Genomic DNA, 57,671 nt, shown 5'->3' on the forward strand with positions numbered 1-57,671 from the left:
CTGAAAGCGTCGGAGTACGCTGAAATGCAGGAATTTTCAGCGACAGCCGAACGTCAACTGGGAGAATTACCTGACCAGACCGACAAGGGTCGCTTGTTGCAACAAGCGACCGCTTTGCGTGCTGCGGTAGCTGCCAAAGCCGATCCGGCCAGCGTAGCAAAACTGGCGCACGCGCTGTCCAGTGCGGTGCAAAAGGCGTACCCGTTTCCAGTCGCACCGACTGCCATGCCGGTCTTAGCGAAGGGAGGGCAGTTGTTTCAGGCCCAGTGTGCGGCCTGTCACGGTCAGCAAGGGCGCGGTGATGGCCCCCTAGCGGCATCCCTCAACCCCAAGCCGACCGCGCTGGCCGATCACATGCGGGCGCGCGAGCGCAGCTTATTCGCGCTACACCAAATTATCAGCAACGGTGTCCAGGGCACCGCTATGCAGGGCTTTGGCGCGTTGTCGGATGAAGACCGATGGGCATTGGCGTTCTTTGTTGGCACGCTACCTTATACGCAAAGCGACAAGGACGAAGGAGCCAAGCTCTGGCAAGCCAACGCGCAGGTTCGCCAGACGCTCGCCAGTCTGGATGTGCTGACGCAAACATCTGAGCATGTCTTGGCGGACAGGCTGGATGAGCCTTCCGCCAGAGCCCTGACGGCCTATTTGCGCGCCAATCCGAGCGCGCTGAATATCAGCAGTCCGAAGGGCACCGCGATTGCCAAAGCCAAACTCAGTGAGAGCGTGACGGCATTGCTGGCTGACGACCGTGCAGGTGCGACCAAGCTAGCCTTGTCTGCTTACCTCGATGGCTTCGAGCCGGTCGAACCGGCGTTGGCCACTCGCAATCGGCCGCTGTTCGAGAAGATCGAAGCCGCGATGGTGTCCTACCGGGCATTGATAGCCAATGGTTCGCCTGCCGATGTGCAGACAGCGGAGCTGCATTTGCGCGGCTTGCTGGATGAAGCGGACAAGGTGCTTGCCCCCTCCGACGACGATGCCGTGGCGGCCTTCATCGGTGCGTTAACCATCTTGCTACGTGAAGGATTGGAAGCCCTGCTGGTGGTCGTTGCCATGCTGGCGTTTCTCAAGAAAGCCGAACGGAAAGACGTATTGATCTACGTGCATGCAGGCTGGGCATCCGCGCTGGCCGCAGGCGGCATTACATGGGCAGTGGCAACTTACTTGGTCGGCGTCAGTGGGGCAAGCCGGGAGCTAACGGAAGGCTTTTCGTCACTCTTTGCCGCCGTGGTCTTGCTGGTTGTGGGCATGTGGATGCACCAGAAGAGCGTTGCCGGTCGTTGGCAGGTCTACCTCAAGGAAAAGCTGTCTTCGGCGCTCAACAAGCGCACGGCATGGTTCTTGTTTTCGCTGGCCTTCGTCGCCGTCTACCGTGAGGTGTTCGAGACGGTGCTGTTCTACGCAGCGCTCTGGACAGAAGGAAATGGCTGGCCCCTGCTGGCGGGCTTGGGCACTGGCATGGGAATCCTGGCCCTGCTGGCAGTCGTGCTGCTGCGCACCAGTGCGCGCCTGCCGATTGGCCAGTTCTTCGCTGCCAGCTCACTGCTGGTGGCCATACTTGCCGTGGTCTTGGCAGGCAAGGGCATCGCAGGTCTGCAAGAAGCAGGGTTATTGCATACCAGCCCAATATCGATCCCACGCATTGATCTGCTGGGCATCTATCCGTCGTGGCAAACACTCTCAGCGCAATTCGCTGTGTTATTCATCATTGTGGTGGTTTTTACGATCAATTCGCGGTCATCGCGTCAAATGGCAGTACAAAAAAGCTGATTTGACGGCGTGAATAGGTGAATTGATGCCGCGATGAGCGCCGTCATCCTCGAATCCGTGCTGACCATGTAGAGGCCAGTTTTTCTTTTACATCTTGGACAGCAGTCGTATTCCATCTGCGCGCAATTCCCCCTTGGGAGAAATATGCCGGTACAAGGTCTGTCGCGTGATGCCGAGCTCTTGGCACAGGTCGCCGACCTTAGTTTCAGTCTGCCCCATTGCCGCCATCGCCAGGCGCAGCTTGGCGGCGGTCATCTTGAAAGGCCGACCACCTTTCCTACCGCGCGCCCGCGCCGAGGCCAAGCCCGCTACTGTGCGCTCTGCGATCAGCTCGCGCTCGAATTCGGCCAGTGCGGCGAAGATGCCGAAGACCAGTTTGCCAGCAGCGGTCGTCGTGTCGATGGCCGCACCGTGGCCGCTCAGCACCTTGAGACCGACGCCACGCCCAGTCAGATCGTGCACGGTGTTGATCAGGTGCCGAAGGTCGCGCCCGAGCCGGTCGAGCTTCCATACGACCAAGGTATCCCCTGAACGCAACGCCTTCAAACAGCTCGCCAAGCCGGGACGATCCTCGCGCTTGCCGGATGCCTGGTCTTCGTAAAGATGCGCCGGGTCGACATCGGCGGCGATCAGCGCGTCGCGCTGCAAGTCAGTGGCCTGGGAGCCATCCGCCTTCGATACCCGCATGTAGCCGATTAGCATGTCATACCTGTCACATATACGTTCGATTATGTGACAGTATGCGCCGGAAAGTTCTAACCGTCAAAAGTTGTCACTTAACCCGTCACTCTGTCTAAGACATGCAAAGGGCCCATTAGGCTCGTAATGTGACAAAAATTCCGGGGGGATGCCTTCCTTTGCAAAGGTGGTGCGCAACTGTTCCAGGGAAGCGGGATCGCGCCGACCATAGGAAGCCAACGCGAACAGCGAGCGTGCCGTCTCGGGGTCGTGCCGCGCTTCAATGATCGCCTCACTGATAGCTTGGACCGCCCGTTGCCAGTGATTGACGGGTTCGGGCTTCGGCGCTTTCGCCGGCAGACCACTGGTGAACCCGGTTTGGGGCTCGGACCAGAACAGCTTTGCATGCTCGCCTGGCGGGCTGATATCCCTCACCTCGATCAAGCTGATTGCCGTTGCCGCTGCCTCCAGCATCTGCAACCGTATTGCCGGGTTCAGGGTTTCATACGGTCGCCACAGACTTTGCCCAGCACGCAGCGGATGCCCGCAGCCTTGCCAGACTTGGCGAAGATACCCCGCGTAGGTTCCGCACGCCGAAAGCGGGGTGTTCAGCTCATCGAGCAGCGTGCGTAGCAGTCGAAACCACAAACCAGCGTGGATGCGTCGGCGCGGCAGTTCCACATGGCCGGTCGTCAGTGCCTGCCAGGTACGCCGGTCCATCACTGCAATCGCGTCGCTGGCGGTGCGCGACGCAGTGTCGGCGTTCTCCCAGCCGAGAAACCGCCCAGGCACGCCCCAATAGGATTCCAGCCAGCAGCCATGCAGCGGGCAGCTCAGCATCAGGGGCAGCTTCCATGCAAGCAGTACGGCGTGGTTTGCCGGGTCGTTCAGACAGAGCGGACAGGCGCGATGTATCGGCTGGCTGGGCAGCCAGGCACGCCAGCTCGTGATGGATCGCGTCCTACGGCGGAGTTTCGGCAGCAGCACCGAGAGCTGGAACGCATAGGTTTCCAATGCGTCTGGAATCTGATCATCAAGGCTGTCCAGTAGCCAAGGCACCCAGCCGGCGAAACTCATGCAACGCAGCCGGTCCGGCTCGATGCCGCTCCGCTGGGAGAGCATCGCCAACAGCGCCAGTGGTGGCGCGGTATCCAGGTCATCAACCTGAGCGTGACCAAGATCGTGCTCCAGCAGCTCGGACACCTCCATGTGATAGCAAAGGGCCACGCGGTTGAGCCACGAAGACAAGGCTTCGCCTTCTCTGGGGGCCGGATGCAGTGGCCAGCGTGGCGCTGGCTTCACATCAGTTCCCGCTCGAATTGCCGCCGCCGCTCGCTGGGGCCGGTGTAGTCGGCCATGCTGAGCGTGCGGTGGTTGATCGCTTCCTCTCCGCTCTCCACGGCGACGATGGCCGCCGCCATCAGCAAGTGCGCCAGTTCGCCTATGGTGCCCTCGCTGCGTGTGAGCAGGTAGCGGGCCATGTCCAGCGTGGCAATCGACGAGGGTCGCCGCAGTGGAAGCGAAGCGGCGAAACTGGCCAGCAGTGAGCAGCAATCGTGATTGGCCTCCCATACCGGCAGCATCATCGGCTCGAAGCGATTTTCCAATTGGTCATCGGAGCGGATGGCCAGGTAGGCGTCGCGCATGCCGACCCCGACCAGTGGGATGCGCAGTTCATTGCCGAGGAAGCGCAGGAGATTGAGGAATTCCCGGCGATTGACGCTGTTACCGGCCAAGACGTTGTGCAACTCGTCGATCACCAGCATGCGCACGCCGACCTTGCGCAGCAGTGCCAGCGCCAGTTGTTCCATTTCTGGCAGCCGTGGGCGCGGTCGCAATGGCGCACCCATCGCCGCGAGCAGCGCGACGTAGAAGCGGATTACCGACGGTTCGGATGGCATCTGCACGACCAGTACCGGAATGTGCTCCTGGTCGGCGTCGGCTCTGGCCGGATGCGTGCGCCGGAACTTCTCGACGATCATCGACTTGCCGTTGTTGGTCGGGCCTACCAGCAGCAGGTTGGGCATGCGTTGCTTGTTTGGCCACGCATACAGGGTTTCCAGCCGGTTCAGCGCCTCGACTGCTCGCGGATAGCCGATCCAGCGGTCGGCGCGAAGGCGATGGATGCGTTCGTCCGCCGGGAGACGGGCCAAGCCCTGGGCCGCCGGCAGCAGGTGGGACAAGTCGATGATGGGATATTCTTCCACGGCTACCACTCCTCAATCTGGTCGAACGGTTTGGCCGGCAACTGGTTGTCTGCCTGCTGCCCATCCATGTCAGCGCCCGGTGGTGGCGTGGTTTTGACAGGCGGTGCCGTTGCCTTGAGATGCTGGCGTCGATCCGCGTCGCGCCGCGCCTTGCGCGTAGCCTTCTGCGCGGTGGTAACGATTTCGCGCATCTGGCCGATCATGCGGAACAACGCCGACTCATCCACCTGTTCGCGCCCTTGCTGCCGCAATTTCGCCAGCGCCTGTCGTTGTTCCCAGAGGGTGACAGCCGGGTGCGACAAGGTACGGTAGGGAATTTCCAGGTAGTGCTGCCCCTCTGGTTCCAGCACCCATATGCGGCTGATGTCGCGCGGGTCGCGCCGGATCAGGAACGCAGGCAAGCGGTCCCGCCGAGCTATCCACGGCTTGAGCGCATCGGCGTAGTAGTGGATGTGGTCGATGACGAAGCCGGTGCGGGTCAGCGTGCGGCGGATGATGGGCAGAAAATCGACCAGAAAAGCCGTAGCGCGAGTGATGACGGTTGGCACGCCGGTCCGCGTGATAGCTTCGGCCCAGCGCGCGGCCGGCGGTTGGAGCAGGCCGTTGTGCACAGAGCCGTGATAGGTGCCGACCGCCAATGTGAGCCAGCGCTCCAGCTCGCGCAGTGTCAGGGCGGCCATCTTCTCGGAGGCGTATTCCCCGCGCTGGTCAGGATTGGAGAAGGTCGTCCCCGGCAATTCGTCGTGGATCATCTGCATCGCCGTGCCGATGATCCGTTCCACGATACCGCCGTAGTGCGGCTGCCCGAGCGGGCGATAGTCCAACCGGATGCCATGCTGCTCGCAGCCACGGCGCAGCGCCTCGCTCTTGAACTCAGCCGCGTTGTCCAAGTAGAGCAGTCTGGGCTTGCCGCTCATCGGCCAATCCATCTCTACGTTCAACCCTTCCAACCAAGGGCGCTTGTCGCAGGCGGCATGCACCAAGCACAAGCCGACCGAGACGGCGGACGGGGCTTCCAGCGTAACGACCATGCCAACCACGCAGCGGGTGAATACGTCGATGGCGAGGGTCAGGTACGGACGGCCAATCGGTTGCCGGTCGCGCTCGTCCACCACGATCAGGTCGATGACTGTGTGGTCGATCTGCACCTGCTCCAGCGGCGCGGAGACGGGTGGCGGAACACCACCAACACCTTGCAGGTCGCGGGCGGCATCTTGTCCTTCCCGGCGGTGAGTGACCTCGCGCGGATCGAGGCCGGCGATCCGCAGTGCCACCGTGTTGCGCGCCGGCACCCGCAGCTTTTGCAGCTTGCACGCCCGCACAACTTCGCGGTGGAACGCCGCCAAGCTACGCTTCTGCTTGGTCAGGAAGCGCTTTTGCAGTAACTCGCGGATGATTCGTTCGACCGACTCCGGCAAGCGGCCTTTACCTTTGCCACCGCTCGACTGCCCAAGAGCCAAGTCAGTGACCAGCCCCGAACCTAGCCGGGCACGGCGGATCAGGACGTAGACCTGCCGCCGGGACAGCCCCAATGCCTGGGCTGCCGCGTCGGCCGCTTCATGCCCAACCGTCTCCGACTGCGCCAACGGCCCAATGATCTCCGCACGACGACGCGCACGCTCCCATGCCTGTTCTGGCAGGGTGGCCACGCCGTGCTCGGTAATCGGTGCGGTATCGGTCGCCATGCTCACCTCGCTTTGGTGCACACGAGTATTGAGCATAGACGAGTTTTGTGCAGAGGAATCCTGATATCGGGTTATCAGGAGCCGTATGCACAACAGGCTTCAAACCGCGCTGAATGGTGCAGTCGTCTTCTGAAAATGACATGCAGACTTGCTGCGATCTCACAGCTTCGGCTCACCCGCGCCACGCGCTCGAAACGCCTGATCACTGCAGGTTCCAGAATTTTGGTGAGAACGCTTGGCGACGTCTGAGCACTCAGCTGAAGGTTGGACATTTTTTCTCCTAGGCCTTGATGGGCAATCCCCTTGGAGGCAACGGGTGCGGCTCCTTCGCCCCCAAGGAAGCCTTCATTTTATTTGATTTGCAATTTAATTGCAATTGAATTGCATTTAATTTGGCCTCAATAGCAAATAAACAACCCCTACAATTTTGACTTTTATTGACACCATGCAATCCAAAAAGAGACAATCTAGTCTTCTGCAAAATTGAAATTTCATGCATCAATCCAAAGCTCAAACCGTCACATTGGCAACTGGACGTGGTGAAGTTGAAAAAGAGCCAACTGAGTTCATTTCCTCAGGCCGCAATGACGAAAGAACGGCCCACTTCCTCAATGACCTCTTCCGCACTGCTGCCCGCCAAGGTGTCAGTGATGTTCACTTTGATGACGAGGAGGATGGCTGCACAGTTCGGTATCGACTCGATGGTGTCTTGCGTGTGATGCATCGCGTAAGCCCCGCCGACTCAAGAGAGATCGACGCCAAAATTCGCACCAAGTCCAAGCTCGGCACCATCGAACGCCAAGCCCCTTTGGACAGCAAATTCCGCTTCGACGTGGATGGCCGTTATGTTGATGTGCGCGTCAGCATCTTGCCTCTCGGCAAGGGCCAATCGATCGTGTGCCGCTTGCTGGATCAATCCTCCAACCTTCTCAAGCTTGACGATCTGGAGATGCCCGAAGACATCAGGGCCTGCCTACGCCACATCATCGCCATGCCTCAGGGACTGCTGCTGGTCACAGGCCCCACTGGCTCTGGTAAGACCACCACGCTGTACGGCCTCCTGCAGCAACTCAACACCCCTGAGCGGAAGATCATCACCGCAGAAGATCCCATCGAGTTTCGGGTTGCAGGCATTTCACAGGCCCAGACCAACCCACGGCTCCCCTTCTCTCTCGCCCTCAAGGCAATGCTCCGCCAAGACCCGGACGTGATCCTCGTCGGCGAGATCCGCGACTCTGAAACAGCGAAGCTGGCCAACCAAGCGGCACTGACAGGGCACCTGGTGCTTTCCACGTTGCACACCAACTCGGCCCCTCTGACCCTCACCCGCCTGGTGGATATTGGCGCTGACCCCAACATCATGGCCGCTGCCATGGGTGGCTACATGGCCCAGCGCCTTGTCCGAAGACTTTGCCCGCTCTGTCGTGTGCCTCAACCCATGAATGAGTACGTGGCCAAGCAGATGCTGAAAGTGGAGGTGCCGCAAGAAAAGATCGACGCCGTTTCCACTATCTACGAATGGAATCCAAACGGCTGTGACAGCTGCCGCAAAGGCTGGGTAGGTCGAACTGCAGTCTTCGAACTGATCATGCCTACTGCCGAGGTCAAGCTTGCGGTTGAGGAGGCCAACCTCCGCGCCCTGGAGCGCGCAGCCCGCCTGCAGAACCAGTACCGAACACTTGCCCATGACGCGATGCTTTGCGTTCTCAATGGAGTGACTTCAATTGAGGAAGCCGTTGCTGTCACTGGCGACATGTCATTCGAGGGATAGAAATGAAAAACCAAACAGATTTCGAACGCCGCAGCCTTCTGGCCATGTTGGCGGGACTCTCCACCCTTGGGTCCCTCCCTGGACTGGCGCTCGCCAGCTCCACAAAGCCAATTTCCGGCACAGCTCCGCAGGCCCATGCTGGAGCCGAAGCCAAGGCCTACGAGGTTCTAAACCCTCCTATCGCGGCAGACACCAATCGCGTGAGATTTCTCTTCAGCTACGAGTGTCCGTTTTGCCGCCAGTACCACAATGGCATGCACCAATGGGGGGCCAGCCTACCCAAGCCTCTCGTCTTTGAGGCAACCCCGGTGCTCACGAGCGCTAGCGACAACCAGTTCGGGGCCGTGCTGGGCAGACTGATCGCCCAAGCCGTGGCTCCGCAAGTCCTACAAAACTACGACTTCCTGACCTACGGTCTTTTGCAGGGCGATCCCGACACGGGTCAGAACCCAACCGCGTCACTGAGCTTCGAGCGTGTGCTCCAGACCATTGTCCAGGCAGGAGCGGACCCCAAAGCCGTCCAGGCCTTCCTCACTGGCAAAGGCAAAGGAATCGAAAAGCGGGTCCCCGAGCACGCCAAGTTGGTGAAAACCTACAAGCTCACAGCAACGCCCTCGGTCGCACTCATGGGCCGATACGTCACAACCCCAGACAGTGCCCAGGGCAACCCACAACAGTTTCTTCTTCTGCTCAATGGCATTGTCAGCCGCTACATCCAAGGAGGCGCCAGTGCGCTCTAACAAAATCACAGCCGTGGCTATGGCCATGGCCTGCCTGGCAACCATTTCGGCCCATGCCGGAGCCATTGGGGACTTCATGAAGTCCAGCAAAGCGTCATCAAGCTCGTCAGCAGCTGCAGATGAAAAGGCGAGCATCAAGGCGACCCCCATCGACCCCAAGAACAAGGAAATTCCGGACTGGCTGCGCGATAGCGACCGTCTCAAGTCCATGCTCGGCGCCGAGGCTGACTTCAAAGTCGAGAACCCCAAAGTCGTCAGACGTGTCGAAGCCCCCTTCCCAGGCCTTGAAGGCTACGTGGTCGAAGCAACCACCATCAGCGAGGCCAACCCCGAGGGTAAGCAGGAACTGTTCGTTTTCTACACCGACAAATCCAAGCGCTACCTCATGGTCGGGATGATGATCGACATGAAGGCGAATCGCGACGTGAACGTCGATGTCGAACGCTACGTTCGGGGCGAGCTGGCTGATAACCCGGCTAAAGCGCTGCGGCCACAGGACATGAACAGCATCAACGTGGCGGGCACCATTGGCTCCCCACTCACATTTGTGGTGGACCTCGGCAAGCAAGCTGGGCGGGAAAGCACCCTCAACTTACTCCGTTTCCACCAGACCTTGAAGGGTACGGGCGCCGGCGTCAGGCCAATACGCCTGGTGCTGGTATCGGCGGGGGACGACGAGTTCGCAACAGCGGCCATGGCCATGGCCTATGGCGACGAGGTGAACTCAGGAACGGGCCTGGCCAAAGTGATCGATTTCTCCGAGAAGTACCGAGATGCCCGATGGCTGCAACCCAGCAGCATGGGTAAGGATCCCGCACTCAAGCGAACCCTGGGCACTGGGATTTTCAAGATGGAAAACAACAGCACCCAGGCGTTGCTGGCGCGAATTGACACACTGCCACTGGTCTATGAGGGTGCAAACGGCCGAACACTCAACATCCCCTTGCCATCTACTCAGGCCCAATGGAAAGCCCTGCTGACCAAGAAATAGGCTGGTCCAACCCTGAGCATCAAGCGCCCTCCGGGCGCTTTTCTTTTGTGCGTGTTAGACGATGCGTGGGCGATGGATGTACTTGCCAGCGGCCAGATGGGCCGAGTCAGAGCAAGCCATGGCCATCTCTTGGACTGGATCTGGCTTCCCACCATTTCGAAGATGGACTGCATACCAGGTGGAAATGAGCAAACCGACCTGATCGAGGGGCAAACGCTTGAACAGATCAGGATCAAGACTCGATGCCTCGCAAAGCCGCTCGATGGCGCTCCAGTCGAAATAGATCAATCCATCATCTTCCAGCCGCAGGCGCAGATCCGCAAATCCCAGGCCTGGGGGGATCTGGAACGCGACATCGAAGGTAGCTGGCGTATGGCACATAGTTAAGTATTCTGCGTTCATCCAAACTCATTTGTAAAGAAGAAATGAGGTCGTAATGCACAGATATATCATTTCTACAAATCTGAAATTGACCGTTACCGAGCAGTCATTGCGATTTCACCAGAGCAAAGTGATTTCGTAAGCAAGAAAAAGGCCCCGAATCGGGGCCTGAACTCACTGCCCTGGATCGCCCAAACAAGTAAGCGAGGGGGCGCTCTAGGAATCAAGATCCCTGCTGGAGGGTGCGCAACAGCTCAGGAGCTGACATGTATCCAGAAGCCGAATACCCGCTGTCACTCACGATGTGAGGGGTACCCTTGAGGCCAACTTGGTTGGCGGCCTTGTTGATGCGCTCCAGGCCTGCAGCTTGTTTGCATTCGGCGCCTGTCGCGTTGAGGTGTGAGTTCGCAAAGAAGCGTTCCAGCGCCGCCTTCTTGTCGTTGGCGCAGAGAACCTCCGAGAGTTGGCGCGAAGTCAGTGTGCCGGTGCCAGACCTCGCGTAGAGCGCGTAGCGCACAGTGATTCCCATGTCATTGAGCTGAGCAAGGTCCGAGTGAAGCTTGTGGCAGTAAGGGCATGACGGATCCGTGAACACCGTGATGACATGTTTTTCCTTGCCCTTGGCTGGATAGATCACGAGCGTCGAGGGATCCAGGCTCTTCATGGCCTTGGCTCGCTCCACCCCCAAGGTCTTCTCAGAAAGGTTCCGACGCTCGGGAACGTTGAAAAGGGTTCCTTGAACCATGTAGACCCCATCAGCCGTGACATAGGCCACATCGCCACCTGAGACGATCTCGTACAGACCCGGAATTGGCGAAGGGCTGATGGCTTCGATCTTCAAACCTGGCATGGATTTCGTCAGGCGGTCAGACAAGGCATCGGTTTCAGGTGTGGCATGTGCAGCAGCTGCGAACAGGATGGCAACACAAAAAGACAACTTCTTGAAGTTCATTTAGCCTCAATTCCTTCTAAATTGATTGCAATTATTTGCAAATTATAAAAGCAATTAGATTGCATTTCTCAAACAATGCGAGCAACTCAACTACAAACAATTAATTGAGCACCCTTGTTGCCTATCGATCAAGATAGTTTTTGTAAATTTCCAGCGTCCCGTCAATCGACCTCAGTCGCTTCAGAATTGCTTTCGACGTGAAGGTAGAGGACACGTATGTGCCGTGCTGGGGGAGCCGAACCTCGACCACGAACTTGCCAATTTCAAATAGAACAACGCGATCGCGGGCTTCACTCTCAGGATCGCCAAGCACGGTTGGAGTGGCCAAGTTCCCATACCGCCTCGACATGCGCTCAAGCAGCGGGGAGATGTTCTTGTCATTCCATCCTCGGTCGAATCTCAACGTCACCATCTGCAAGCGACGGCTCTCGTTGAAGTCCAGGGTGATGAACTGCAGTCCTGGCTCGTTCAACAGGCCACCCTTTGCGATCGTTGAAAGGTTGATGAACGTTCCACCCGTCTCGGCCGATGGACCACTACTGACCAAAAGAGCCCCGCCGTACTGACTCTTCATCGCCTGGATGGGCGCCTGGACATCGCTGAACAAGGTTTCGTCCACACTCGCCCATGGCAAAACAGGAAGCGACTGAATGAACTGATTTCTGGCCATCTGTGCGTCAGAGGGTTCGGCACAGGAAAGCCTGGGGAACACCACTGCACAACCCAACATGACCAGGACCGTCAGCGCGAAACGCAAAAGTGAGTTTCGCAGCCCCATCTCAATGAATTCACTCTGCATGGCTTACTTGACCTCTTCAGCGAAGCCGATCCCAGAGCCGCCATTCATCTGCACACCAAAGCGCCCAATGGAGGTAGCGTCTTGGCCGTTCACAGCTGGTGAGCCGTCGTAAAGGATGGTCAGGGTCTTCACTGTGATGGAGGCCCTATTGAGAGTGAACGGAAGATCGTAGATGCGCGATGCATTCAGATCCACACCCGGCGATATCAAGCCAAGATGGAAGACGTGAGCCCCGTCAACCAAATTGGCATCAAGAGGGAAGGAGAAGCTGCGGTAGACGGTTGTACCCTGGATGGGGAGGTCTGCGGCTGCTGCGGCATCGACCGCACCAGTACCTGTCACGGCGGGCAAGCAATCCATCTTCTCAATGAGCCCATTCATCGCTGACATGTCCGCGTTCATCGACGCACCGATCAAGCGAGCAGCTCTACATGCCGGCACAAACCCAGTGTCAGAACCCTGGCTATCGCTGGTGGTGGAGTTGAGGACCGATTTCACGCTGTAGGTATAGGTCACACCACGTTGCGGGGGAACATCAATGAACTCCAAGACCGATTGACCACCAGCTGCAGAGATTTCGGTCCCGTCACGAAACACCCGATATTTGAGAGTTGAAACAGGCGAGACCCAGGTAACACGAACGTCGTCTTCACGAGTTCCGTCCGTCGCATCAACAGAGGTCGGGGCCTGCACAGGCAGAGTGAAGGCCGAGCTGAGGTACTCCCAAGGGGCAATAAGGGAAACACCAGCGGGTGGCACTGCCCTCGCAACAGCAATCAGGGACACGTTGTACAGCGTCGGGTAATCCAAACCCGAATTGGACCAAGCTCCTGTTGAATCGACCGAGACCAATGCAGCCACCGTGGACCCATCGGAGGCATTGCGCAGACCCGCACTGAAGTTGCCGCTCGCGTTCGAGTCATAGCCACCAATCTTGCCAACAACCGTCACAGGCATGCCAGCAGTCCCCTGTGCCGATACGGTCAAAGCACCAGGCGTCGTCATCCATGCGATTGGGATCGTGGCCACCTTGCCCTGAGATGCTGCTCCACTGTCGGAATAGCTGACTCGGATGGTTGCAGGGGTGGCCTGCCAGGCCGATGCCACACCAGCCATAGCTGAAGCGGACATGGCCAAGTTCGTCGGCGTGGCCGCGCTGATACTTGGCAGCACGGGAACGACCGCGTTGCTGGCGGCATCCAGAACTTCGATCTTGACCTTCAAGGCGTTGAATGCACCGAGGTCAACACTTGCACTAGCAAATCCACCAGTCAAGCGATTAACTACGAGACCCTGCGCACCTGATGCCGTGAAGGAGCCAACCGTGGGGGTAATGGTCACGGCCGGTACGGGTAACTGCTGAAATGTGACAGTGCTGGTCGCACAGGACGCAGGGGTCGTAAACAGGCTATTGGCAACAAAGGCCTGAATGTTTACTGTAGTTTCACTGCTGCTCAAATGATTGGATATTGGAAATGTAGCGCTCCAGGTCGAACCACTGAGGGTCATCGAATAATTCTGCGCGCTAGAGAGGCCCGCGATACTACCCCACACCTTGATGGATGCAGATTCGACCGAACTAGCCCCTTGAAGCGTGACCGTCACAGTAGCGTTCGTGTTGTAAGTCGTCGTCACATCAGGAGATGCCGAGGTGCAAGTTGGCGAACCGATCACCTGCACATTTGCAACGGTCGAGGCTGTTCCATAGGCAGTCCCGCTCTTTTGCATGCTCCGTTGAAGTGGGTATGTCCCAGGTGTTGTGGGGGCAGTAGCTGTGATCGAAGTCGTGGTGTTGCCACCTGTGGCAACAGAACCTGTGAAGGCTACGACGCCGATTCCCCAAACAGAAGTATTCGCGGGGTTGAAGGGGCCAGTTCCATACGCGCCACCTGACCAAGTCTCCGCTCCGTTGTTAGTCCATACCTGAGAGAAAGTGAATGACTGTCCAACACCGATTTTTGTGGGAATGCCAGACTGAGAAACAAAGGCTGGATCCAGCAGCTTACGAATATATCCCGTTGTAACAGTGCTCCACGCAGATGATCCTAGAGTGTTTTCAGCACGGACCTGGAATTCAAATGTGCTCTCATCACTCAAACCAGTAAGACTGTATGTTGTTGCGGATCCAACATAGGCGTCGGTCCATACAGATGTCCCCAGCTTTCTATACTGAAGGCGATAGGTGCTCGCACCGCTTACTGAGCCCCAAGATGTATTAATGGCATAGCTGGCTGTGCCAGTTGTAGCAGTTAATGACGCAGGTGCAGCCAACGAAACAGAGCACGAACTCGAACTTATTGACCAAGCAGATGAACTACAGACCGCTGTAGCAGACCCAGATGCCCCCGGTTTTGAGTTTGTGATAGTGATTGAGCTTCCATTATTGGTCGTGGCTGCACTTCCAGAGCAAAAACTTCCGGTACCCCAAGTGAGACTTTGTGCAGCACATGAGGGCGGGCTATATTTAGATAGTGTCACATTGGCACCGCCGCCGATCCACATATCAGCGCTTGCACCAGGCGACAGAATATAAGAGCAGTCAGTCGATGAAACATCATAGGCAACACACATAGTTGCCGGTCCATTATTTACCACATTCCACGAACCAGCATAGTAAGAACTACCGTTCATAGTCAACTGCTGCCCAGCTGATAAAGTAGTAGGGGAAGTAATGTTAAAAAGCGGGCCAGCGGATGATGTTTCGGCCTGCCCTGTAACTGTTGCAGTCAGCCCCGCAGCCGTATCAACATAAATTGTCGAATTCGGATACATATTAAAAGCATTGGCAGACCCAGAGGCAAGAAATACCAAGGCCCAGAATACGAAAATAATTCTGGCTGCAAATTTGCTTGCATTAAAGATAAGGATTGAGAATTTTTTCATGTCATTCCTGCCTTGAATTATTTATTCAAATCTGAGTTTGAAGATTTGGAAAGCATTGATGCTGCACTTTGGCTTCCAAGCCTGGCCGCTTTCAAATAGAAGTATTTTGCTTCCTCTGGATCCTTAGTAGCACCTTGACCATTCTCAAGTAGCCAGGCATAGGCAACCATACCGTCAACATTTCCAGAAATTGCAGACTTGTGATACCAATGAACAGCAGCAAGTTCATCCCTGACTCCGTGAATCCCTTTTGAAAAATAATACCCAACCGCATTCATTGCACTGGGATTACCCTCCATAGCTGCCTGGTAATACAGCTTGAATGCCTCCATGACATTTTTTGAAAGACCCAGCCCCCCTCTTTCATACTGTTCAGCAAGAATAAAGGTGGCCTCAGTAATAGACCTTTCCCGAGCCTGCCCAATAAGATCCAACGCTGCCGATGAATCCCCAGCATCAATACTGCGACGTATCAAGAGGAGCAATGCCCGGTTGTTCCCACATTCCATTGAGTTTTTTGCCCAAAAGTCACCATCTTTCGGAAACCCCCTCGCGTAGAAGATCTCGGCAATGCGAACCATTGCCTCAGGATCGCCATACTGGGCACCCATCCAATACATATGGCGCGTCATGAACGGGCTGGGTGCAACCCCGCGACCCTGCTCATACATGTTGCCCATGAATGTGAACGCACCACCGCTACCCTTGTCTGAGGCGGAGAGCATGGCTCCGTAAGCCTTGACGGGATGGTTTGTGGAAAGAAGTGCGTTTGCCTTTGCAATCTCAGAGGCGGAGAGGTTCGCAGAACACAGCTCAGCCTGAGCTTGTCCTGAGAGGAGAAAGACAGCGCTGATCAGAAGGAGCTTCTTGACGACTGCGCGGTTGATCGAGGGTGACATAGGGATGATCTGGGTGGGGACTCCCTAAGGATGCTATCGGCTCATCCTTCATTTTTTGGGCCGAAAGACTGCGTTAGACATCGCCATTCAAGGAAAGAAAGAGTACCAATTGCACCCTCACCATTTCCAATTTTCGGAAAAATAGAAATTAATATTGCAAAGAAATCGGACAGAGATTATAATAAATCAAAGAGGAAAATACCATGATTGAAGTCATTTCAATATTCGGATTCATTGCAGCCGCCTTCATTGCATCGGTCGGGCTCGATAAGCTTTCCGGATTCTTTTCTCGCCATTACGCCGAATTAGTATCAAAGGCGGATGCCAAAAAATCAAATACCACCACCAACGACAGTAGCGATATAAGGAAAGTACGCTTCTACTCTGGTCTTCCGAGCGAACAAGGTAAGGCAAATATGTTTGACGATGAACACATCTAAAATATATCTATTTACTCAGCTTGAGCCCCATACAAAATAACGGCCCCTCGGGGCCGTTATTTAATTGGGCTTCTGTATTATTGGTTTTGATGATGCAGTCGAAGAGGGCGACATTGCATTCGGCTTTCCTACCTGAGTTGCCTGTTGACCATCACCAGATGATCCAGATGATGGAACTGTGACAAATTGAGCCACGCTGCCTGCACTACCAAGCCCTAAGTCGCTGGCCTTTCCCAGGACTTGCGCTAACTCGGTAGTTACCGGGGCACTGACGTTGAGTGCACCTTGCATGAGGCCTAGAGAAACACTTGAACCTGACGCTGTAGATGCTGAAGGGCTATGTGAGCTTGAAGCAGGTGGAACGCTATTCGGCCCGCGAGCATCTTCTGACCGAGCGATTGGCACATTTGCACCCGTGGTGTTTTTAATATATGAAGCTGCATCATCAGGTTGAGGATTGATTTTAGCCTGGCCATCAACCCCTCTTCTTTGCGCCTCGATCAACTCGGGATACGTATTCTTGCCTTCTGGATGCGCACGCTCAAATGAGGACCGTGCTGCAGCCTGCTCTTCAGGCATTCCTACATTACCACTAGCGGCTGATCCGATATTTCTTTGAGCAGTGTTAGCACCACTATCAATGAGCTTGCCGACTCCGCTCTGGACCGCAGCAACATTCTTATTGGAAAGCCCGGAATCGACGCGTGAAACAGCATTACCCACCCCAGAGGAGACTTCACCCTTCTGGGCCATGATTGCCTTGCTGACATCAGCAGACAAGTTGGCTGCCTTTGCAGCGGCACCCAGCGACTGAGTAAGGTCTCCAAGACCAGCTGCTTTAGCCATATGTGCCATGCCGTTAAGGGCATCGATGCGTTGATTCATATCTCCACTACCACTTTGCTGGGATAATGTTCGCCAAGCAGCGGCTGCAGCTAATTGATCTTTATTCGCTCCAGATCCAAATGACTGAGCAAGTTTTTGATACTCAGAGGACATTGCAGATTCGAACTGCGACCGTTTAGCTGGATCGATAGCGCTACCCAATGCGTCCATCACGCGAGCTTGTGCTTCATTTTGATTGACAGAGTTACGACCACCATTTGCCATTTGGGTTGCATCACCCCAGTTCTGAACTACATCTGAGCCTTTAATTTTTACGCCTGCCTCTCCAGAAGCAGTGTTGGAAGCGGATGTTGACATCTTGTCCGAGTCATCCAAGCTCTTCATCTGTGAAGCAAGTTTCGTAAGATTATCTGAAATTGATTTAGCACGTTGCCCCGTATTGGAGTAATTGCCACCCTCACCGCCACTAAAGCCTGCACTCGCAGTCTTACCATCTTTAGAGGCGAATGTTTCACCTTGTTGCTGTGCATTCTTTTTCTCAGCGCTCATTCCACCAGCAAGCTTTACATTCTGAGAATCAGCAGTTTCAGTGGCAAGAAATCCAGAAAGAGTTGCCCCCAACTTGATACCAGCTGCGGCAGCAACCGCACTTGCGGCTTGGCCTGCTGCAAAACCACCTGCTACAGCAGCAGGCCCGGCACCCAGGCCGCCAGCAAGCGCACCACTCAAACTTGGAATAGCTTTCAATGCATCAGCTTGCAAACTAACTGCTGCTTGCCCACCTTTCGTTGCTTTGGTCGTTCTATCTTGTGCTGAATCTAAAGAAAACTTTTGTCCATTTATCGACATAGAGTTATCAGAGGCGTTGTAGCTCGCGTCGTACCCCTGATTTCTCATATAAGACTGGAGCTTCTCTCCGTGTTTTGAAAGGCCACCCGACTCAATCATGCTAGATAAGTCGGAGAGGCTTTGTTGCGCAGACTTGGCAATTTGATTTCTTGTAGCCGCATTTGCTTCATGTGTAGCAGATTGGGCCATAGATACCCCGCCACCAGAACTCAATTCAGCAAGACCACCAATATTCGCGCCAACATCTGCACGTGGGCCGGAACTACCGTCTGCCATACCTCCTGAGACAAAATTTGAGGCTGACATAAGCCCAGCTTGTTGACCCATGATTGGACTCCCTCCAGCACCCTTACCGCCAATCAAACCACCGCTACCGGAACCACTAGAACCCCCTCCTTGCAGATCAGATCCACCACCACTCGGCATGGCCTTACCAATCATGTTGCTCATCGCGAACATGGAACCGCTCAAGATGGCGAACATTAAATAAGGAGCATTTTGAATCATGTTTCCCGCTGCAATCGTCGTAGTCATAACGTGTTGCATCATGGTTGACATGTATTCAGGAGTTATCGAACTTGAAGTTTGAATTACGCCAAAACTAGGTGGAGCAATGCTAAGTAATTCGCGCTGGTACCAAGCTGTCACAATTGCCATCATGGGAATCCAACTTTGGGTCCACAACCCAAAAAGCGCATAGCTCCCAGCGACTTTGAGCCCTGTTGATGGATTAGCAATCACAACGAACATAACGATCGGTGTACAAGCAACAAATATAAAGAAGAGCACATCCATGAATTTAGGGGCGGCTGTACTCATTAACATGGCTTGGTTTGCTTCGGTCTTTGCCCATGCAAAGAGATTTGCGTCGCGCCGCGCGGCGATCAAGGTATCAATAGGCGAGTCTGCATTCTCCTGGAAGGCATCGGCCACAGAGTAAGCCATGACATTGAACAATGCCAACTCATCAACTCTAGTTGAGGAATCAGTCAACATGTTCACCATGTTCAACGCCTGATTCAAATCAATCTGACCAGAAGCACGGGTGGCCGTTTTATTATTGACGATCATTGCCCTCTGTGCGAGATCGGTCAAATTATCATTGATTGCGGCCTGTGTTCCAGAAATCACCTGACCTTCATAGCCGGCAATGAAGGCTCTTGCTTCATCGCATGATGCTGAACGACCACCACCGCCACCCGAAAGGTAGGGATTAGTTGAGTCGTAGATGATGGTGCTACCTTGTTGAGTGAAGGTGGCAGCAATGTCAGAGAATACATGGTTCGACTTCGCGAAGGTAGTATTGTTAGAGCTTGTAAGCGATGGGCCTGCACAATAACGAACACCAAGCCTCAATGTTTCAACTATATCTCGGGGGAGACAAGCTAATGGTGTCTGAGCACAAGCAGTAAAGGAAAGCAGGACGCGAGCAGGGGCAAATGGATTCACATCTCCTGATACTGTCAAATAGTTTCCATCCGTGTTGACCATGACCGTTTCGATTTTTTGTGTCATGTACATCGCAAATGCACCAGCCATCGTCGCAGGGAGCGCTATGGCATATGGAACGCCATCAACCACCCTCGGAGGAGCGGAGTTATCGAACTGCTCTATTTGCACTGTAGCTTTGGGAATGAACATCACCCATACGACTAAAAGTTGCAGGAGCATCACGTCCAGTCGAAGCTTCTGCGATGAGACAGACTGAGCCAGGATGACAATTAGCGAGATGATTAGACCCGTCTTAATGGCTCCTGCAACCCAAGAGTCCTGGCCAAAAAACATGGCCATAGAGGTCATAGCACTGCCGATCACCATCGGATCGGACACGGTGTAGATGGTAAATGTGCTCATTTCAATACCTGACTCTATTAATCGCGCTCGCGGGATGTAGCTCCGCGTAATTTCGAGGACGTTATTCTCTGATTGATAACAACAGAGTCATAAATCCCCTTCAGCATATTGCTGGCTTCCGCAGGGTCAGGCTTGTACTTCATCAACATTTGAGCTTTGGAGTTCAGCTCATTCGCATAACTCTCAGGCATGTTTGCCTTTGTCTGCGCATTGAATGCAGCATTGCCGGTTGACAACAATTCAATTCCCAACTGATATGAAAAGTACCTTGGAAGAAATTGCCCCAAAATTACGCCAATCTGTTCGGCAGCACCGGGGATCTTCTGGACTTCCAGCAAATACGGCATGATGGGGAATGGCGACAGATTAAGAATCTGCTGCGACCTAGCATCAAGCTGATTACCGCTCCCCAACGGACGTTTGTTGGCAAATGAGCCAATAATTGAATTGTCCGTCCACGTTGATCGCGTCTCTGGCGTTGTCGTCCCATATAGCGCATTGTTAATTGTGTCCTGGACGCCCCCCATTCAGAATAGGGAATGGTTCTTGGCTGGATCTTGTCGCAGCCATCGGACTCATTGAGGCATTCGTAAACTTGGAGTCCACCGGCAGTCGTTCCTCGTGGATTGAATACTTGGTCCCACACTGTGATTGTCTTTGTGAATGGCAATGAAGGCAGGTCACAGCCGATATCAGACGCTCCGTCGTCACATTTAGCGCCGTCATCCTTTGCGCGCATGACATTGGTGCCAAATAAACCCATCACCATCTGGATTGCATCCCGTTCTGTCATGAAAGCACGCAACGTATTGGCACCGGACTGCATGGTTTGCTTCGCTGCCTTGTAGACGATGTTTCCCAACATCGGATTCATATCCTTACCATTCGGACTACCGCCTGTTGCTGTCTCGGTTGACGTTTGAGTCTGTGCCCTGCTATTGCTTGAATACCAATCAGAGGCACGATTGGTAACGTTCGACATAGCCTGTCCAAATCGGCTGGCCTGCTCTTTCAACTTATCCTCAAGATTTCCTGAGTACATCGCAGTTGCAATTGCGCAGGTATTTTTGGCCATTGCGTTCAACGAATTCATTGCATCGGACAAGCTATCGATGATCTCAGCGCAGGGCGCACACATCCCCTTGATTGCCGCCTTGATTGCAAAGCCTGTTGCGTTTGCTGCGATCGAGCGTATCAACTGCTCAAACTGAGCGCCGTTGATGAAACTAAACGAGCCAAAGGTCATGTCAATCCCACCACATCCTGCATCGATTCTCGGTGGTGAAAACTGCAAGACACTGATGCTGGAGCCGGGACTGCGGAGTGATATTGCCCCGCCGTATACACCCATCAATCTCTGAGAGTTGTAAACCTGCGGATCAGTAGAGGTTGAAATGAACATTGAGTTCATCGCCTCCTTCAGACCCGCTTCAGCCGGACTGGGCCGAATAAAAAACAATGTGGTAAACAGTACAAGGCTAAGAATTCGGGCATTCGACAACACAGGACGAATAATTTGGGCAGTCATTATTAATACCTCTTCTGAATCCGCTCTTGCGTACCTGGAACAATTGATTTGGGGTCTTTCTGTATGGACTCCCCAATTTCTCGAATATCTTCGGGTGTAAGAATTCCCCGCTCTTCAGGAAACGCTTGCTTGCGAACTTCACCAGTGATCAACCCTGCAGCATCCCCAGCGACCAGAATTCGTTCCTCAAGCAGATCCTGTGACAGCATCCCCTGGGTGAGCACGGTGACCTTCTCAGGCGGGATTACCAGAGCTACTGCTGGGCGCACCTGGATCTTCAGGTTGCGGCCCTGCCCCATGTCTTTGCGAACCTCGTCGGCACCGAGCATCCACGAGGGCCGGTTTCCATCAGGCGTGATGTAGACCACCTCGATGCCACGTTCCTTCGCTGTACGGGCCACCAACGGATACTGCATCGCGCAATACGGGCACTTGTCATCCAGAAAGACCCAGAGCCCCGCCTTTTTGGCGACTGCGTCTGTGGCCTTCTTCTTCTGCTCGGTCGTCATTCGCATGAACGCGCCGCGCATCGCGCTGGAAAATGGCATGCGATTGGACTCATCCAGCATTGGATCTAGCAATGACTGGCGTTGAAACGTTCTCGTGAAATTACTCGCTTTATCGAGCAATACCCTGGTGGCGTACCGATACGCCTTCACGTTCTCATCAGTTGGATTGTCAATTGCGGTGTTCAGTATTTTCGGGTACTCGGCATTGAACCATTCGACCGATAAAGCCTTGGGCTTTGGCTTCTCCAGTTTGATGATGGTTAGCATTTCTTTTGCAACTTCAACTTTCTTTGGTTCAGGCGCCTTTGGCTCAATAGGCTCGGGCTCCACCTCATACCAGAACCAGCCTTCCTCTTTACCCCTCAGAAAGCTTCCAGGCGAGTTGATAGAATTTCCTTGCGCCACAGCAAATGAAGACAAACAGAGGAGGAATACTCCTATTAGATAATTTGAGATTCTCATTTCACTCAACGCAAAGGTCGGAATATTCAAGGGTGTGCTTCACCTGCATGGTGTTTCTCATCCCGGCCTCAACGGATTCGTCAAGACGCTTTTCCATCTCAGCAGGTAGCTTCTTAATGCGGGTATTCAGAGCGCCAGCCATATCGCCAATCTCTTCTGACGCACCCATCTTTGCCGCCATCCGCCAGTGGTACTGGGCCATGAACCCGTGGGTGTCCGGATACCACCTCGCTGAATAGGCATCCCCGGCAAGCAACATGATTTCAGGGGACTGCCATTTCCACCGATTGATCATCATCCGCATCTCTTGGAGAACGACCCCACGCTCACCCTCAGGCAACTTTGGCACCGAGCGCATCAGCAGGCGCATGTAGTGGTAGGCGCCTGGCACGTAGGCGTTTCTAGCTGATGCTCGATAGTGGATGAATGCCTGCTTCTCGTCAGCTTTGCCCGCAATGCCGGATTCCAGCAAGCGACCAGCGATGTAGTGCGAGTACCCGCCGATGATCCCCCGCGAGTTCATGGCTGATGCCCCACTTTTCTGCAGCACATCCAAGATGGCCTTTGCGTCGGTTTGGGAGGCTCCGCTTGGATCCCTCTGGTACAGCATCAACGCCGCATTCCATCCGGCTTCTGCTGATTTGGCCGCCTTGGCGTACATGCGATAGGCCAAATTCGTGTCCTGGGGGTAACCAAACAGGCCTTTGCGCGCAACGTCGGCCCGCGCCCTCAACATGTTCACATCTTCATGCTTGAGCTTTCCAGTGACCGTTTCAATGGCCTTTTTCTGCGCAGCACGATCCTTACTGGTATTTGCCTGCGCCAGCAGGATGCATGCATTCAACCTAGAGTTGTCTTGGACCGATTCCTTGATCGCCTGGACGACCTGATCGCCATCCTCTGCAGCCGCAGTTGAAATACAAATAATTGCGCCAAGGACGACCGTAAGCGCTCGTGACATCCGCATTTCGTTAACCTCGAATCACGGGGTCACTTTTGGGGGCGACTGCTTCGATACGAACCTCATCGGGCGGTGGGACCAGCAGACTCGATAGGCGGGCCTGCTCTTCCAAATCCTCAGGCGAGCCAGCAAAAGTCACTTTTCTGGCCATTGAAGCTCCACCAGAGGATCCAGAGGGGCGTGAGGCTCCCTGCGCTTTCGTGCCCTCGCGCCTTTGCCCCTCGGGCTTGGAGGATGAAACCAAGATGACAGCGATGACAGTGCAGATGAGTGCACCACCAACCAGTGGGTAGCTCGGGTCCATGTCACCCCCCTTTCCGGCACGTTGCAACGGAATCCAAGGAGTGACAATGGTTGAATGCGTAGGTCATAGGGCTTGCGTAGAAGAGCCCTCTATGAGGGCGAAATGCAAGACCTATGGTACGAATGAGGGGCTTATTTTTTCCCCCGAAAGACTTCCTAAATGATGGCCTTTCGGGGAAATGATCGAATCATCCAACTCGTGCTGACTGAAGCCCGATCAAGGTGGGGTTGTATCGCAACCAGGATACGTGAAAGGCATTTTCTTCTTGTTCTGGTCGTAGCACTGCTCTGACACATCATCCTTCAACGCGTGGTTGTATTCGATAACCTTGTCCATATTGTCTGACATCACCTGCGCTGATTTGACTGCCGGCACTTTGTTGTCATACTGACTCGCGGCATCAGGCGTTCTCGTAATGGCCATGGATGACTGAATAGTGTTCTTCGAAATCCCGTAATTTGTTCTCGGATCGGCTGTATTCAACATACCTCCCTCGATTAGAACGTCAGTCCACTCGGTCAAATCGACCTTAGACCAATCGACGGCGGCCAACTCCAGGGCTGAGAACCCACCACAATTCACATCACACCCGCCAAGCGAGGAAACATTCCCGAACAGGCCACGACCAGTTCGGAATCCAAATGGTCTATTTCCTGTCAAGTTCTTGGTCATGATTTGCGTGCTAATGATTCTCGAAACAATCGATTTGTAGCAGCAATAAAGTTGACGCTTTTCAACACATCCAATCAAGAATACCTTTTTTGAACAACAGGACCCGACTTCTGTACATAGTCGCCACTTGTCATTCATACCCCATTCAAACTCCTCTTGTTTGCAAGCGAAGATGATGTGGCCGATGATCTTCGCGATCGAGTAGACCATCATGACTGTTTGAAAACCCTCAAGGAAGGGCGTCAGTTCGAGTTGGCCTGCGGCTCCACCAGGAACTTGCTGGAAAATCATCCCCGACAGTTCATCCCCGCCAATCTTCTGCAGGACATCGTTCAACCCGCTGTACAGCGTCTGCTCGAAGTTCTTGATCATCTCCCCAATCGCGCCTGACTTCGCGCCAGCATCGGGGGCCAGGCGCGCTATATCTGATTGAGCATCCATACCGAAGAGACCATCAAAGCCAGCTCGGAATGGGGACGTGATGTTCTGGGTCACCCAGCCAGAGGCTGATTGATAGAGGTCCGTGACCGGCGCTGAGATCTCCCCCAATGAGTGGGATATGCCGTTGTAGACATCGCTGTTGGCCAGGGCCTGGCGGACTGGGCCTGAGCGGATCAACTTGTTCAAACCGATCATGGCTGACATGTAGTCCATCCAGTTCGGGGCATCAGATGCGCCTTTTCTGGCTTCCTTGCAGCAGTTTGGAGTAATCCCGATCGAGGAACCAATGGGGATCTTGCAGTACATAGCCTTTCCGCCAAAGATGTATGGGGTGCACGCTTGATCCACACTGGTGGGCACCTCACCGGTCTCGGCGCAGACCATTTCGCTCACCATCTGATTGACCGCTTCCATTGCGGATGCTGACTTTGCAAAATCGACTGAGCCGGTGCCAGACAGATTGGGTCTGTGGCATTCCGTGCCCAGGCAACGCATCGCCCCAGAACACGAGTCCCCCTGTTCCTCCACGACAACTGGGATCTGCACGTTCTTGGTGATGCCACAGTCGTATGCAATGGAAGGGTTGTAGCACTGGCCGGTGAAAAGACCCTTGAACCGGTTATCGCATTCGTCATGGGCGGTATCACGCCGGCACGACGGGGATGTTTCAAGCGGAACATCGTTTTGGTCTGTGGTCACATTGCAATCTGTCGCCCACTTCTGGCCATCCCGCATGAACTGACGCAGGCCTCCTGATGAGACATCCATGGTCGCGCAACTCGTGAAGGGCTGCGCATCGGCCTGCCAGCACATCTGGTCATCCAACATACTGATCGGAGGTCCATTCGGACTTGGGTCAGCGCTCACGCCATCTTGGTAGTCGGTGGGAACAATGGCCGAGCCGTCAGTACCCCACTTCTTGAGCAAATCCACAATGCCATGGTTTGGCAGGCCTGGGCCGAATGTCACGTCCCCAACTGTCCGTGTCGCTGCGGTATCGGTACAGGACAACTTGGCGCCCTGGCAGTACCCGTCAGCTGCGTACTGCATGTAACGTTGACACCCCGCAAACTCGTTGATCGTGATGCTGTAGACCTTTGCCATTAGACGGACCTCGTGGAGAGTTCCATCACCTACAAGCGTGCCTGTAGGGGTCCAAGAGCCCACCGAGGTTCCGTAGTCCGTGAAGTTGCCCGTAGCGCCGCCTTGGGGGTACACACCGTTGACCACAAACAACTTCGGGTCGCCTCCCATGGGGATGTGTTGATACTCAACGTAGGTTCCTTCCGAGGAGCCGCGCGGATCGTCAGGCAACTTCTCAGTCGAGCAGTTGCTGCCAGCAGGACAGGTAGCAGCGCCCATGATGGAAAAGTCGGTTCGCAGCGAACCTGAGACGTTGATCGGCACCTTGCTGTATGTGTACAGAGGGTAGCCCTGCGCATCCACCACCTGCTTGTTGGTCTTGGGGTCCATGATCGCAACCTTGACCTTGTTGAAGGCCTGGACGGTCATGTAATTTTGCTCACCCACATAGCTGAGGCCGAAACTTCGCTTGATCCCCTGGCAACCATCCGGGAACGGATTGACCAACGTTTCCGAGCACATCTGGATGTCGGGGATGCCGTAACTTCCACCCTGAACTTGCTCGATGTGCGATACCGAGTCTCGCCGGCATGAACCGATCAACTCTTTCGCCTTGTCACTGTTGGTCGCATTCACGCCACGGATCACGCCAGCTCGAATGGCCAGGTCTGTTGAGTAGTCCTTTCGCTGAGCGTTCGCCACCGATTGGTCGTTCACGTCCTTGCCATAGCGATCAGGGCTGGGATTGGCTGTGTCGTTGTACATGTTGACCACGTTCGCACCAGGATTCCCAGGACACCACCTGATGAGGTCGCCGTCGATCGAGGAAACCTCACATTGCTGAGGCGGGTCAGATGCACAGGGCACACCGTCTGCAGGAGCCGAATACGTGACCTGTGTCTGATAGAGATCTGCCGACAGGTAGACGGCGGTCACACCCAACGGGATCGAATACCCGATCGCGGGCTTCCATCCATCACTGGGAGTACCGAAGCTGGCGATGGCATTGGGAATGCGCTGAATTGCCCCACCAGTCGAGATCCCGAGGACATGGTTGTAGGTGAAATAGTTTCGGCTCTTGGGCTGGGTAAATGGGGTGTATGTGTACCGAATGGCATAGGTGTCATCCACCTGCTTCCAGATCACATTGCTGGTGCCGCCCAATGTCTGGTACTGGAGATCAACAGACCCGCGCTTGTAGGTGCTTGGTGTGGTGATGGTCTGATACTGCACCGGATTGGTATTCGGAATGGCCACCTTCTGGATGTCAAAAAATTCGACTTTCAGAATGCGGTGATCAGCAGATCCAGGCGCCAGCTCAATGGTCTGACGCGACTGCATCACGAAATCGGTTCTGCGACACCCATCGTGTCGAAGGTTGCGCCGGTTCTGCGCCGCAACGGCTTCCATTTGCTCCGGATTGCTATACAGAGAGGATCCGAGTTGGCGTAGTTCATACCCCTTCTTTGGGGAGTATCCAGGCATGACTTCAGTGATGTTCACCCGAGTCCCTGAAGTTTGATTGACACCGGGTTCTACGCGTTGGTCATTGAGTTGATTGTTCGCAGCATCGACGCGACCGTACGTCTGCTGCGCAATACCGTTTGCGCTTTGGGCACTGTTCACCATTTGCTGACGCGTGAGCTGCTGGATCCGGCCTGCGGCCTGTGCAGCACGGGCCGCATCGCCTGGATCATCAACAATTTTGGGCAAACGAACCGGGGTGGTGGTGTCCGATGTCAAGTTGGGGGTCCGCACCGAACCAGCGTCGTACTGGCTTCTCATCAACTTCGCTGCGCGATCGTTCATCAGCTTTGCTGCAGTGTTGTCATCCACTGTGCGCGCTTGCGCTGCCGCCTTGAGCTGGTCATCCGAAGCTGAAATCGGAAGTCCCTGCGCATAGGCAAACATTGACGTGGTGGGAAGACCAAACATGGCCCAGGCCACCATCAAGCGTCCACCAATGATGAGCGCAGGATGACGCGAAAAACCCTGCTCCTCGGTGCGTGTGCTGGATGTCATTGGGTGCTTCAGTTGGGAGTGATGCCAATGCAGCAATCAGTCCATTGGAAAATCAGATAGGAATGGTCCTCACCGGTCGCAGGCACATCACGCCACATGCCCCAACCAGCTGACGAGGCCCCCGTGGCGTGATTGCAAGAGCCAAACCGAGTCGGCGGATTGACCTCACGCACCTGGGAGGTGGTGTCAGCTGGTGGCGCGGCCCCTGGCATCGGGCCGTTCGTCTCAGGCGAAGGTGCAAGGAACTGCCATCGATATGCGTCTTTGCGGATGACGTAGCGAGGGTTTCGCTCGCACATGTTCGACTTGCCAATTGTTTCGTTGAGCAGGCCCAGCCGATGCAGCAAGCTGATGCCCCGCACAGCGGTCAGACTGCTCAACGTCACCGGGTCTTGCTTGGTCTTTTGACTGCCGTAGTAGAAGCCCGTGATGGGGTACATGGGGCCCCAGGCGCCAGCCGTCCAGAACAACTCGTTGATCGGCTTACCTGCAGATGAGCTGACAGCATCGATTGGCAGCGCCACCAGTGATGTCACCCCGGTGAATAGGAGCATCTCCGGATTGATGAATGTTGTGTAGCGGCCAAGGACATCGTTCCAGTTTGGAAACGAGGGGCTGGCCTGCAGCAGGTCGAACTCGGTCATGCCGTCAGGCGGGCACGCCCCATCGTCAATCAATCGCAGCATGTAAATCAGGGGAAAGGAATACAGCACCCAGTTGCCAAAGTAGTCCCCCCGCCCTCCCCGCCCAGAGTTGGTTCCCCCATTGAGAAACTCGACATCTCCGAATGGGAGTTGAACCCCACCAAGAGACGGCATGCAATACGGCTTTCGAGTCACGTCCATGATCTTCGAGGGTGCCCAAAAGCCCAGGGTGAAGCCGATCCGAGGCAATTGCCCCTTGCTCAGATCGCCACCACACTTGCAGAGAATGTCGGTATTTGCGTCCTCTGGCACACCGGACTTCCCGTCCATGAAAGTAGCGCCCATCAATCGAAATGGGAACATCCCGGACCAACACACGTCCTTGAACATCGTTTCCAAGGGGCTGTAGTTGTTGCAGGACAGGTTCTTGGTGACTGAACCATCATCGGCATGGGCCGCATGTGATGAAAGGACCAGGCACAACAGACACGTGGCGCAGAACCGCACGATGAGCTTGAACAAGATCATTTCCCCTTCCCTTCCGGGCTGAAATAGCGAATGCGCAGGTTGCTCGCCTCCTGCTCAACAATGGCTGGTACCGCCTCTACGCCAAAGCGCTCATTCAGGCGCTGGGGCATTGGGTAGATAGGGCGCTTCAAGTACCTGTTCAGGTCTTGCGTGACGGGGGTTCGCGAATCGCTGGGTTGGACACTTCTGCCAACCACAAACAGATCTGCATCCTTGTATTCAGCGCGCTTGAGCCACTGCGCAACCATCTTGATCTGACGAGGGTCGCCAGCGTCGAAGATGATCACAGGCACCTGCAATCGTGCGTAGTCGAGGAGCGCGAAGGTCTGGCCAGCACGAGCAATCAGAACTTCCACCTTACCACCTGGTGCAGGACCAGAGATGTCGTGAGGGGCCGTGAATGTGGGGGTAAACAGGGTCGTGTAGTCCTTGTTGGTCGTGGGCAAGTCGAAGCCGGGTCGCAAGTTCTGTGCGATTCGCCCACGTGCACGTTGAAGCACCGGTTCCCAGTCGTACTTTTTGGCGCGATCTTCGATGACCGCCAGGATGTCTGGCTCAGCGATCGGAAATAGATCACCCTGGACGTACTTGCCACGCTTGCGCGCAATTTCTCTGGCGCCATCAAGGCTGGCCACGCCACGGACCTGGAACCACTTGGTCTCTTGCTTCACCAGGAAGACCGGGACTGCCTCAATGGCGTATGTGCGAAACGCATTGGGATCAACCTCGACCAGCACGTCATCCCGGTAGGGATCGGGAAGCAGCTTGCGAAGCTTGCCCAGAAGAACACCCACCTTCTGGGGTTCAAACCCACGCACCACGAATCGAATACGTTTCACATCCTTTTCGGTGAGGGCCTGCTGGAACAAGGCGCGCAAAACACCATCGGGCATCCCGGTAGAGATGAACACCTGGATGTCGAAGTCGTCTGCACCTGTACCGGCCTCGCCCTTGGGGGCTACGCTTTGCACTCGCTCAGTGACGCCCTTCATCCACGGCTTTTCAGCACCGCCCAGCATCTGGAAGTCCCTGACTGCGCCCTGCCCCTGCTGCTCCCTCAATGCGGGCTCTACGCGGCTCATGGAGGCCTCGCTGGGCACATTGTTCAACCAAGGGGCCTTGTTGGAAGCCTGATCCGCATGCGCGAAAGCCCCGATGAGGCTAAAACAAAGGGATAGCGCTACCGATGATTTGTTCACGTTCAATTGCTCCCCAATACCTGGAATCGAATGACTCTTGTGTGGTGCCCATGAGGAACAGCTGTCCCTCCCGCAAGGTAATGTCCACATCGAAATCGCCGGGCGCCTTTCCCGGGATGCTCTTGGCCAACCACAAACGATCGACATGCTTGCCGTTGATGAACAACTCGGTGCCAGATACCTTCACCTGGTCCCCTGTGACGGCCATGATCTTTTTGACAATGCGATCCCCAGGCCTAGCCCCTATGGCGTAGCCACGATCCGGCATTCGAGCGACGACGTACTCACCGACCTTCGGAGGGCCTGCCATGCCGTTGCGCCACAGATAGACCGTGGTGGGCATGCAAGCTGGCTGACCGATCAGGCGTTGCACATCGAGCCCGATGTGAGCGCCAAGCAACCACAGTCCCAAAACGATGAATCCAAGAGAAACGACGTTGGTGACCATGAACCACTTGACCCAATTGATCAGGCGTAGCTTGATCCTTTGCCAGGGCCGAACTGCTGGCGCGGCGGGCTCCGGAAAAGTCACTTTGCGTCCTTGGACTTGGACGATTCCTCGCTGCGGCGCTCCATGACCCCTTCACTGCGCAACTCTTTGCGGAGCTTGTCCGTGAGGTCTGGAATGTTGGCTGGTGCAGCAAGCACCTGATCGGCGCGCATGACGATCTTCCCCTCGCTTGCCTGGGCGTTGATCTTGTCCATGAGCGCGAGAGTGAACTTCTCTGTTCGGGCCGGCATATCGGAGGCCTCGATGTCACCGTTGCGCACCCGCTCGGTCAATGCCTGCATCTGCTCTTTGACGATGGCGTCGAAGTTGACCGTCACCAGAATGTCCTCAATGGCCAACTTGTCACTCGGTGGCGCAACCCACTTCGGCGAGACGTAGGACATGCCCACGGAAACCAGAGCGGCGATCACCACCATGACCAGAATGTCCACAAAGAAGCCACTGCCTGAACCTCCTACTGCCGCAGGCACTGGAGCTTGTGGGGCTATGCCGCTAACTGAGCGGTCTGCTTCTACAGGCAAAGCTGCTTGAGCTGGTACTTGAGGTTCAGGGGATGGATTGGAGGAAGGATTGGGATTCATGATTGATCGCATTTGTGGGGCGGCTAGAACTCTCGACGTTGCGAGAAATGCCAACCGCCCCATGTTCAAAATGGCGAATCAATAGTACGAATCCAACCTAGAAAATATGCCCTGAAAGAATTCGATTAACGTCTCCATTCGAGGAAATTCACTCTCGGAATCAATGGAGAGCTTTGGAGGCAGACTCATCCGTGACGGGCAATGTAATTGTCGATCGCAAGGACAGGATCCACACCGGCCGCAATCGAATCAATCACCTCTGTTCGTTCCGTCCCAGAAGTGGAAAAGAGCACCTGTGACCAACGATCAAGAACAAGCCGAGCAATCCCCACCCCCTGGTTTGCGTACACCATCACCTCGGAGTATTTGCCCGGAATGGAGTGCACCGTCTTGAGTTGGTGATAGCCATAGGAGCCGATCGCCAGGTAGCCCTCCTTCTCGCATTGTTCAATCGTCTCCTGCGTTTGTCGCAGAATGAACTTGAAGGCACTGTTCGCTGCGATGGCCTTCCCTGAAGTAGAGCCATACAAGTCGGCAATGCTCTGCGTGACGATGATGGCCGACCCACCATACTTCCGGAACCGACGATAGGCGTGTTCCAAAAATCTGGCCACCATGGGGTCATCCAGCATGTCCCAGGCCTCGTCAATGATGAGCACCTTGGGGCGCCCATCCTTTGACATGAACATCTCGCGCTGGATTGCGGCGATCAGTTGCATCAGGACCACCTGCTGCAGGGTCTTCTTGCTCTTCAGCTCTTCAAGCTCCAAGACCACAAAGTCCTTATTGAGGTTCAAGTTGGAGCGGCCATCAAACCACGCTCCTTCGCTACCATTTCGTGTGAACCGGTACAGCATGTGGCCAATATCAACAACACGCTCATCGGGCTGGTTGATCATGTAGTCGGCCACGTCAGAGATCGTCATCGAGTGAGCCAGACTCCCCCAAACGGCCTTGATGGCCTCTTCAATTCGAGATCTGCGGTAATCATCAAGGCCATCTTCAGGGGCGGCCATTTTCTCGATGATGGCCTGCAGGAGACCGACTTCATCGTCCAGATCCTCGACAGTCGAAAACGGGTTCAGGCACATAGTCGATTCATGGCCAAACTCGATGAACGACCCATCCAACCATTTGCACTGCTTGTAGTAGGACTTGCCCACGTCGATCGCGAAAACCTTGGCACCCATGGACAAATACTCAGCAACCAGAAACTGGGTGAAGAATGACTTGCCGGCACCAGACTCTGCGAAGACAACGCCGTTCATGTTGGTGGCACTGTCGTACAGGTCAAAGCCCATGAGTTGCCCACGGCGGGACTGCATCATGAAGCCGAACCCGCCCTTCTGACCAGGCCTGGAGGTGCCTTTCCATTCACCCAGCATTGGGAGGAAGGTTACGGCTTGCTCTACCGCCAGTGTCTTGAAGCGAAACAGGTTTTTGATGGACTCGACAGTAGGGAACAGCGGGAACGCATTCCAGAACACCGGAAGGAGCACGAATTTCTCCTCACCGGTTGAAAAGTCGAAGGACTGCAAGTAGGTTCGCAGCGCCGCCAGCTGGCGCGAACCTTCTTCGCGCTCCTTGCTGTAAACGGTGACCGTCAGGCTCGCTTCGATGACAGTGGCTCCACGCTCAACTGCATTCACCAGTACATCCATGCCCTTCTTTTTGAAGGCGAGCTTGGGCACGAAGCGCAACATCGGCCCGAAGGCCTGGTAGTTGATCAGCCCCGCCTTTTGCTTGGTCGCGCTGGTTTTCGCGAACTGATCTGGGTAGTGCAGCGTGAGGTTGATGTGATACGGCAGCTTGAGCTGATTATTGGCCCCAAGCGGATCGCCGATGATGTAGGCCATGGTGCTGAAGGCATTCTCATTTGGCCAGCGGCCTACGCTCAGAATTTGAGCGTGCGTGCCGTCTCCAAATTCCAGGGCATCCTTATGAACAGTGATGGACTCGCCAGGAACAAAGACCTGGGTCTTGAGCATCTCGTCATCTCGCGCCGAATCCGTTTTTGGCGGATCAAACGGGTGCGTCAAGCGGTGGGCCACGCGCAGGTAATCGTCTTGGTTCATGCGGCGCATCGCCAAACCGACCGTTTGCAGCGACTCGGACAGCTTGGCACCAGACTCAGCAATGGTGTCGCATTCCATCTCCGATGGCAGCTTGCCTTTGAATGGAATTTTGAGCGTCACGATCACGATTCGATCCAACATCTTGACGCCGATATTGGGCAGGTTCGATTGATGCCGTGACTGCGACAGAAATTCTGCCCGTCGCTCGTAGTAGGCCGTCAAGGCAGAACGAGCAATGGGGCTTTCAATTCGGTTGATACCGTCTTCTCGCCTGGATCGATACAGGGTCAAAGGCAGATCGATATCTGGCATCCCCAGCAGAGACACCTGGATAAAGGATCCAGCCGGGAGCGACATGGACAGTGCTCCCTTGAGCATGTCCACCGTCGTGTCATCCGCGCCGTTGATGGGGTTCCCCCAGTAGCAAACTCCGAGATACCCATCATCACAGAGGAACAGTCCCCTCTCCTCCTCGTAGGCCATCACCGGAATGTACTCATCAGGCGAAGTGCGTTGACCCGCCTGTTGCATCGCTTTTAGAACGGCTGACATTCAACCCCCTTACTGCTGGTTTTCGACGATCAGATGGGGTTGGAAATGACCACAGCTGCAGAGATCACGCCATCGATCACGCCAGGCCCGAAACCTGCGGTGAGCGCCATGGCAATGCCGACCACAGCAGCGATCACGCTTTGCTTGATAACGCCAACGCCGAGGCCGACCAGCAATGCAGCAATGCCCAGCACCTTGCCCAACGTGCCGTTGGACCAGCCGGTGAGCTGGTCGTAGACCTGGGTAAACTCGGTGCCGCCCGCACCGGCCAGGGCAGTCATCGGCGCAGAGGCGGCGGCCACCAGGGCGACTGCGAGAACGAGGTTGGATGCCACTTGAGCCTTGTTGGCGCGCAGCTGGCTCTTGAAGCCGGAGAACATGGATTTCATGGGAAAGACTCCTTTGGAGGGTTGAGGAAAATGAAATTAGCGGGGGAGAAAAGCGGGAGAGGCGCTCTGGTGGCGAACCTCTTGCTCGCCATAGCTCCAGCGTTTGGGGGTCACTTCGGTGTAGACATAGCCAGACCAGTTCAGGTTGTCCTGACCATCAACCCATGGGGCAACCCAGATGCGCATGACCTGAGAGGCTTCGCGCAGAGGGCGCGCACCGGGCTCTCCGGCCACATTGAATTCGCCCTCGGAGCCGAGGTTTAGAAGATCCGCGCGAAGCGCCTGCAGCTGCTTGTTTGCCTTCTTGCCATCACCCGCTTTCCAGTTTTCCGGGGTACGGCCATCCATCACCGATCCAGGCGTTGAATGGGTGTCGGAATAAACCTCAAGGGGCGTCGGGCAGGTCTTGTTGCGGTCGCAGGCAAAGTCAGAGGTGCCTGCCGTGTTGAGTGAGCTGGCGCACCCGCCCAAGGCGGCAACTGCCAACAGCGAGAAACTCAGAGAGGCGATACGAAAAGTTGATTTCATGGCGCTTACCAGTTGAGGCCGTTTGAGAAGTTGGGGGCTTCGCCGCTGCCGTGGATCGCCGATGTCGTGGCTTCACGAGCTGCATCCATGACTTGGGTCATTTGCTTGGTGGCGGCTGTCTGCGGAATACCAGTGGTGTGCTGAGTTGCGCCGGGGTTGTTGGCCCCCACGTGCTGGGCGCCGCGCTGGCGCTCACTGGGATCAACGTAGCGCTGCAGGTTCGTGGAGCCCTTCAAGGGCAGGCTCACGCCGCGCGTCACCACGACAGTGACGGCCTCACCGGCAGGGATCTCGACCACAGGGAATGTTTCCTTGGCCATGTCGAGGTAGAACTTGGCAATCATGTTGGTGGCAGAGCCAACCCCACCGGCAACTCCGGACTGCAGAATCCGATCGATGGATTCAGACTGGTAGAGCGTTCCCTCTTGCGTTGGGTTGATGTTCAACGCAGGGACACGGGTACGGTTCAAGGTCTGGCCAATGCCGCCCAACATGCCCGCCATCAGCGAGCGAGCGATCATCTGCCCTTGCTTGGAGACCAGCGTGCCAGGGATACCGACCTTGCCATCGGTGCCAACGATGTATGCCTCCAGCTTGCTCTCGATGACGTTGCCGTCGTTTCGCACGCAAGACAGGGCTTCGCTGCGCATCATGGCGCGCTCGGATGCGAGCTGGCCCCAGCCAGCGACCATCAAAAAGCATTCGCGAACGTCGATCGACGCATAGTTTGGGAGCACGGCCTCGCGCTTGACCCGCACGACCACGGGCATGGGGTTCTTCTGAGCAACAGCAGATGTCGGTGCATCCAAGCCGTTGAGCAGCACACCCGTGAACATCGACCCGGCAGGAATGAATGCCGACTGGGGCCCAGCTGGCTTCTTGGTGCCCTCTTCAGGCTTGTTCAGCTTTTCTTTGGCGTCATCCTTCCCCATGAGCCCTTCTTCGGAAATCATGCGAATTCCGCGCTTCTTGGCCGGAACAGCTTCGGGCTTCACACCCGGGTCACCCGGTTGAGTTGAGCCAGCCATTTTTGGAGCGGCAGGGGTTGCACCAGCCCCTGCGGGCGTGGCAATGGGCGGCGGCGGTGGAAGCGACGGAGCTTTGACGGCCGGAGCGTCGAAGACAGTTGTCGTGGCCGTCAATTCAGGCGGAGAGTCGTCCTTCTTTTCCTTGAACTCTGCAGGCGACCCCTCTGGTCTTTCGGCCTTGCGCTTTTCCATGTCACTGATGAAATGCTCAATCCGACTCTTCAGCTCCTCCTGCTGCTTCTCCATCGCATTCATCTTTCCGCTGAACTGCTCAACCCCAGTGCTGCGCACAGGGGCAACCACGGTGACCTCTGGCTTCTCGGCACGAGGCACTCGTGACGATTTGCGCTGCGTGGCGGAGCTGAGAAACCAGCTCACAGACAGAACGATGAAGATCGCACCCCCAACCATCACCAGTCGGCGGGTGTTGGGCTGCAGATTGTTGAATTTCGCGGCAAAGCTCATTGCGCCACCCCAGAGTCGTATTGAGCGGACTTGGGCTTGTCGGCCAAGAGGAAGACGTAACTCCCTTCACCCGGCTTGAGCGAGATGTTCGGGAAGAAGGAGACGGCCTTGACCCCCTTGCGATAGAAGGCCGTTTCGGCCAGGTCAACCACCTCGCCACTGAGGTTCTTGATGGAATAGCGGTAGATGTCCACCGTGGAGCCGGTGAATGCGTATTCAGGAGTGACCTGAATCGATCCCATCTTGGCGACACCACCCTCAATCGGAACCGTCGCGAAGCCCTTGATCTTTCCACGCACAGCCTGGGTCAGCACGGAGCGAATGTTGCTCACGTAGTCATTCGAACGAGGCTGGGTGATGTCTTGCTCTTCACTTGACGCAGGGGTCTTGACCAGCGAATCGACCGTGCGCAGATCTTCGAGCTTGATGATCACGTTCTGGCCAGGAATGTCCTGGGCCGGAATGATCGTCAGGGAGATGGACTGCGCAGTGTTTGCACTGTCAACGATGAACAGGCCGATCGGGCCATCGCCTTGGGGCCGCAGGTAGACATCACTTCCAACCACCTTGGCCGAGCCTTCGTCGTCAGAGGACTCATCGAGCACGACTGGCTTTGCGAACGGCGTAGCGATCCGGTTCGGGAGTCGGCCTGACAGGCGAATGATTTCGTTGACACCATTGCGGGTGTGAAGCACGAAGGGCCGCGTGGAGGGATCGTCCTTCTTCAGGCCTGGCAGATTGATCTCACGCTGGAAAGCATCAAGGGGCTGACCACCAGCCTTCTGCGCCTCGCCAATCAGCTTATTAACATCGGCGGGGGCTTTCCCAAGAGGCCCCTCGGGAAGGTTCACCAAGGGGGCCGTGCGGACCTGCTTGCTGCCACCCGTACCCGGTCTCGTGATGAAGCGGTTTGTGCCGGCGCCTTGGCCACCATCAGCGCCCGTTGCGCCTTGAGGTGCAGGCGCCTGGACGGGTGCCTTTGCGGGGGCGCTGGCCGCCAGAGGGGCCGAAATTGGCTTGGAAAGCTCTGCTTTGATTGCAGCTTCGGTCTTCTGGACCTCGGCCTTCGCCTTCAGGGCCTGAGCTGCGCTGTCCTGGGCGAAGGCAGTGCCGAAAGTGAAAGTGCTTGCCAGAACGGCCAGCACCAGGTTGCGTCGAAACATCAGCGGGACTCCTTCGATTCAATGACTTCTTCTTTGCCCTCAGCGCGATTGGCTGGCATCACTGCACTGCCTGGATCTGCAGGCACAGCCTCCCAGGCCTGCCCTTGCTTGGCAGCGTCACGCATGACGGAGAGGTCCGCTGGCTGGGTATCGGTGTCTGTGGCCGCCTTGGACTTGCGCTGGTTGATCGGGATGGCGTAGTCAGGGATGGGCTTGCCTGTGTGCTGGCTGTTGTTCACATGCCAGCCCACGGAGTGAGGGACGCTGCCCTCGTAAGACAAGAAGTGAGTCACCCACGGGCGACCTTCTCGGATATCTGCCCCAATTTCATAGACAACCTGCTTTTGGTATTTCTGGTTTCCAGAATTCGAGGTGATCAATGAGCCCGTGACGAAGACGCGGCCCGTTTCAGGCTCGTATTGAATCGACCCAGGCAAAAAGCTGATGGTCGAATTGGAAGCCTTGAAACCCGGATCTTCAATAAGCGTCAAGAGCTGGCGCCGAAATTCATTGAAGATGGCGGGATCCATGAATGCAGAAACAGACTCCAAGATCACGCTAGATGATTTGGGCTGAATATTTCCGACCAGTGTTGCGATGTACAGGCCAAAGCTCTTGAGGTATTCCTTGTCTGCACTGCGCCAGCTGATCTCGGCCTTCTTGTCCATGGATGGGGGTACCAGAATCACTCTGTCACGCTGCCCATTCAATGCGACGACTGAATAGATAAGCCCAAAGGACATGATCACATTCGAGATGACCAATGCCTTCGTCATGGCCTGAAGTTGGCCCATATTGCGCATTGCCGTGATCATCTTCATTTGACTGCCTCCCGGATAGAACCGTTATCAAATCTCTTGTTCATTGACATCGAACCTACCCACCAGACCATGTGAAACAAAACCCCGGGCATGCGATTGTTTTTAAAGCGACCGAAGAGTTTCACGAACACAAATGTGAGAACCATTCCGAGCAGGAGTTGATCCCACATAAACATCACAATGAAGATGACAAGCGCAGGAAAGAACTCATCCACCTCCCAAAAGAAGATCTGGAGTTGATCATCCACGTAATTTGGAATCGGCTTTTCTGTCATTTACTTACCCACGCGAATCAGGACAATTTCATTCACACCTTGGCCGTACTTGGAACCGCCCATGACGACGTTTGACATATCCATACCACGATCCTTCAGCTTCTTGGACAGTCCTCTCCAGGCGCTCATCATTTCGTCAACACCGGATTCCGACATTTCTTCCTTGTTCAGGAACTCAACGTAGTACCGCGCCTTGGGCAAGGGCTTGAATTTTTCGACCTTTAACAGTGAGTCGATACTCACTTCAGCGCCATCAACCGCGAATTCGTAGATATCCACGACGCCATTGCTCTTTCGGGATTCAGCTCCATCAATGGAGATAGGATCAGCGGTCCCACGCTGCTGACCGCGCTGCAGACGACTATTCGAAATATCGATTCCCGAAGTCCAGATGACACGCTCATCAGGACTCAAAAATTGATTTTTCGTCTCGGTAGCAAGCACAACCTCACGCCGATCGGTACTTCCGATAGTGGAATGAGTTTCAATGACATCACGCTGAACCCACGTCTTTTTGATTACCGGAGATGGAACATCAATATATTGAGGAGCGCACCCCGCAATGAGGCAGCACACGACAACAGATGACAAGGCGTTCCATTTCACAGGAGGATCTCCATACACAAGTCCTTGAATTGATGTATGAAATGGTAACGAGCGAGCCACAAAAAAATCAGGCGAAAAACCTCGTATTTCGAAGTCTTTCGCCAAAAGTTATCCCGACATGCCCCGCTCGCAGGGGCATCGGTCTCTTACTGAATTGGAACCAACTCCTCTGTTTTGGCACCCAGGTCCGTCTCAATCGCAAGCCGCAGATTTGAAATCCGATTACCTGTTATCCACGCCTTGCTGACGAGGAATGTCTTTGCCGTGACCTTCTGGTCGGTTCCGTCAAGCGTGTAGCTCCAGGTCAGGGACTTGATGTACCCAGCAGCAACCGTGCACGACGGCGACAACAGCAGGCCGCTCGTGGTGGAAGATGTCTTCATTTCGCACTGGGGCATAGGGGCATCCTGAACAGTCACATTGAGCAGTTTTTCACCGTAATTCCCCGCCTTGGTGATTGTGCGCAACAAGACATCGTAATTCCCAGGGTCTGCAAATGACACGTAGTTACCGGACCCTGTGAATTCACCCACCTTGGTCCCGTTGATTAGCACATCATTTCTCAAGAACGAGTCACCGCGAGGCAGTTGCGAGATTTTCAGACTGACATAGTAGGTGCCTGGGGCGTAATAGCTGGTCCCATACTTCGAGATCATCGTCGCGTCGGTCACCACCGTTGCGGGGGGCAGAATCGTGAACTCGTCTGAATTCACGTTCACCACGTTTCCGCGCTGATCGGACACCTGCAGCGCCAGCTGATAGCTGCCTTGGGCGGAAACCAGGAAGGTACCGGCCACATCATTGCCACTTCCGCGCTGGACACCCGATGGGAGGGACCAGGTGTAGGTGAGTGGCTCACCATTGAGGGTCTTGATATCAAACCCGGGCGTCTCCACCAGGTACTTGATCGTGGCAGGCACATCCGTCTGTTGGGCAGACAGAGAGATCTTCCAGTTGCTTGGCCAGGTGTAGGTCCAGGTCTTGAAAGGCAGCGTCGCCACCGTCGTTTCGTCCGGGTACCCTTCCACGTAGGTGTAGAAGCTCAACAGCTTGTCTTCAGGCCGGGGCGTGTAAATCAAGTCCGTGCCATCTACCCGAGTGCCATCAGGAAGGCTCCAGTACCCAAGCACCTTGTACGCCTTGCCTGCCGTCGTCGGCACAACATCGTTGATCTGCGCCGTGAACGTGTAGGCCTTGCCTGATTCCAGGTAGGTCGGCCCCTTCAGGGATGCACGGGCAGCAAGAGGATTGACCGCCTTCACGCCGAGGGTCTTCGTCACATTGGCGGCCGGATTTTCTGGCGCCGTTGCAGATCTCCCGCTCACCTCAATGGCGTAGTTCTTGATCTCTGTCGGTGTGAAAGTGAATGTAGCGGTATCAGCTCCGCTCACATCCTGGTAGCCACCAGAGGTGATCAGTCGCCACGTGTAGACCGCATTGAAACCCGGATCCGCCTCGACACTCAGCGACACGGGGTGACCAACCTGAACGACACCGGGTGCATTCACCCGGAATGATGGAACGTCAAACGCCGTCAGCATCAATGGATCGGTCGTGAAGACGGCGCCCGAATACTTATTGGTCAGCACGGCCCGGTAGGTCACACTGCCAGCCTGATCAATTTTGGCTGTGTAGTTGATGCCTGTTTGTTCTGCAGCGTCATCGTGCATCACTCGCGCCCACGTGCCGTCGTCCTTCAGGTACTCCCAGTTCACGGCCTTGACACTCGAAATCAACTTCGAGTTTTTCAGGTTCACGTTGATCGTTTGAACGAAGGGGGCCTTGCCGCTGGCAGCTCTGCTGCTCAACGAGGCCTCGATCATCGTGCCAGCTGCGGTGACCAATGCCCGCGATTTGGAAGCAACCGAGCTATTGGAAATCAGCCCAGATGAATCAACCATTCGTGCTTCAGCGACGATGTAGCGAGTGCCGGCAGTGAGCGTACCCATGTTGGCCGTGAATGTGCCGTCGTCTGCCACAGGCACATAGTCAGACAAGACGTTGCCAGTCTTGTCTTCGATGATGCGTACCTGCCATTTGCCCATGGAGGCCGGGTCAAACACAATGGACTGGCCTTTCGACACGCCGACAACGCCGTGGATCAGCGTCTCCGCCTTGTCGTGTGAAGAAAATGACTTTTCTAAATCGACCAACGGACCAGACGGGACGCCAACAAACTCCATGGTCTGTTCGGTCTTGAACTCTGGGGCACGCTGGTACCACGCTTCAACCTTGACGGCGTACGACTTCCAAGGCACATCCGCCTGCATGATCAGGGGAACGTTGTTTTCTGCCGTCGAACCGAAGGTGTCTTTGGTGTTGTCGCCAGGGTAGGTCACGCGAGTCATGATCTCCCTGTAGCCGCCCTTAACGTTCATGACCCCCAAGGACCTGGCCTGGGTCAGATCCACCGTTGCGAACATCTTGCCGGGGTATTGGCTTTGGTTCTTCTGATAGAACGTGTCGAGGAGTTTGTCGTTCTTGAAGGTCAGTGCGATGGGAGTTGGCTCTGTTCCTGCGAGAGTGAGTGACGAGTCCCCTTTGCGCGACGGATAAAACGAAGTCTGCCGTGTCGCTGGGTCGGTGTAGACCACCCCGGGGGTGTATGACAGTACGTTATCGCCGACGACAGGAATGGAGCCGCGCAGAGCGTTTGTGGCGTACGGGTTGTACTTCATGCCATCTGGCAGTGTCCCGTAACGGATCGCGCAATTGATGCCCGCAGTTTGCGAGAGCATGAAGCCCTCTCGGATCATGGTCAAGACTCCGCACAGGTCCTTTGCGGTCGTGTCGAGTTTGGCGTTGATGTCCAGGTCCTCGACCTTGATCGCAGCGGTACTTTTCGATGGCGCCACCTGTATTTTCGCGCCCGGATCCCAGCGCTGCGCATTGAGCGTCAGGTTCGGCGCATCAGGCAAATTCACCCAGAGCTTCACAGGCTGGGCTAGGTCATCCGTGCCCGTATCGTTGATCAACGCAGGATAGACGCCCGCCAGGTTTGCCTGCCGGGTGAGCGTGATGGAGGCACCAGTCGTGATGTCGGAACCGTTGAGCTTCATTCCCGCTACGTCTGCGGAGTCAACGACCACAGGCAATGAGGCCAGATCCAGCGAACGGTTTGTCAGTGGATTGGTCGGCGCCAGCTTGACCGTCATCCCGGGAAACCCATCGACCATCGGCAGCGATACCGGCAATGCCAGTTCAGGCCGCTTGTAGTTGAAGGCGACTGACTTCACCACATCACCACCGACGCCTGGCAGTGAGGCTTGAATCGTGTAGCCTCCGTTGCGCAGCGCAGGGTAGCCCGTGGCAGTGATGTTGCCCCCGCTGGCGCGGGTCATCTTCAGAGCCACAGAGGAGCCATCGCCCTTGACAAGGGTGAACGGGCTGCTCGCATCCGACAGCATGAAGCTGCCTCGACTGTCAGCAGTGGTCATCGGCAGGGATGTCATACCCCCCACCTTCATGCTCACCTTCGCTTCTTGAATCGAATACTGCCCAGGAGGCAAGGATGCGGCAAAGACCTGAGCGATGAAGCCCGCATTGAGTACAGGGTATTGGTCGGCAGTGAAGTTGGCCCCAAGCTTGTCGGCCAATACATCAGGCCTGGCCTCAATACGCTGGATCGCAAGCTTGTACGACACCAGGGTGTCTTCGTTGCGCACCGTCACATAGCCACTCGCAGGGTCAACCGGTCGATCGTTTGTCGCCAAGTCAAAAGCGAAACCTCGGATCGTCAAGACGCCCTTAGGCGTGATGGTTGGTGCACCGCCCCCACCGCAAACGGAGATTCCATTCACATCGCAGACCCCGGAAACGAGCGTAGCGTATGACATTGGGGCCAATCCCGTCATGAGTGCGACCGCCGCAGCGATTTTGCTCAAATTGTGTTTTGAACGCATTACCTCTCCAGGGTGAAATTTCAGTTTTGAATCTTGCCGAGCACACTTGCGACCTTGCGTGCGTAGAGCAGTCGCTTTGACTCAGAGCGTGCGTTGTAGGCTCCTACTGCGTTCCAAGTCATGCCCATGCGGTACACGTTTTCCGCAAGCAACCACGCCCCGACATGCGTATTGATGCAAGGGTCTAAAAGCTTGCTTTCATCAATCCCGTACTTGGCCAATCGCGGTAGCCACGAACTGTTGATCTGCATGTGACCAATGTCGTAACTCCCATCCTTGTTTGGTTTGCTGATGGCCCGTGGATTGCCATCGGACTCAACCTGGGAGATGGCCTTCAACACATCAACGGGCAGGCTGTATCGCTGCGCCGCGTCTTCAAAACAGGACGCGTACGCACTTGTGCCGATGATGAAAATCAGGGATGCGAGAACCTTCCACATGGTCATCGATCCTACGGATGCAAGCGCTTCAGAATGGTCCGAAAGACACGCGTAAAGAGAAGAGTTCAAGGATTTCCTTGAATCTCGGTCTCTACCTCAGTGCAGGCGCTATCCGGAAGCGCTTCCTGGTCCAGGTCGGCTACGCGACCATGGCATGCGGCATGAATGCCATCGAATCGCGAGCCATGACGCCCGGAGGAGTAAAGGCAGCTGGCAAGTCGTGCTCGACCAGCAGGTCGCACCAATAGCCTTGCAGCTCTGTCGCCCCAAACGCTTGGGCCATAGATGCGGCTTCGCGTGTTTCGATCTGCTCCACGACCAGCGCTGTTCTTGGGTGGATGCCATGGGATGCCAGCAAACGCAAGGCCTCTGGCTCATTCACCTTGACTATCTCAGGCGTCAGATCTTTCAGCATTCGGCATTCAATCTCTGTTCCTGTCCAGTCGTCCAGGGCGATTCGGGCCCCCACACGTTTCAGGACCATCATCGAGATCGAGAAGCGCTCCATGACAAACTTGCCATCCAGGTTCTCGTTGCGCTCCACCAGCTCCACCACCACCCCCGGCTGGATGTTGGCCAGCATTGCCTCCATCCATTCGGCAGATTGGAGTGAGGGGATTTCAGCGTTGCAATGGATCCGCATCTCTCCCTTGTAGTGCTTGGCCAGTAGGGATGCCATCTCCATGGCGTGAATGTCGGCCGCAAGCATGACGTTTGGATCACTGAAATCAAGCCGATGTCGCGCCAGCAATTCAAGGCCCCTCACCTGCTTCGTAGATGCACAGAGAATTGGCTGTGCACGGAAGTTGCGCATAGCGATGTCGATTGGGGATTTCATTGCTGTAACTCCATCAGATGCGCTTTTGAAGATTCGCCATCCAGACCCACCACGAAAAGGAAAGCACCGCGATCGCTACAGGGGCCACGATGGTCGATACGAAAATCGGAGCAAACAGCCACACCACCAGACATATCGCCACGAGCTTGGCCAGGTCTACCCCGGCCTTGTGCAAGCGCGGGCTTTGAGAGGTAAAGGAGGCCTTGGCAATCTCACGTTGGTAGTAGCCGTCAATGAACGCAGCCAGCAGGCATGGCAACGCGAAGACGAGCCACATCCCGATCATTCCTACGCGGTAGAGAAAGATGTGCGTCCATATCGCGGCGGCATGGACCCGTTCAACGACCCAGGTGTCAATCTTCTTGTTGCCGCTTTGTGCGGCCTGTTCCATCGCGTCTCCAGCCTCATGATTGACGACCGTCAGTGCATCAAGAATGCGCTCCATGATCCACTGATCAGTGTCCTCTCCAAGCCATGCAACGATTTGCCTTTGCTCCTTTGAGCGCAGTTCATCAAAGGTCTTGACGGGAACGAAGGCCATCACCGCCAGAGATCCAAAGAGGACGATGACGAGCAATAGCGAAGCGAACGAATGCTTATTGCCGTCTGATGAAGATTTGCTTGCCATGCTTGCTCACTGCAGGATTGGAATGCGCGCCTTGAAGGTTCGCCCCCAGACATGCGCGCGTAGTAATGCAGTGGGGGCAGCTCGCTGAGAACCCCTGGAGGAATCAGGTCAGCCTCTTCCGCCGTTGACTGCTCCTGGTAGGCCGCTCCGTACTCTTCACTGATGGTGGTGGTCAGACTGTGGCCGTATCGAACGGACATCGACTGCGCCTTGATCTTCGGGATCCCCTCGGCCAGGTACTGTTGGGTCTCAGCATCGAGAACCCGCAAAATGAACTTGTTGTTCGTGTTGGCAAGCACCTGGCGTGCCTTGTTTTCGTCGCCTAAACGAGCGGCGAAGTCAGCGAACGTCTGGGTCGCCACATACAACTTGAAGCCAGCTCCACGGCCTTTGTTGAGCAACTGGATCGTCGGCCCGTTGATGACCTCTGCAGCCTCGTCAACGAAGACGTTGATCACCTTCTTCTCGTCAAGGCCGTAGTTGTACCGGTCGCCAGCGACCGCGGTCATGTCCGCAAGCATCACTGAGCCAATGGCACTACCCACTGTCGCGTCTGCCAGTGAGTCCAGGCCCATGTAGCAAACCATGTCGTTGCGCACAATTCGAGCGGTATCCATCACCACCTTCCCTTCGGAAGCCTCGAAGTCTGGTGACAGGAGCTGGTCCAACGGCTCTGTCGTGAGCATCGACAAGATCGGAATGAGTGAGGCCACCATCTTCGAGAAGTGGTCACGGTTGTGCTCGAACGTTGAAATCAGGCCTGAAAGGTCTACGTTGGGGGTTTCGTGGATCACGACCTGCTTGTAGAACTGGATGTAGCCCTTGACCACAGCCTGTGGGTCTTTGTTGCCTTGGGCCTTGATGTGTGGAGCTACCTTGGACTCCCAGTTGTCCACGTGGTTGCGGAAGTGAACACGCAAGGCCTTCACAAGCAGATCATCAGGACCACCCTCGATGTACCTCCTCAGTGCAACCAGGTTGGGACGCTCGCCTGTGGCGAGCAAGCCGCCGCAGATGTCTTGCAGAACCTTCCAGCCGAAGGCCACGAATGCATCGGTCCCCGTCTCAGACGGGATCAAGGCAGAGACACGGGATGCGAGTTCGGTCTTGCGGTTGAAGTTGCGCAGGGGGTCAATGCAGGCCGACTTCGTTGGGTGGGCTGGATTGAAGTAGACGAATCGCTCTGGTTGGCCCATGGCTTCGCATACCCTACGGGCGTTGTTGGCCAGGCCATGATCCCCTTTGGGATCGATGATGAACACGGCTTCTCCCCGCAGGATGCATTGAGCGATCAACAAGTCAAAGAGTCGTGTTTTGCCCACGCCGGTAGACCCAACGATCAGGGTGTGACCTTCGAGCAGTTCCAACGCGGCGCCTATGTGTTCCTCTTTGGCCAAGCCATGAAGCCAAAAGCTCCCATTGGCATGCAGCCCATCCTTTCCGAGGACTTTCGCCACGCCGGCCCCCATCAGGTTGTGCATCTTGTTGGCTTCGATGTCGGTCCAATGAAAGCCCTTGCCAAGCCACATCTCTCCCTTCTTCTTGAAGGTCTCTGTGATCTTCTGCATCTCGGGGATGGTCGTGAACTCCTTTTCAGCCAAGCCTGTACGCCACTTGTCTGACGCCCTTTCCCAGGCTGTGTAGGTCCGCCACATACCGACCAGGCCGCAGGCCGAGGCCGTGATCATGCCGAAGCTCGTCGGCGGGGGCAGCCACGTTGCCGTGGCCACGCATCCCACAGTACCCATGAGCCAAGAGGCCGCTTGGCGCCCTTCATAGATGGGCCGCCAAGGGTTGTCGAAGTCGAACAGATCCTTGGCCATACCTATTTGCTGATCTGGGTTGATGCGGCGGCCAAATTGGAATTACTAGCTGGCGCGATGGAGAACAAATGCGCAGCCTTGCTCATGATGGACTCAACAGTCACTTCGCAAGCTGGCTCGTTCTCAGATGCTGGCACCATGCTGTTGGCCAGCAAGCGCTTGATCTTTTCGTAGCGAGGGTGAGGCTTGGAGATCAGCACCCTCGTCAGACCCGATCCATCGTGCCGTTGCGTGCTTGTCCTCCAACTGCCGATGTACTTGACCGGGTATCTGGTGCCAAGGATTCGAATCGCGCCACTTGCCAGTTGGAGCAGCACAACGTAGCCCCCTTCGTCTGAATTGGCGTCCCTGACAACCAATTCCATTTCCTCCGGCCTTCCGTCGTACAGCCACACTTTTTGCTCTCCTCACAACACGTTTGATGCAGTGAGAATAGCAACTGACTTTCAGCAAATTTGCCGTAAAAGTTCGTGTTTACGTCGCATTTCGCAGAAATTTCCAAACAATGGGGTCCACAAACAAGAAAGGCCCCTTAGGGCCTTGATGCTTGAAAGTGACTTATGGCGCTTGCTTGATCCGGTAGGTCTCAATGCTCTCACCCCTGCCCTCGATCGCCAACACCCACTTGGGCTTGCGTCCTGGCCCACCAGACCACTCCTCACCGGTTGCAGGATTTCGATACTTCATGACGCGATCTTTGCGCGGAGGCCGGCGAGGCGATGTCTCGCCTGTGCCCTTGCGAGCCATCTTCAGATTGGGAAACAGTTCTTCAGGCGAAATATCGAATTCCTCAATTTTTGTTTGCATTTCCGCAATTACGGTGGCGAGCAAAGCATGCCGTGCAGCCGCAACTTTTTCGCGCAAGGCATCGTATTGTTCTTTGAGGCTTCGATAGTCTTCCATTGCAATTCCTGACTGGGGCTCGCTCCATTATAGGCAAATCAGTTTCTTGGCCTCAATCGAATTGTTGCCCACCTCAAATTTCGCATTTGTGAATTATTTGCACAATTCAATTACTGAATTGATTGCAATTCTGCTGCCATCTGCTTTGATCTTCATGCATCGTCTTTCACATCAGCATTGCCAGGATTGCAATCACGCTCTGTGTATACCGATGCCGTCGCGGTCCTGGGTGCTCAGAGACGACCCGACGCACGACACCGGAGAACCCAACCCCCAGTTAACTGTATTTAATTACAGTGTCAACCAGTAGGGAGCACTTTTCTGCGAATGCCTCACTAGAACGAAGTTTCTCGCCCAATTCTTGGGTTTCACAATTTTTACAATTTGCTAGCTGGTGCTGACCGAACTCACCGCGAGGACAGCGCTTCGCAAGTCGTGATCGGCACATCCGGCCGCAATCTTCTGAAGTCTTCTTTGCTGCGGATACTTTTTATCTGCTTTTTTCAAAAAAACTTGTCAAAGTTCTATCCGTGCTGTATCTTCGCTGCCATCCACAGTCTCGGCCCTCAGCATGACACGTCCTATCGAATTCAAAACCTCAGTCGCAACCCAACTTTGCGGTCTGAACCTGACCCCAAAGAAGTTGCTGGAACTGGTGGGACGTGACAAGCCAGCTGGACAACATCACATGCGCTACACCCCCAGTGACATGCGCGCAGTGTGGTTCCGCTCCCAGGACTTGCCTGTTCCTGACCGTGATCAAATTTCGATCACAGACACGGCCAAATTGCCGCCGGTCATCGTGACCCGCATGACAAAGGGTGGCGTTGGCAAAACCAGCGTTGCAGTCAATGTCGCAGCAAGTCTGGCGATGATGGGCTATCGCATCCTGGTGATCGACGCAGATCCGCAGGCCTCGGCTAGTAATTTGCTCGGGATCGAGACATCCGCTTACGACAGCAATCTCACCCACATTGGTGACTTCCTGAAGCTGAGTACAAACACCCCGGACGAGAACCTTCCTTCTGCTATCAAGCAGATCTATGAAGGCGGCTTCCTTGACCTAATTCCTGCCGACATCACGCTGGCTGAAGCCGATGCATCGTTGGTAACTGCGATGAGTTCGCATTCCCGTGCGGAGCTATTTTTCTCTCGCAATTCCTCGTTTCTTGGTCAACGCTACGACGCCATCGTTGTTGATACAGCACCTGGCACAACACCCATTGGCTTGGCATTCACATACGCAGCTCGCCAGGCCGGAAAGGTGCTGACCGTAGTCGAACCAGAAGGTAGCTGCTTGCGTGCGCTGGACTCGTTGGCGAGCAACCTTGAAGAGATCAAAGCGCTGACCCATGCCATTGTTGGCATGGAGGTTGTCATCAACAAATATCACCCGTCTCTTAAGCACGTCCGAGACTCAATGAGTTTCCTGTACGCCAAGTATGGGTCGATGCTCAACGACACGATCATCCCGCAATACTCTGGTTTTGCCAGGCAGATCAACCCAACCAACAAACTCCCGGCTCCTCTTGTCGAGCTGGAACCCTCCTCTTCTGGATCGAGCGCAATGTTCGAAGTTTCGAAGAGCCTCATCACCAGCTTTGGCATTCGGATGGCCTAAGGATCACTATGGCTGCTCGTCAACCTATCAAACTTTCTGGACTTATCTCCAAGGGTGCCATTGCGCCACTTGCGACCCCTCCTACTTCGGAGTCGGCTGACGCACCTCAACCGAATCCGATCAAGTCCGATCCGGCATTGCCCGCACAACGTGCGCACGCGCCGTTTCTCAGCCCAGTCAATGCAACTGAGAATCATTCAAACAATGATGCGAATCTTCGCAGCGTTGGCCCGCACAAGTTCTATGAACAGCTGATTGATGTGTCGCTCATTGATGCGAATCCATTCGCACCGCGAGAGATCTACACATCGGAAATGTTGCTCACAAGAGCCGAGGAACTTCGGACTCAGGGGCAACATGATCCCATCCATGTCATCCCGCACCCTGTTGACGCTGGTCGATTCATGATCGCGGACGGCTGGACGCGCGTGCAGTCCTGCCAACTTCACCAAGCGCTTCCGCGCCTTCGTGCACAGGTCTACCTGGACATGACACCGCTTCAGGCTGGGTGGTTCGGATACGAGTCCAACGAGGGTCGTGAGGCGGCCAGTGACTATGACAGAGGGATGTTTTACGCCAAGCTCCTTGCCGAGGGTGAGTCTCAGACAAGCGTGGCCGAGCGCGTGGGCATTTCGAAGACAGCACTGACCATGTTCCTGGCCTTCCACAAGCTTCCCGATGAAGTTCATTCAATCATCACGGAGAATCCGAGGAAGTTTTCATACAAGGCCACCTACGAGATCAGTCGCATCTACGAAAAGGCTGGCGTTCGAAAAGCACTGGCCGTAGCGATCAAATTCGCAGCAGAGGATCTGCCTCTGAAGTGGCTGCTCAACCAGACTCAGGCTGTGCTTCATCCTACAAAGAGCACGCAGCCGCCTACTCAAAAGTACCTCCGGTATGCCAACGGCGTTTACAAACAACGTGGCGACACATTTGAGGTTTCAATGCAAGTGGCCCCCGAAAAGCGTGACCTTTTCGCATCCGAACTTGAAAAGCTTTTGAGCACCGTCGCAATCGACGCGCCACCAGCTGCAGAAATCGCCGACGACAAGCAGGGCAAAGAACCCCAGGCCAACGAGGAGAACAACCCGTGACCTTCACGTCACGTCAGACTGCAACAGTGCCCCTGATTCGCGAAAGCGACAGGGGCACTGGCACATTTGAGGCCCACTTTCGCCAACTTTCCGGCCAGCCGCCAATTTTCATCAACGATCTCCACAGCGTGCTTTCTGACGCCAATTCCTTCAATCCCACCAAAACTTTCGCCGCCCCTCACATTCCCCACAATCAACCCAATCACGGCGACTTTAATTTTTCTACACCCAAAGGGCAAAACAGCTCGGACGCCGCACCCCCCGACCTCTGTACTGTTTACACGAGTAAACAGCACCCCGCACACATCGTCTCTGCCCCACTGTTTACACACGTAAACACCCAGCCAACTCTCCCGAGCCCACCCGGTGTTTACACGAGTAAACACACAGTCACAGCCACCAACCCCGGCAACGTGTTTACACGCGTAAACACCCAACTCGCCATGCACTACCCGCATAGTGTTTACACGAGTAAACACACCACCAAACCAGCCGCGAGATCAACTGCGCCATCATCGACGCAAGCCAACACCACTCACTCCAAATTGGATGATGGTGTTTACTCGTGTAAACACCCAGCCGTAGAACCCAGCACTGGCGCCGTGTTTACACGAGTAAACAGCACCCCACACACACCAGGCAGCACCACCGTTTACACGCGTAAACACACTGCCTCAGGATTAGCCAATGCGGCGACGCCATGCGCACATCAGTCGCCAACCACGAATCCACCAATCACCGATCGAATGCGCAATTCGGGGCTGACCAGATTCGCCAAGGCCACGGCGTTTACACGAGTAAACACATCACACAAACCAATCGTTACTCAGCCGGGTCGCACTAGCACCCGAATCACAGGCGCACCATCGCTCAGGGACCCTGAAATCAACGTGAGGGATGCACTGTTTACACGAGTAAACGCGGGCACTCAGAGATTCCTGCGCCTGGGGGTTTACGCGTGTAAACAAGAAACATGCGAAAACCTGGGCTTAGGTTTATTCACACCCGATCCATCAGGGGTGTTTACACGTGTAAACGCGAGCGCTCATGCACTAGTGGCTGATCGTGTTTACACGCGTAAACAAGGGTGGCAGGCAAGTGCGGATGACGCTGCCTCAAAAGAATGCACGGCATTCGCAGCAGTCATTCGCTTGATGCCAGCGATCCCCGCCCTCCAGAGATCTGCGCCCGGTGCTGCTAGAGAAATGCAATGTCCCGATGCGGGCGAGAGACTCAAGAGATCTGTACATCAGAACCGTATTGATCAAGCGGCCATGCTGCATGAAAGGTTAGCCATGAGCTAGCAGTAAGAAAACAAAAAAGCCCTCAGGTCGCCAAACCTGAGGGCTCTTCCGGATTCTTGAGGAATCCACTCAAAACGACCTAACCGGCGCCAACCGGAAAATCGCAGATCAACGAGCGAATATTAGGTTTTCGAGTGGTTTTCGTCAAGGCTTTCGTGTCTTTTTCGGAGACTGCGATGAGTACGCTCACGCCTAAATATTTCCCAGCACCCATCACGCGCGCCGTGTTTCGCCTGCATGACTCAGATTCGTTCAAAGACCTCCCGGACGGATTTATTCGGATCGTCATCAGCATCATCAAGAAGATTGACCTTTCTTCGCCACGCAAGTCGATTTTTGCGAATCGAACCACCATTGCGGAAGAATCCGGAAAATCCGTAGAGACAGTCCAAAGAGCCATCAAGTGGCTTGAAGACAAGGGTTTCTTTGAACGCCAGCAAATTGCCAACCCTGGCCAGCGTGGCAGTCGTTCGCCCCTTACGCCTACCGACCTTTTCCTTGAGGCGGTGGAGTTGCATCCGGAAGGCCTGCGGTTTTCGCCTGGGCAGCATCAAGCGAACAATGCTAGCGCCTCCAGCTCGGCCCGAACATCGAGCAGCCTAGAGGGAATACCGACAGCAGGAACCCCCTCACAAGGCCGTTTCGTCCGACATGAAGGCATGACCATCCCAGCCGACCTGGTATGGCTCTGTAGGGGGCATGCATTGCGCCCATCGGCCGTCCTTCAACTCATGGGCCTTGCCTCCAAAGCCGGCAAGCGCCTGTCTACTGTGATCGAGGCAACAAAGCAGTACCTGTTGGCCCTCCATGGACGAGAGCTGTATGCCTACATCAAAGCTCTTCTGTCCAAAGATCGGGATTTTGGTCAGGTCTTGAAGGAAAAGTCGGCAGAGCTGGAAAGTTCTCAAACCAGCGAGTTCTTGAGAGAAAAGGCGCAAATTTTGGAAGGCCGATCTTTTACCAATGCAGATGGCACCACAAGGTACGCCATTGAAGGCGGGCTGCTGGTGGTCCTCAAAGACGGCCGACGCGCTGTGGCCCAACTGACAGAGAAGTTCCTCGACTCGATCAATTGCGGGCGAGTGCGGGAGCGGTGGATAACTCGTGCGCAGGCCTCCTAACACCTGTCAAAGATGACGCCTCTGTATCCATAGATTTAACAGTCTTTCAGAAAACAGTCGATGCCGACTTTTTGTTATCCACAGGAATGGAAAACTTCGTCAATAGGTCAAGTCCACTGTAATTTTTGGCAGTAATACACTACATTACAGGCCATTACTACATCCATTACAGATGGGGCACACACCATGTCCAAGCGAGACAGCGTTTTTGCAGCGGCTGATGAAATGGCCAAACGTGGCGAGAAGCCAACCGTCGAGAAGATCAGAATGGAAACCGGAGGTAGCTACACGACGTTGACGCCATTGCTTCGCGAGTGGAACGAACTCCAGGCAGCGAAGAAGCTTCAGACAGCACCGCCGCCGGAAGATCTTCACCAGGTCGTCACGAATGTGCTGAACGATTTATGGATCCGGGCCTGCGCCAGTGCGGACGCACGACTGAATCTAGAGCGGGAGAGCATGACCAAGCAGGCAGAACAGGCCAGAAAAGAATCTGAAGAACTGCAGTCGCTCGCTGATCGCCTCGAAGAAACGGTGGAGCGCCAGCAAGGCGTTATCAAGGACCAAGAGGCTTCGATGACAGAACTGAAGTCCAGCCTGCTTGCAGCCCAGCAAAAGCTAAGCGAGGTAGAGGCGGCACTCAGCGCACCGGGGCAAGGCCTTACCGTCTCCTGCTGGCGCCTCAGGTGCCGAGTGGAAAAGGCTGTTGAACCAGATGTTCGACCTCTCCATGGAGCAGGACTCCCGAACTGCGGAGGTGGAGGCCTTCGTGCGTACCCATGGCTACGCGCCCTTGCGCTTGGTGCTGTCGGGCACGGCCAAGCTCGTGGTCTACATGGCCCCCAAAGACGAAGAGCGTGATGACCGCCTGCTGGAACACACGTGGGTGCACCGCGTCACGCTGGCGCGCGGCAAAGCCGGGTATGTCGAAGAATCGCGGCGTTGGGCCACCATGACCGTGAAGTCTGCGGCCGAGACCACGCTGCACGAATGGCCTGGGGCTGCTGAATGGCTGAAGTCGTCCCCATTCGATACCTTTGAGCGCAAGTCACAGCTGCTGGGCCGTTTGGACCAGTTCCATGAAGCGATCAAATCCTTCACAGGGCCGATGAGCAAGCAGACGTTCGACGTTCTCATGGGGCGCTTCAAGACGGTCATGGACGCCGCCAACAACCCAGGAGCCAGGTTGCGGTTTCCCGTCCTGGCGTTCCCGGTTGGCCTGGTCTTCCATCCCAGAAGCGGTGAGATGAGCTACCTCTGTGTCGGTACCCGCAGGCCGTATCGATTTCTGGCAGCGCTGGCGCCGGATTTGAAGGGCTCAATGCAGGTGGTCGAGTCGATGCGCTGGTGGTTTTCGAACGAACGTCAGTTCCAAAAGCGCTGGAATCAGGCCCCGGACGCTCGCAACGACTGGCGCATCCTGCAGTGCCCGATCGACGCGTTCTCGACCGAGTTCGGAAACTTTGTGAAGCCAGCAAAGCTGGATCATGCGGTGAAGGTGGTGGATCCCCCTGTGAGCGCCTTGCTGGCTGATTGGTATGAACTGGGGGTGCAGTCACTGGAGGGCTCCGCGAAGATCCTGACATCTCCAGCGCTGCTGGGGGCAGATGGTCGGCTCGATGTTGATCAGCTGCTCGGGATCCGTCAGATTGAGGGCCTGGACCCCATGGAGACCCTGGTCATTCGAATCCGTGGTGATGGCGCTCCTAGGCTGAATTGGTGCTTTGATGTGGCCACGGTGGGCACCCCCATGCCGAGCTTTGGTGGACTCAGTATCCCAGAGGGGTGCTCCATGAGCAGCTCGTACGAAACGTCGGTTCACGCAGCAGCTGCGCGGGAGTTCCGAGAGGCGCTCACGCTGAAGGAGTTTGGGCCGGGGGCCCGACTCGTGAACGCCAGAGATCTGCCCGACGCGCCGCAAGCCAGTGAGGGGGTGGAGCGGTGGTTTGTTGTGCATGATCGATCAGAATGATTAGGATGGGTCGTTTTTGGAACAGGGACATAGCAACATATGAATGACATTGGTAATAAATCACCGAAGTCTCAAGCAGATATTCGATCGATTGGGGATGGCCGTGGATCTATTCGGCAATTGGCTGGTGCCATCGAAGAGACTGGACGGCAAAGAGGGCTGTCAAGATCCGAGATTGCCGGAATTCTTGGAATAACAATTGGATATTTCAACGCGCTGCTTGCTGACTCGGGAGATAAAAGCAGGGCTCTCGGTCGTCCGCTTCTTGAGGCGAGCGCGGGCTTCCTCGGTCAAAGTGTCATCGGGGTCATGCTGATGGCGGGGCTTCTTGATTATGAGGATCTAGTGTTTACTCCCAATCATGAGGAAGCACTAGATTCTTTCTACTCTCGATTTAGCGCAGATCCGCTCTTGTGTGGGATGCTGCCGACCTGGGCTGAATGGAAGGGGGGATCAGTTCTCTCTGATGCAAGTAAATACAGACTTGTACACCTTTTTTCAATCGCATTGGGTCAAAAGATATTGGAGAGTGAAGAATTCAGGCATGCACGATTCCGTGTTGATTAATGAGTGTGAAAGTTCCTTCTGAGATTTGTTTCTGTTTGTTGAGTTGGTTCTAAAGGTGGGCGGGCTGGTTCATGAGGTATGTTTTATATCTGATTGTTTTGGTGCTTGGATTTACCTATGGCTGGGTTTCCTTCATGGAGCCTGGAAATGTTCGTGAAGATGCATCCTTGTCTTGCCTGGAGCAAATGAAGATTTCGACTGGGGACAAGGAGGCGGAGGCGAAAGCTGATAAAGCATGTCGGCTCGCGAATGAAGTCCGGAGTGGACATCGCTGAAATACCATTCCTAGAATTTGTTGCTACAGACTATAGCCAGTCCTTCACATTTTCGATTCCTATGAATTCACCAGTCTCCGTAGATACCAGTTCTCTCTTGACAATGCTTGGGCTGTTGGCTGCGGTTTGGGCCGTCATTCCTGTTAATTCCAAGCTCGGCTTTAGGTTGAGTCTTCGGTGGTTTGAGCGGATTTTCATTGCTGCCATGCTGGTGGTGATCCATCTTGTAGTTTTTGAGTCGCTTCTTTTGTATTTTGCGGGTTTTCCTATAACGCCTGCCTGGTGGCCTTTGGATAAAAATACAACCTTGTATTTGCTCTGCCTTGTTTTGGCGCTGTTTGTTTATGGCAGAAATAGCGGCTCGAAAATAACAAAGTGGAATATTGGTGTTTTTGACGAGTTGACGACTTCGCTCTTGCACGCAGGGAAATTCGATGAGCTTTCTGAGTTGCTTCAGCGCTACTTGGAATCGGTGCTGGATCTGGCGTCTTCTGATGGTGTTCGTTCCCGGTTGGCCGCTGCAATTCGGTCTTCTCGTGGTGATTTCCACATCACGTTTGAAGATGATGGGCGGGTCACCTTGGGTAGAAATGACCCAGTGAGATGGTATTCCCGGCAGTTGTTCTCAATACGTGACTGGCTTGCAGATGTGATTGGTCCATCAGAACGGGCCAAGCGTCGGGCAAGAATTGTTGCGCATCGACTGTTATCTTCAAGAAAGCTCACAGCCCGCTTGGCTATTTCGCAACCCTACCTCTGTTTGCGAATCATGGAGCGGGCTATTCAGGTTTTTGATGGATTCCAAGATAACTTTTTTGAAGAACTTCTTGCCAATGATTCGAGTATTTTGTACAGCGAGGTGATGGGTAACGATAACTTTGCCGGAGGTCAAGGTCGTCGGCTGAGGTTGCCAGAGGAGAATAGGCTCATTCGGTTTTATTGTGCTGATGTTGCCGTTGCAGGTAAGTTCGGGGTATACAAGTCTATAGGTGAGGCTGTATTTAGGCGAATCGATGAAGATGATTCTTTCGTAAGAAGGCTCAATGGAAGATTGCTGACTTTTGTTGAAACCAGCAAGAAGCACGATCCGGTCTATATTGGTGTTTATTTTTTCAGGATAATGGTTTTTGAAGGCCTGCATCAGCGCTCGAATGACCATTTGTGGCTTCATTACATGCCGCTTTTTGCTGGGCGCCTTGTTGATCGCGCTCGTGCAGTTAGGCCGGGGGATGAAGTTGAAGAGTTTCCAACACCCCTGGCATATCTGCTCTATGAGATCACCTCAACAACCTGTGATTGGATTAGAGAGGCCGAGAATTTGGTTGAGCCTGGAGATGTGGTTTCAAGGGATGGCGATGTTGGTCCTTGTATTTACATTTGCTTCGAAGCTTCAGAGGCTATAGGGCGGGTTTTGAAGCATGTATTGATGAGTGAGAAATTTACCGATCGGTTTAAGACGATGATGCTGTGTACGGTTCTGCATGCATATCGTGACATCAGTCGCTGCAGTCATTTGTGGCTGCTTTCGTTGTCTTTGCAGAGGTATGTGATTTCTCCGTATGAGTTTTTTAGAGATGATGAGTATTTGAGTCTGTTGATGTATTATTATCGTTCTCAAGACCATGTGTTAACATCGGAAACCAAGAAGTTTGGCGATGCTATTGATGCTGCTCTGACGCAAAAATCCGATTAATGAATGAAATGATGCCTTCAATTTTTTGTTTAGCCTCCGTTCTTGGTTGAAGTGTTAATCAGGAATTCTGAATGCCCATCACCAAGCGCCCTTGTTCTAACTGCCCCTTTCGACGTGACGGTGCCGGCGTCGAGTTGCGCGAGGGCCGACTCCAGCAGATCGTCACAGGACTTCTGGCGGATGACACGCAGACCTTCGTGTGTCACAAGACATTGGATTCGGAACGCATGACCTGTGCTGGCGCCGTGGGCGTCGTGAGCAAGGCAGGGCGCCTGCCGGTGATCGCTCGACTGGGCCTGGTGTACGGCGTCATAACCCAGAACGACATTGAGGCTTCCGCTGCCATGGTGATTGACTCCCAGGCATTGGGGATTGGATTGGAGAGCCTTGAT

At 55.1% G+C, this 57,671-nt stretch carries 45 protein-coding genes (1 of these 45 running past the window's edge); 12 read left to right on the top strand and 33 right to left on the bottom strand.

Features of this window, described 5'->3' with window-relative positions; translation table 11 throughout:
* The coding region (locus F624_RS0122740) for an FTR1 family protein (protein ID WP_019576671.1) at nucleotides 1–1,773 on the top strand (1,773 nt) is incomplete at its 5' end.
* Between the two features lie 87 nt (nucleotides 1,774–1,860).
* Here F624_RS0122740 and F624_RS0122745 read toward each other — a convergent pair.
* The 4 genes from F624_RS0122745 to F624_RS0122760 are packed head-to-tail and all read right to left on the bottom strand — an operon-like array spanning nucleotide 1,861 to nucleotide 6,379.
* Nucleotides 1,861–2,475, bottom strand: coding sequence for a recombinase family protein (locus tag F624_RS0122745; protein ID WP_005303904.1), 615 nt, complete (start codon nucleotides 2,473–2,475; stop codon nucleotides 1,861–1,863).
* 60 nt (nucleotides 2,476–2,535) lie between these two features.
* Nucleotides 2,536–3,753, bottom strand: coding sequence for a TniQ family protein (locus F624_RS0122750; RefSeq protein ID WP_031255933.1), 1,218 nt, complete (start codon nucleotides 3,751–3,753; stop codon nucleotides 2,536–2,538).
* On the bottom strand, nucleotides 3,750–4,658 hold the full coding sequence (locus F624_RS0122755) for a TniB family NTP-binding protein (protein ID WP_019576673.1): 909 nt from the start codon (nucleotides 4,656–4,658) through the stop codon (nucleotides 3,750–3,752). Before F624_RS0122755 ends, F624_RS0122750 begins: the two co-directional genes overlap by 4 nt.
* Before the next feature lie 2 nt (nucleotides 4,659–4,660).
* Entirely contained in the window at nucleotides 4,661–6,379 is a 1,719-nt protein-coding gene (locus F624_RS0122760) for a Mu transposase C-terminal domain-containing protein (protein ID WP_019576674.1), read from the bottom strand.
* 457 nt (nucleotides 6,380–6,836) lie between these two features.
* On the opposite strand from F624_RS0122760, the gene F624_RS0122765 reads away from it, so the two are divergent.
* From F624_RS0122765 to F624_RS0122775, 3 genes are read left to right on the top strand one after another with little or no spacing between them, the layout of a single operon-like run.
* Nucleotides 6,837–8,114, top strand: coding sequence for a GspE/PulE family protein (locus tag F624_RS0122765; protein ID WP_084679609.1), 1,278 nt, complete (start codon nucleotides 6,837–6,839; stop codon nucleotides 8,112–8,114).
* Between the two features lie 2 nt (nucleotides 8,115–8,116).
* Nucleotides 8,117–8,854, top strand: a complete 738-nt coding sequence (locus F624_RS0122770; protein WP_031255938.1) for a thioredoxin domain-containing protein — start codon at nucleotides 8,117–8,119, stop codon at nucleotides 8,852–8,854.
* 25 nt (nucleotides 8,855–8,879) lie between these two features.
* Nucleotides 8,880–9,845, top strand: coding sequence for a thioredoxin domain-containing protein (locus tag F624_RS0122775; RefSeq protein ID WP_157443574.1), 966 nt, complete (start codon nucleotides 8,880–8,882; stop codon nucleotides 9,843–9,845).
* A gap of 54 nt (nucleotides 9,846–9,899) precedes the next feature.
* On the opposite strand, the gene F624_RS34960 is transcribed toward F624_RS0122775, so the two are convergent.
* The 5 genes from F624_RS34960 to F624_RS34255 all read right to left on the bottom strand — a co-directional run bounded on the left by F624_RS34960 (nucleotide 9,900) and on the right by F624_RS34255 (nucleotide 15,759).
* Entirely contained in the window at nucleotides 9,900–10,247 is a 348-nt protein-coding gene (locus tag F624_RS34960) for a hypothetical protein (protein WP_157443575.1), read from the bottom strand.
* Between the two features lie 202 nt (nucleotides 10,248–10,449).
* Entirely contained in the window at nucleotides 10,450–11,178 is a 729-nt protein-coding gene (locus F624_RS0122785; protein WP_019576680.1) for a DsbC family protein, read from the bottom strand.
* A gap of 121 nt (nucleotides 11,179–11,299) precedes the next feature.
* The gene (locus tag F624_RS0122790) at nucleotides 11,300–11,977 is read right to left on the bottom strand and encodes a hypothetical protein (protein ID WP_019576681.1); all 678 of its coding nucleotides are present in this window, start codon (nucleotides 11,975–11,977) and stop codon (nucleotides 11,300–11,302) included.
* A 3-nt stretch (nucleotides 11,978–11,980) separates the two neighbouring features.
* Entirely contained in the window at nucleotides 11,981–14,860 is a 2,880-nt protein-coding gene (locus F624_RS34965; protein WP_157443576.1) for a fibronectin type III domain-containing protein, read from the bottom strand.
* Nucleotides 14,861–14,877: 17 nt separating this feature from the next.
* On the bottom strand, nucleotides 14,878–15,759 hold the full coding sequence (locus F624_RS34255) for a tetratricopeptide repeat protein (RefSeq protein WP_084679610.1): 882 nt from the start codon (nucleotides 15,757–15,759) through the stop codon (nucleotides 14,878–14,880).
* A 203-nt stretch (nucleotides 15,760–15,962) separates the two neighbouring features.
* Here F624_RS34255 and F624_RS34970 point away from each other — a divergent pair, with 203 nt between their 5' ends.
* Nucleotides 15,963–16,199 carry a hypothetical protein gene (locus tag F624_RS34970; protein WP_157443577.1) on the top strand — a complete coding sequence of 79 codons (237 nt, stop codon included), beginning with the start codon at nucleotides 15,963–15,965 and terminating at the stop codon, nucleotides 16,197–16,199.
* 60 nt (nucleotides 16,200–16,259) lie between these two features.
* Here the strand turns inward: F624_RS34970 and F624_RS34260 are convergent, their stop codons facing one another.
* The 24 genes from F624_RS34260 to F624_RS34280 all read right to left on the bottom strand — a co-directional run bounded on the left by F624_RS34260 (nucleotide 16,260) and on the right by F624_RS34280 (nucleotide 47,629).
* Nucleotides 16,260–19,748, bottom strand: coding sequence for a conjugal transfer protein TraG N-terminal domain-containing protein (locus tag F624_RS34260; RefSeq protein ID WP_084679627.1), 3,489 nt, complete (start codon nucleotides 19,746–19,748; stop codon nucleotides 16,260–16,262).
* Between the two features lie 289 nt (nucleotides 19,749–20,037).
* On the bottom strand, nucleotides 20,038–21,276 hold the full coding sequence (locus F624_RS34265) for a conjugal transfer protein TraH (protein WP_084679611.1): 1,239 nt from the start codon (nucleotides 21,274–21,276) through the stop codon (nucleotides 20,038–20,040).
* A gap of 2 nt (nucleotides 21,277–21,278) precedes the next feature.
* Nucleotides 21,279–22,277: a conjugal transfer protein TraF gene (gene traF / locus F624_RS0122825; RefSeq protein ID WP_245573712.1), complete on the bottom strand. Its 999-nt coding sequence runs from the start codon at nucleotides 22,275–22,277 to the stop codon at nucleotides 21,279–21,281.
* A complete protein-coding gene (locus F624_RS0122830; RefSeq protein ID WP_157443579.1) occupies nucleotides 22,249–23,208 on the bottom strand; it encodes a hypothetical protein in 960 nt (319 codons plus the stop codon). The genes traF and F624_RS0122830 overlap by 29 nt, the downstream gene beginning before the upstream one ends.
* Before the next feature lie 520 nt (nucleotides 23,209–23,728).
* A complete protein-coding gene (gene traN, locus F624_RS0122840; protein ID WP_157443580.1) occupies nucleotides 23,729–27,730 on the bottom strand; it encodes a conjugal transfer protein TraN in 4,002 nt (1,333 codons plus the stop codon).
* A gap of 8 nt (nucleotides 27,731–27,738) precedes the next feature.
* Nucleotides 27,739–28,902 carry a TraU family protein gene (locus tag F624_RS0122845; RefSeq protein ID WP_019576692.1) on the bottom strand — a complete coding sequence of 388 codons (1,164 nt, stop codon included), beginning with the start codon at nucleotides 28,900–28,902 and terminating at the stop codon, nucleotides 27,739–27,741.
* The gene (locus tag F624_RS0122850) at nucleotides 28,899–30,101 is read right to left on the bottom strand and encodes a TrbC family F-type conjugative pilus assembly protein (RefSeq protein WP_245573713.1); all 1,203 of its coding nucleotides are present in this window, start codon (nucleotides 30,099–30,101) and stop codon (nucleotides 28,899–28,901) included. The genes F624_RS0122845 and F624_RS0122850 overlap by 4 nt, the downstream gene beginning before the upstream one ends.
* A complete protein-coding gene (lepB, locus tag F624_RS0122855) occupies nucleotides 30,064–30,549 on the bottom strand; it encodes a signal peptidase I (protein ID WP_019576694.1) in 486 nt (161 codons plus the stop codon). The genes F624_RS0122850 and lepB overlap by 38 nt, the downstream gene beginning before the upstream one ends.
* 80 nt (nucleotides 30,550–30,629) lie before the next feature.
* Nucleotides 30,630–31,028, bottom strand: coding sequence for a TrbI F-type domain-containing protein (locus tag F624_RS0122860; protein ID WP_019576695.1), 399 nt, complete (start codon nucleotides 31,026–31,028; stop codon nucleotides 30,630–30,632).
* A gap of 350 nt (nucleotides 31,029–31,378) precedes the next feature.
* Nucleotides 31,379–33,820, bottom strand: a complete 2,442-nt coding sequence (traC, locus tag F624_RS0122865; RefSeq protein ID WP_031255942.1) for a type IV secretion system protein TraC — start codon at nucleotides 33,818–33,820, stop codon at nucleotides 31,379–31,381.
* 29 nt (nucleotides 33,821–33,849) lie between these two features.
* A complete protein-coding gene (gene traA, locus F624_RS0122870; protein WP_019576697.1) occupies nucleotides 33,850–34,209 on the bottom strand; it encodes a TraA family conjugative transfer protein in 360 nt (119 codons plus the stop codon).
* 36 nt (nucleotides 34,210–34,245) lie between these two features.
* Nucleotides 34,246–34,737, bottom strand: a complete 492-nt coding sequence (gene traV, locus F624_RS34270; RefSeq protein WP_084679613.1) for a type IV conjugative transfer system lipoprotein TraV — start codon at nucleotides 34,735–34,737, stop codon at nucleotides 34,246–34,248.
* A 5-nt stretch (nucleotides 34,738–34,742) separates the two neighbouring features.
* A complete protein-coding gene (locus F624_RS0122880; RefSeq protein WP_157443581.1) occupies nucleotides 34,743–36,230 on the bottom strand; it encodes a TraB/VirB10 family protein in 1,488 nt (495 codons plus the stop codon).
* On the bottom strand, nucleotides 36,227–37,393 hold the full coding sequence (locus tag F624_RS0122885) for a TraK domain-containing protein (RefSeq protein WP_019576700.1): 1,167 nt from the start codon (nucleotides 37,391–37,393) through the stop codon (nucleotides 36,227–36,229). Before F624_RS0122885 ends, F624_RS0122880 begins: the two co-directional genes overlap by 4 nt.
* Nucleotides 37,393–38,214, bottom strand: a complete 822-nt coding sequence (locus tag F624_RS0122890) for a TraE/TraK family type IV conjugative transfer system protein (protein ID WP_019576701.1) — start codon at nucleotides 38,212–38,214, stop codon at nucleotides 37,393–37,395. The genes F624_RS0122885 and F624_RS0122890 overlap by 1 nt, the downstream gene beginning before the upstream one ends.
* Complete coding sequence (gene traL, locus F624_RS0122895; RefSeq protein ID WP_019576702.1) at nucleotides 38,211–38,489, bottom strand: type IV conjugative transfer system protein TraL; 279 nt, start codon at nucleotides 38,487–38,489, stop codon at nucleotides 38,211–38,213. Before traL ends, F624_RS0122890 begins: the two co-directional genes overlap by 4 nt.
* Nucleotides 38,490–39,095: a hypothetical protein gene (locus F624_RS34980; RefSeq protein WP_157443582.1), complete on the bottom strand. Its 606-nt coding sequence runs from the start codon at nucleotides 39,093–39,095 to the stop codon at nucleotides 38,490–38,492.
* Nucleotides 39,096–39,241: 146 nt separating this feature from the next.
* Nucleotides 39,242–42,997: a hypothetical protein gene (locus F624_RS35980; RefSeq protein WP_245573714.1), complete on the bottom strand. Its 3,756-nt coding sequence runs from the start codon at nucleotides 42,995–42,997 to the stop codon at nucleotides 39,242–39,244.
* A gap of 20 nt (nucleotides 42,998–43,017) precedes the next feature.
* Nucleotides 43,018–43,437: a lytic transglycosylase domain-containing protein gene (locus F624_RS0122910; protein WP_043426537.1), complete on the bottom strand. Its 420-nt coding sequence runs from the start codon at nucleotides 43,435–43,437 to the stop codon at nucleotides 43,018–43,020.
* Between the two features lie 139 nt (nucleotides 43,438–43,576).
* Nucleotides 43,577–44,275 (bottom strand): EAL domain-containing protein, encoded by a 699-nt coding sequence (locus F624_RS0122915; protein WP_031255943.1) that lies wholly within the window; start codon nucleotides 44,273–44,275, stop codon nucleotides 43,577–43,579.
* Nucleotides 44,276–44,288: 13 nt separating this feature from the next.
* Nucleotides 44,289–44,816: an IncC plasmid conjugative DNA transfer DtrJ family protein gene (locus tag F624_RS0122920; RefSeq protein WP_019576707.1), complete on the bottom strand. Its 528-nt coding sequence runs from the start codon at nucleotides 44,814–44,816 to the stop codon at nucleotides 44,289–44,291.
* Nucleotides 44,816–46,726 (bottom strand): conjugative transfer system coupling protein TraD, encoded by a 1,911-nt coding sequence (traD, locus tag F624_RS0122925; RefSeq protein ID WP_211224173.1) that lies wholly within the window; start codon nucleotides 46,724–46,726, stop codon nucleotides 44,816–44,818. The genes F624_RS0122920 and traD overlap by 1 nt, the downstream gene beginning before the upstream one ends.
* A gap of 2 nt (nucleotides 46,727–46,728) precedes the next feature.
* Nucleotides 46,729–47,121: a hypothetical protein gene (locus tag F624_RS0122930; protein ID WP_019576708.1), complete on the bottom strand. Its 393-nt coding sequence runs from the start codon at nucleotides 47,119–47,121 to the stop codon at nucleotides 46,729–46,731.
* Nucleotides 47,122–47,284: 163 nt separating this feature from the next.
* Nucleotides 47,285–47,629, bottom strand: coding sequence for an H-NS histone family protein (locus tag F624_RS34280; RefSeq protein WP_084679615.1), 345 nt, complete (start codon nucleotides 47,627–47,629; stop codon nucleotides 47,285–47,287).
* Nucleotides 47,630–48,200: 571 nt separating this feature from the next.
* On the opposite strand from F624_RS34280, the gene F624_RS0122935 reads away from it, so the two are divergent.
* The 7 genes from F624_RS0122935 to F624_RS0122975 all read left to right on the top strand — a co-directional run.
* A complete protein-coding gene (locus F624_RS0122935) occupies nucleotides 48,201–49,250 on the top strand; it encodes a ParA family protein (RefSeq protein ID WP_043426517.1) in 1,050 nt (349 codons plus the stop codon).
* An 8-nt stretch (nucleotides 49,251–49,258) separates the two neighbouring features.
* Entirely contained in the window at nucleotides 49,259–50,347 is a 1,089-nt protein-coding gene (locus tag F624_RS34285) for a ParB/RepB/Spo0J family partition protein (protein ID WP_084679616.1), read from the top strand.
* 1,480 nt (nucleotides 50,348–51,827) lie between these two features.
* Nucleotides 51,828–52,772, top strand: a complete 945-nt coding sequence (locus tag F624_RS34985; RefSeq protein WP_157443583.1) for a helix-turn-helix domain-containing protein — start codon at nucleotides 51,828–51,830, stop codon at nucleotides 52,770–52,772.
* Nucleotides 52,773–52,958: 186 nt separating this feature from the next.
* Nucleotides 52,959–53,633 carry a DNA-binding protein gene (locus tag F624_RS34290; protein WP_084679617.1) on the top strand — a complete coding sequence of 225 codons (675 nt, stop codon included), beginning with the start codon at nucleotides 52,959–52,961 and terminating at the stop codon, nucleotides 53,631–53,633.
* A gap of 1,150 nt (nucleotides 53,634–54,783) precedes the next feature.
* Nucleotides 54,784–55,311: a hypothetical protein gene (locus tag F624_RS34990; protein ID WP_157443584.1), complete on the top strand. Its 528-nt coding sequence runs from the start codon at nucleotides 54,784–54,786 to the stop codon at nucleotides 55,309–55,311.
* 261 nt (nucleotides 55,312–55,572) lie between these two features.
* Nucleotides 55,573–57,279, top strand: a complete 1,707-nt coding sequence (locus tag F624_RS34995; RefSeq protein WP_157443585.1) for a hypothetical protein — start codon at nucleotides 55,573–55,575, stop codon at nucleotides 57,277–57,279.
* Between the two features lie 71 nt (nucleotides 57,280–57,350).
* On the top strand, nucleotides 57,351–57,671 hold the 5' portion of the coding sequence (locus F624_RS0122975; RefSeq protein WP_051107497.1) for a DUF6283 family protein. It continues 36 nt past the right edge of the window; only the first 321 of its 357 coding nucleotides appear in the window; it begins with the start codon at nucleotides 57,351–57,353; its stop codon lies off the right edge, out of view.

The sequence above is a fragment of the Curvibacter lanceolatus ATCC 14669 genome, assembly GCF_000381265.1.
GTDB lineage: Bacteria > Pseudomonadota > Gammaproteobacteria > Burkholderiales > Burkholderiaceae_C > Curvibacter > Curvibacter lanceolatus.

Excerpts from the sequence above, each read along its gene's own strand:
- F624_RS0122745 (WP_005303904.1), bottom strand. The coding sequence starts at position 2,475 with ATGCTAATCGGCTACATGCGGGTATCGAAGGCGGATGGCTCCCAGGCC.
- F624_RS0122760 (WP_019576674.1), bottom strand. The coding sequence starts at position 6,379 with ATGCTCAATACTCGTGTGCACCAAAGCGAGGTGAGCATGGCGACCGAT.
- F624_RS0122765 (WP_084679609.1), top strand. The coding sequence starts at position 6,837 with ATGCATCAATCCAAAGCTCAAACCGTCACATTGGCAACTGGACGTGGT.
- F624_RS0122770 (WP_031255938.1), top strand. The coding sequence starts at position 8,117 with ATGAAAAACCAAACAGATTTCGAACGCCGCAGCCTTCTGGCCATGTTG.
- F624_RS0122775 (WP_157443574.1), top strand. The coding sequence starts at position 8,880 with ATGGCCTGCCTGGCAACCATTTCGGCCCATGCCGGAGCCATTGGGGAC.
- F624_RS34960 (WP_157443575.1), bottom strand. The coding sequence starts at position 10,247 with ATGAACGCAGAATACTTAACTATGTGCCATACGCCAGCTACCTTCGAT.
- F624_RS0122785 (WP_019576680.1), bottom strand. The coding sequence starts at position 11,178 with ATGAACTTCAAGAAGTTGTCTTTTTGTGTTGCCATCCTGTTCGCAGCT.
- F624_RS0122790 (WP_019576681.1), bottom strand. The coding sequence starts at position 11,977 with ATGCAGAGTGAATTCATTGAGATGGGGCTGCGAAACTCACTTTTGCGT.
- F624_RS34965 (WP_157443576.1), bottom strand. The coding sequence starts at position 14,860 with ATGAAAAAATTCTCAATCCTTATCTTTAATGCAAGCAAATTTGCAGCC.
- F624_RS34255 (WP_084679610.1), bottom strand. The coding sequence starts at position 15,759 with ATGTCACCCTCGATCAACCGCGCAGTCGTCAAGAAGCTCCTTCTGATC.
- F624_RS34970 (WP_157443577.1), top strand. The coding sequence starts at position 15,963 with ATGATTGAAGTCATTTCAATATTCGGATTCATTGCAGCCGCCTTCATT.
- F624_RS34260 (WP_084679627.1), bottom strand. The coding sequence starts at position 19,748 with ATGAGCACATTTACCATCTACACCGTGTCCGATCCGATGGTGATCGGC.
- F624_RS34265 (WP_084679611.1), bottom strand. The coding sequence starts at position 21,276 with ATGACTGCCCAAATTATTCGTCCTGTGTTGTCGAATGCCCGAATTCTT.
- F624_RS0122830 (WP_157443579.1), bottom strand. The coding sequence starts at position 23,208 with ATGTCACGAGCGCTTACGGTCGTCCTTGGCGCAATTATTTGTATTTCA.
- traN (WP_157443580.1), bottom strand. The coding sequence starts at position 27,730 with ATGACATCCAGCACACGCACCGAGGAGCAGGGTTTTTCGCGTCATCCT.
- F624_RS0122845 (WP_019576692.1), bottom strand. The coding sequence starts at position 28,902 with ATGATCTTGTTCAAGCTCATCGTGCGGTTCTGCGCCACGTGTCTGTTG.
- lepB (WP_019576694.1), bottom strand. The coding sequence starts at position 30,549 with ATGGTCACCAACGTCGTTTCTCTTGGATTCATCGTTTTGGGACTGTGG.
- F624_RS0122860 (WP_019576695.1), bottom strand. The coding sequence starts at position 31,028 with ATGGTGGTGATCGCCGCTCTGGTTTCCGTGGGCATGTCCTACGTCTCG.
- traC (WP_031255942.1), bottom strand. The coding sequence starts at position 33,820 with ATGTCAGCCGTTCTAAAAGCGATGCAACAGGCGGGTCAACGCACTTCG.
- traA (WP_019576697.1), bottom strand. The coding sequence starts at position 34,209 with ATGAAATCCATGTTCTCCGGCTTCAAGAGCCAGCTGCGCGCCAACAAG.
- traV (WP_084679613.1), bottom strand. The coding sequence starts at position 34,737 with ATGAAATCAACTTTTCGTATCGCCTCTCTGAGTTTCTCGCTGTTGGCA.
- F624_RS0122880 (WP_157443581.1), bottom strand. The coding sequence starts at position 36,230 with ATGAGCTTTGCCGCGAAATTCAACAATCTGCAGCCCAACACCCGCCGA.
- F624_RS0122885 (WP_019576700.1), bottom strand. The coding sequence starts at position 37,393 with ATGTTTCGACGCAACCTGGTGCTGGCCGTTCTGGCAAGCACTTTCACT.
- F624_RS0122890 (WP_019576701.1), bottom strand. The coding sequence starts at position 38,214 with ATGAAGATGATCACGGCAATGCGCAATATGGGCCAACTTCAGGCCATG.
- traL (WP_019576702.1), bottom strand. The coding sequence starts at position 38,489 with ATGACAGAAAAGCCGATTCCAAATTACGTGGATGATCAACTCCAGATC.
- F624_RS35980 (WP_245573714.1), bottom strand. The coding sequence starts at position 42,997 with ATGCGTTCAAAACACAATTTGAGCAAAATCGCTGCGGCGGTCGCACTC.
- F624_RS0122910 (WP_043426537.1), bottom strand. The coding sequence starts at position 43,437 with ATGTGGAAGGTTCTCGCATCCCTGATTTTCATCATCGGCACAAGTGCG.
- F624_RS0122915 (WP_031255943.1), bottom strand. The coding sequence starts at position 44,275 with ATGAAATCCCCAATCGACATCGCTATGCGCAACTTCCGTGCACAGCCA.
- F624_RS0122920 (WP_019576707.1), bottom strand. The coding sequence starts at position 44,816 with ATGGCCTTCGTTCCCGTCAAGACCTTTGATGAACTGCGCTCAAAGGAG.
- traD (WP_211224173.1), bottom strand. The coding sequence starts at position 46,726 with ATGGCCAAGGATCTGTTCGACTTCGACAACCCTTGGCGGCCCATCTAT.
- F624_RS34280 (WP_084679615.1), bottom strand. The coding sequence starts at position 47,629 with ATGGAAGACTATCGAAGCCTCAAAGAACAATACGATGCCTTGCGCGAA.
- F624_RS0122935 (WP_043426517.1), top strand. The coding sequence starts at position 48,201 with ATGACACGTCCTATCGAATTCAAAACCTCAGTCGCAACCCAACTTTGC.
- F624_RS34285 (WP_084679616.1), top strand. The coding sequence starts at position 49,259 with ATGGCTGCTCGTCAACCTATCAAACTTTCTGGACTTATCTCCAAGGGT.
- F624_RS34985 (WP_157443583.1), top strand. The coding sequence starts at position 51,828 with ATGAGTACGCTCACGCCTAAATATTTCCCAGCACCCATCACGCGCGCC.
- F624_RS34290 (WP_084679617.1), top strand. The coding sequence starts at position 52,959 with ATGTCCAAGCGAGACAGCGTTTTTGCAGCGGCTGATGAAATGGCCAAA.
- F624_RS34990 (WP_157443584.1), top strand. The coding sequence starts at position 54,784 with ATGAATGACATTGGTAATAAATCACCGAAGTCTCAAGCAGATATTCGA.